This window comes from Pelomonas nitida (assembly GCF_043555975.1).
Taxonomy (GTDB): Bacteria; Pseudomonadota; Gammaproteobacteria; order Burkholderiales; family Burkholderiaceae_C; genus Pelomonas; species Pelomonas nitida.
On sequence record NZ_JBIGIA010000017.1, the window covers coordinates 53,547 to 105,938 of the forward strand.

The 52,392-nt window shown below is 69.9% G+C and carries 58 protein-coding genes and 5 tRNA genes (1 of these 63 cut by a window edge); 30 read left to right on the plus strand and 33 right to left on the minus strand.

Going from position 1 to position 52,392, the window contains the following annotated elements; all coding sequences use genetic code 11:
- Window positions 1-124, plus strand: the final stretch of a protein-coding gene (locus tag ACG00X_RS19390; RefSeq protein ID WP_394490552.1) for a hypothetical protein. 374 nt of this gene lie to the left of the window's left edge; the window shows 124 of its 498 coding nt (coding positions 375-498); the start codon falls outside the window, past its left edge; it ends in the stop codon at window positions 122-124.
- A gap of 35 nt (window positions 125-159) precedes the next feature.
- On the opposite strand, the gene ACG00X_RS19395 is transcribed toward ACG00X_RS19390, so the two are convergent.
- The 11 genes from ACG00X_RS19395 to ACG00X_RS19445 form a co-directional block, all read right to left on the minus strand.
- Entirely contained in the window at window positions 160-2,370 is a 2,211-nt protein-coding gene (locus ACG00X_RS19395) for a sensor histidine kinase (RefSeq protein ID WP_394490554.1), read from the minus strand.
- 43 nt (window positions 2,371-2,413) lie between these two features.
- Window positions 2,414-3,244, minus strand: coding sequence for a phosphate/phosphite/phosphonate ABC transporter substrate-binding protein (locus tag ACG00X_RS19400; protein ID WP_394490556.1), 831 nt, complete (start codon window positions 3,242-3,244; stop codon window positions 2,414-2,416).
- Window positions 3,245-3,383: 139 nt separating this feature from the next.
- The gene (locus ACG00X_RS19405) at window positions 3,384-4,856 is read right to left on the minus strand and encodes a radical SAM protein (protein WP_394490558.1); all 1,473 of its coding nucleotides are present in this window, start codon (window positions 4,854-4,856) and stop codon (window positions 3,384-3,386) included.
- Window positions 4,853-5,650 (minus strand): prolipoprotein diacylglyceryl transferase, encoded by a 798-nt coding sequence (locus ACG00X_RS19410; protein WP_394490560.1) that lies wholly within the window; start codon window positions 5,648-5,650, stop codon window positions 4,853-4,855. Before ACG00X_RS19410 ends, ACG00X_RS19405 begins: the two co-directional genes overlap by 4 nt.
- On the minus strand, window positions 5,640-5,882 hold the full coding sequence (locus ACG00X_RS19415) for a hypothetical protein (RefSeq protein WP_394490562.1): 243 nt from the start codon (window positions 5,880-5,882) through the stop codon (window positions 5,640-5,642). Before ACG00X_RS19415 ends, ACG00X_RS19410 begins: the two co-directional genes overlap by 11 nt.
- Window positions 5,883-5,885: 3 nt before the next feature.
- Window positions 5,886-6,164, minus strand: a complete 279-nt coding sequence (locus ACG00X_RS19420) for a hypothetical protein (protein ID WP_394490564.1) — start codon at window positions 6,162-6,164, stop codon at window positions 5,886-5,888.
- Entirely contained in the window at window positions 6,157-6,426 is a 270-nt protein-coding gene (locus tag ACG00X_RS19425; RefSeq protein WP_394490566.1) for a hypothetical protein, read from the minus strand. Before ACG00X_RS19425 ends, ACG00X_RS19420 begins: the two co-directional genes overlap by 8 nt.
- Window positions 6,423-8,321 carry an MFS transporter gene (locus ACG00X_RS19430; RefSeq protein ID WP_394490568.1) on the minus strand — a complete coding sequence of 633 codons (1,899 nt, stop codon included), beginning with the start codon at window positions 8,319-8,321 and terminating at the stop codon, window positions 6,423-6,425. The genes ACG00X_RS19425 and ACG00X_RS19430 overlap by 4 nt, the downstream gene beginning before the upstream one ends.
- Entirely contained in the window at window positions 8,318-9,094 is a 777-nt protein-coding gene (locus ACG00X_RS19435) for a DUF2145 domain-containing protein (RefSeq protein ID WP_394490570.1), read from the minus strand. The genes ACG00X_RS19430 and ACG00X_RS19435 overlap by 4 nt, the downstream gene beginning before the upstream one ends.
- The gene (locus tag ACG00X_RS19440) at window positions 9,091-9,513 is read right to left on the minus strand and encodes a hypothetical protein (protein ID WP_394490572.1); all 423 of its coding nucleotides are present in this window, start codon (window positions 9,511-9,513) and stop codon (window positions 9,091-9,093) included. The genes ACG00X_RS19435 and ACG00X_RS19440 overlap by 4 nt, the downstream gene beginning before the upstream one ends.
- 13 nt (window positions 9,514-9,526) lie before the next feature.
- On the minus strand, window positions 9,527-9,991 hold the full coding sequence (locus ACG00X_RS19445) for a YiaA/YiaB family inner membrane protein (RefSeq protein WP_394490574.1): 465 nt from the start codon (window positions 9,989-9,991) through the stop codon (window positions 9,527-9,529).
- 179 nt (window positions 9,992-10,170) lie between these two features.
- Here ACG00X_RS19445 and ACG00X_RS19450 point away from each other — a divergent pair, with 179 nt between their 5' ends.
- Window positions 10,171-10,929, plus strand: a complete 759-nt coding sequence (locus tag ACG00X_RS19450; protein ID WP_394490576.1) for a helix-turn-helix domain-containing protein — start codon at window positions 10,171-10,173, stop codon at window positions 10,927-10,929.
- Window positions 10,930-10,960: 31 nt separating this feature from the next.
- Here the strand turns inward: ACG00X_RS19450 and ACG00X_RS19455 are convergent, their stop codons facing one another.
- Both ACG00X_RS19455 and ACG00X_RS19460 read right to left on the minus strand, forming a co-directional pair.
- Window positions 10,961-11,644 (minus strand): CAAX prenyl protease-related protein, encoded by a 684-nt coding sequence (locus tag ACG00X_RS19455; protein ID WP_394490579.1) that lies wholly within the window; start codon window positions 11,642-11,644, stop codon window positions 10,961-10,963.
- 132 nt (window positions 11,645-11,776) lie between these two features.
- Entirely contained in the window at window positions 11,777-13,684 is a 1,908-nt protein-coding gene (locus tag ACG00X_RS19460) for a phosphoenolpyruvate carboxykinase (GTP) (RefSeq protein ID WP_394490581.1), read from the minus strand.
- A 374-nt stretch (window positions 13,685-14,058) separates the two neighbouring features.
- Between ACG00X_RS19460 and ACG00X_RS19465 the strand changes: the two genes are divergently transcribed.
- On the plus strand, window positions 14,059-14,445 hold the full coding sequence (locus tag ACG00X_RS19465; RefSeq protein ID WP_394490583.1) for a MerR family transcriptional regulator: 387 nt from the start codon (window positions 14,059-14,061) through the stop codon (window positions 14,443-14,445).
- A gap of 159 nt (window positions 14,446-14,604) precedes the next feature.
- Here ACG00X_RS19465 and istB read toward each other — a convergent pair whose 3' ends face one another.
- The 3 genes from istB to ACG00X_RS19480 form a co-directional block, all read right to left on the minus strand.
- Window positions 14,605-15,396, minus strand: coding sequence for an IS21-like element helper ATPase IstB (gene istB, locus ACG00X_RS19470; protein WP_394490586.1), 792 nt, complete (start codon window positions 15,394-15,396; stop codon window positions 14,605-14,607).
- Window positions 15,389-16,933 carry an IS21 family transposase gene (gene istA / locus ACG00X_RS19475; protein ID WP_394490588.1) on the minus strand — a complete coding sequence of 515 codons (1,545 nt, stop codon included), beginning with the start codon at window positions 16,931-16,933 and terminating at the stop codon, window positions 15,389-15,391. The genes istB and istA overlap by 8 nt, the downstream gene beginning before the upstream one ends.
- A 214-nt stretch (window positions 16,934-17,147) precedes the next feature.
- Window positions 17,148-17,513, minus strand: coding sequence for a hypothetical protein (locus ACG00X_RS19480; protein WP_394490590.1), 366 nt, complete (start codon window positions 17,511-17,513; stop codon window positions 17,148-17,150).
- Window positions 17,514-17,635: 122 nt separating this feature from the next.
- On the opposite strand from ACG00X_RS19480, the gene ACG00X_RS19485 reads away from it, so the two are divergent.
- From ACG00X_RS19485 to ACG00X_RS19565, 17 genes are all read left to right on the plus strand, one after another.
- The gene (locus ACG00X_RS19485) at window positions 17,636-17,800 is read left to right on the plus strand and encodes a hypothetical protein (protein ID WP_394490592.1); all 165 of its coding nucleotides are present in this window, start codon (window positions 17,636-17,638) and stop codon (window positions 17,798-17,800) included.
- Window positions 17,801-18,088: 288 nt separating this feature from the next.
- Window positions 18,089-18,165, plus strand: a tRNA-Arg gene (locus tag ACG00X_RS19490).
- Between the two features lie 28 nt (window positions 18,166-18,193).
- Window positions 18,194-18,278, plus strand: a tRNA-Tyr gene (locus ACG00X_RS19495).
- Window positions 18,279-18,405: 127 nt separating this feature from the next.
- Window positions 18,406-18,480: transfer RNA gene (locus ACG00X_RS19500), tRNA-Ala, on the plus strand.
- A gap of 73 nt (window positions 18,481-18,553) precedes the next feature.
- Window positions 18,554-18,631 (plus strand) — tRNA-His (locus tag ACG00X_RS19505).
- Between the two features lie 12 nt (window positions 18,632-18,643).
- A tRNA-Leu gene (locus tag ACG00X_RS19510) sits at window positions 18,644-18,728 on the plus strand.
- A 130-nt stretch (window positions 18,729-18,858) separates the two neighbouring features.
- Window positions 18,859-18,948 (plus strand): SEC-C metal-binding domain-containing protein, encoded by a 90-nt coding sequence (locus tag ACG00X_RS19515; RefSeq protein WP_394490594.1) that lies wholly within the window; start codon window positions 18,859-18,861, stop codon window positions 18,946-18,948.
- A 169-nt stretch (window positions 18,949-19,117) separates the two neighbouring features.
- Entirely contained in the window at window positions 19,118-19,678 is a 561-nt protein-coding gene (locus ACG00X_RS19520; protein WP_394490596.1) for an HNH endonuclease, read from the plus strand.
- A 56-nt stretch (window positions 19,679-19,734) separates the two neighbouring features.
- Window positions 19,735-20,082, plus strand: coding sequence for a YciI family protein (locus tag ACG00X_RS19525; protein ID WP_394490598.1), 348 nt, complete (start codon window positions 19,735-19,737; stop codon window positions 20,080-20,082).
- Between the two features lie 125 nt (window positions 20,083-20,207).
- Window positions 20,208-20,612: a YciI family protein gene (locus ACG00X_RS19530; RefSeq protein WP_394490600.1), complete on the plus strand. Its 405-nt coding sequence runs from the start codon at window positions 20,208-20,210 to the stop codon at window positions 20,610-20,612.
- 11 nt (window positions 20,613-20,623) lie between these two features.
- Window positions 20,624-21,175, plus strand: coding sequence for an SRPBCC family protein (locus ACG00X_RS19535; RefSeq protein WP_394490602.1), 552 nt, complete (start codon window positions 20,624-20,626; stop codon window positions 21,173-21,175).
- Entirely contained in the window at window positions 21,172-21,615 is a 444-nt protein-coding gene (locus ACG00X_RS19540; protein ID WP_394490604.1) for an SRPBCC domain-containing protein, read from the plus strand. The genes ACG00X_RS19535 and ACG00X_RS19540 overlap by 4 nt, the downstream gene beginning before the upstream one ends.
- An 11-nt stretch (window positions 21,616-21,626) precedes the next feature.
- Entirely contained in the window at window positions 21,627-22,016 is a 390-nt protein-coding gene (locus tag ACG00X_RS19545) for a VOC family protein (RefSeq protein ID WP_394490606.1), read from the plus strand.
- A gap of 11 nt (window positions 22,017-22,027) precedes the next feature.
- On the plus strand, window positions 22,028-22,429 hold the full coding sequence (locus tag ACG00X_RS19550; protein WP_394490671.1) for a VOC family protein: 402 nt from the start codon (window positions 22,028-22,030) through the stop codon (window positions 22,427-22,429).
- 112 nt (window positions 22,430-22,541) lie between these two features.
- Window positions 22,542-23,801 carry an RNA polymerase sigma factor gene (locus ACG00X_RS19555; protein ID WP_394490608.1) on the plus strand — a complete coding sequence of 420 codons (1,260 nt, stop codon included), beginning with the start codon at window positions 22,542-22,544 and terminating at the stop codon, window positions 23,799-23,801.
- A gap of 25 nt (window positions 23,802-23,826) precedes the next feature.
- A complete protein-coding gene (locus ACG00X_RS19560; protein WP_394490610.1) occupies window positions 23,827-24,228 on the plus strand; it encodes a YybH family protein in 402 nt (133 codons plus the stop codon).
- Between the two features lie 48 nt (window positions 24,229-24,276).
- The gene (locus ACG00X_RS19565) at window positions 24,277-25,512 is read left to right on the plus strand and encodes an MFS transporter (protein ID WP_394490613.1); all 1,236 of its coding nucleotides are present in this window, start codon (window positions 24,277-24,279) and stop codon (window positions 25,510-25,512) included.
- A 10-nt stretch (window positions 25,513-25,522) separates the two neighbouring features.
- Here ACG00X_RS19565 and ACG00X_RS19570 read toward each other — a convergent pair whose 3' ends face one another.
- The 5 genes from ACG00X_RS19570 to ACG00X_RS19590 all read right to left on the minus strand — a co-directional run bounded on the left by ACG00X_RS19570 (window position 25,523) and on the right by ACG00X_RS19590 (window position 29,502).
- The gene (locus tag ACG00X_RS19570; RefSeq protein WP_394490615.1) at window positions 25,523-26,026 is read right to left on the minus strand and encodes a hypothetical protein; all 504 of its coding nucleotides are present in this window, start codon (window positions 26,024-26,026) and stop codon (window positions 25,523-25,525) included.
- Between the two features lie 77 nt (window positions 26,027-26,103).
- Window positions 26,104-26,814: a hypothetical protein gene (locus ACG00X_RS19575; protein WP_394490617.1), complete on the minus strand. Its 711-nt coding sequence runs from the start codon at window positions 26,812-26,814 to the stop codon at window positions 26,104-26,106.
- Window positions 26,815-26,839: 25 nt separating this feature from the next.
- The gene (locus ACG00X_RS19580) at window positions 26,840-27,175 is read right to left on the minus strand and encodes a hypothetical protein (RefSeq protein WP_394490619.1); all 336 of its coding nucleotides are present in this window, start codon (window positions 27,173-27,175) and stop codon (window positions 26,840-26,842) included.
- A 3-nt stretch (window positions 27,176-27,178) separates the two neighbouring features.
- Window positions 27,179-28,942, minus strand: coding sequence for a M14 family metallopeptidase (locus ACG00X_RS19585; protein ID WP_394490621.1), 1,764 nt, complete (start codon window positions 28,940-28,942; stop codon window positions 27,179-27,181).
- The gene (locus ACG00X_RS19590) at window positions 28,942-29,502 is read right to left on the minus strand and encodes a DUF2242 domain-containing protein (protein WP_394490623.1); all 561 of its coding nucleotides are present in this window, start codon (window positions 29,500-29,502) and stop codon (window positions 28,942-28,944) included. The genes ACG00X_RS19585 and ACG00X_RS19590 overlap by 1 nt, the downstream gene beginning before the upstream one ends.
- Before the next feature lie 218 nt (window positions 29,503-29,720).
- On the opposite strand from ACG00X_RS19590, the gene ACG00X_RS19595 reads away from it, so the two are divergent.
- The 5 genes from ACG00X_RS19595 to ACG00X_RS19615 all read left to right on the plus strand — a co-directional run bounded on the left by ACG00X_RS19595 (window position 29,721) and on the right by ACG00X_RS19615 (window position 33,569).
- Window positions 29,721-31,022, plus strand: coding sequence for an MFS transporter (locus ACG00X_RS19595; RefSeq protein ID WP_394490625.1), 1,302 nt, complete (start codon window positions 29,721-29,723; stop codon window positions 31,020-31,022).
- A 178-nt stretch (window positions 31,023-31,200) separates the two neighbouring features.
- Entirely contained in the window at window positions 31,201-31,458 is a 258-nt protein-coding gene (locus ACG00X_RS19600; protein ID WP_394490627.1) for a hypothetical protein, read from the plus strand.
- 377 nt (window positions 31,459-31,835) lie between these two features.
- The gene (locus ACG00X_RS19605) at window positions 31,836-32,189 is read left to right on the plus strand and encodes a hypothetical protein (RefSeq protein ID WP_394490629.1); all 354 of its coding nucleotides are present in this window, start codon (window positions 31,836-31,838) and stop codon (window positions 32,187-32,189) included.
- A gap of 101 nt (window positions 32,190-32,290) precedes the next feature.
- Window positions 32,291-32,989 (plus strand): hypothetical protein, encoded by a 699-nt coding sequence (locus tag ACG00X_RS19610; RefSeq protein WP_394490631.1) that lies wholly within the window; start codon window positions 32,291-32,293, stop codon window positions 32,987-32,989.
- A gap of 58 nt (window positions 32,990-33,047) precedes the next feature.
- The gene (locus ACG00X_RS19615; RefSeq protein WP_394490633.1) at window positions 33,048-33,569 is read left to right on the plus strand and encodes a hypothetical protein; all 522 of its coding nucleotides are present in this window, start codon (window positions 33,048-33,050) and stop codon (window positions 33,567-33,569) included.
- Between the two features lie 54 nt (window positions 33,570-33,623).
- Here the strand turns inward: ACG00X_RS19615 and ACG00X_RS19620 are convergent, their stop codons facing one another.
- From ACG00X_RS19620 to ACG00X_RS19635, 4 genes are all read right to left on the minus strand, one after another.
- Complete coding sequence (locus ACG00X_RS19620; protein WP_394490635.1) at window positions 33,624-34,604, minus strand: LysR family transcriptional regulator; 981 nt, start codon at window positions 34,602-34,604, stop codon at window positions 33,624-33,626.
- Between the two features lie 11 nt (window positions 34,605-34,615).
- The gene (locus ACG00X_RS19625; RefSeq protein WP_394490637.1) at window positions 34,616-35,368 is read right to left on the minus strand and encodes a FadR/GntR family transcriptional regulator; all 753 of its coding nucleotides are present in this window, start codon (window positions 35,366-35,368) and stop codon (window positions 34,616-34,618) included.
- A gap of 29 nt (window positions 35,369-35,397) precedes the next feature.
- The gene (locus ACG00X_RS19630) at window positions 35,398-37,302 is read right to left on the minus strand and encodes a glycoside hydrolase family 97 protein (RefSeq protein WP_394490639.1); all 1,905 of its coding nucleotides are present in this window, start codon (window positions 37,300-37,302) and stop codon (window positions 35,398-35,400) included.
- 70 nt (window positions 37,303-37,372) lie between these two features.
- Entirely contained in the window at window positions 37,373-38,302 is a 930-nt protein-coding gene (locus tag ACG00X_RS19635; RefSeq protein WP_394490641.1) for a dihydrodipicolinate synthase family protein, read from the minus strand.
- Between the two features lie 251 nt (window positions 38,303-38,553).
- Here ACG00X_RS19635 and ACG00X_RS19640 point away from each other — a divergent pair, with 251 nt between their 5' ends.
- The 5 genes from ACG00X_RS19640 to ACG00X_RS19660 all read left to right on the plus strand — a co-directional run bounded on the left by ACG00X_RS19640 (window position 38,554) and on the right by ACG00X_RS19660 (window position 43,523).
- Window positions 38,554-39,615 (plus strand): aldose epimerase family protein, encoded by a 1,062-nt coding sequence (locus ACG00X_RS19640; RefSeq protein ID WP_394490643.1) that lies wholly within the window; start codon window positions 38,554-38,556, stop codon window positions 39,613-39,615.
- Window positions 39,616-39,632: 17 nt separating this feature from the next.
- Window positions 39,633-40,106, plus strand: coding sequence for an acyl-CoA thioesterase (locus tag ACG00X_RS19645; RefSeq protein WP_394490645.1), 474 nt, complete (start codon window positions 39,633-39,635; stop codon window positions 40,104-40,106).
- A complete protein-coding gene (locus ACG00X_RS19650) occupies window positions 40,093-41,013 on the plus strand; it encodes an SMP-30/gluconolactonase/LRE family protein (RefSeq protein WP_394490647.1) in 921 nt (306 codons plus the stop codon). The genes ACG00X_RS19645 and ACG00X_RS19650 overlap by 14 nt, the downstream gene beginning before the upstream one ends.
- A 71-nt stretch (window positions 41,014-41,084) precedes the next feature.
- Window positions 41,085-42,785 (plus strand): ExeA family protein, encoded by a 1,701-nt coding sequence (locus ACG00X_RS19655; protein WP_394490649.1) that lies wholly within the window; start codon window positions 41,085-41,087, stop codon window positions 42,783-42,785.
- A gap of 21 nt (window positions 42,786-42,806) precedes the next feature.
- Window positions 42,807-43,523 carry a general secretion pathway protein GspB gene (locus ACG00X_RS19660; RefSeq protein WP_394490651.1) on the plus strand — a complete coding sequence of 239 codons (717 nt, stop codon included), beginning with the start codon at window positions 42,807-42,809 and terminating at the stop codon, window positions 43,521-43,523.
- A gap of 129 nt (window positions 43,524-43,652) precedes the next feature.
- Here the strand turns inward: ACG00X_RS19660 and ACG00X_RS19665 are convergent, their stop codons facing one another.
- The 8 genes from ACG00X_RS19665 to ACG00X_RS19700 all read right to left on the minus strand — a co-directional run bounded on the left by ACG00X_RS19665 (window position 43,653) and on the right by ACG00X_RS19700 (window position 51,827).
- Window positions 43,653-45,032 (minus strand): response regulator, encoded by a 1,380-nt coding sequence (locus ACG00X_RS19665; protein WP_394490653.1) that lies wholly within the window; start codon window positions 45,030-45,032, stop codon window positions 43,653-43,655.
- 296 nt (window positions 45,033-45,328) lie between these two features.
- The gene (locus ACG00X_RS19670) at window positions 45,329-45,745 is read right to left on the minus strand and encodes a YfeK family protein (RefSeq protein ID WP_394490655.1); all 417 of its coding nucleotides are present in this window, start codon (window positions 45,743-45,745) and stop codon (window positions 45,329-45,331) included.
- A 61-nt stretch (window positions 45,746-45,806) separates the two neighbouring features.
- A complete protein-coding gene (locus tag ACG00X_RS19675) occupies window positions 45,807-45,941 on the minus strand; it encodes a hypothetical protein (RefSeq protein WP_394490657.1) in 135 nt (44 codons plus the stop codon).
- 103 nt (window positions 45,942-46,044) lie between these two features.
- Complete coding sequence (locus ACG00X_RS19680; RefSeq protein WP_394490659.1) at window positions 46,045-47,025, minus strand: dienelactone hydrolase family protein; 981 nt, start codon at window positions 47,023-47,025, stop codon at window positions 46,045-46,047.
- Window positions 47,026-47,123: 98 nt separating this feature from the next.
- Window positions 47,124-48,587: a PAS domain-containing protein gene (locus ACG00X_RS19685; protein ID WP_394490661.1), complete on the minus strand. Its 1,464-nt coding sequence runs from the start codon at window positions 48,585-48,587 to the stop codon at window positions 47,124-47,126.
- The gene (locus ACG00X_RS19690) at window positions 48,584-50,185 is read right to left on the minus strand and encodes a methyl-accepting chemotaxis protein (RefSeq protein WP_394490663.1); all 1,602 of its coding nucleotides are present in this window, start codon (window positions 50,183-50,185) and stop codon (window positions 48,584-48,586) included. Before ACG00X_RS19690 ends, ACG00X_RS19685 begins: the two co-directional genes overlap by 4 nt.
- 292 nt (window positions 50,186-50,477) lie before the next feature.
- Window positions 50,478-51,044, minus strand: coding sequence for a single-stranded DNA-binding protein (ssb, locus tag ACG00X_RS19695; protein WP_394490665.1), 567 nt, complete (start codon window positions 51,042-51,044; stop codon window positions 50,478-50,480).
- Between the two features lie 102 nt (window positions 51,045-51,146).
- On the minus strand, window positions 51,147-51,827 hold the full coding sequence (locus ACG00X_RS19700; protein ID WP_394490667.1) for a hypothetical protein: 681 nt from the start codon (window positions 51,825-51,827) through the stop codon (window positions 51,147-51,149).
- Window positions 51,828-52,392: the final 565 nt, after the last annotated feature.

Here is a 52,392-nt window from a genome sequence, read left to right on the forward strand (position 1 = left end):
CGGCCGCTGGACGGCCTGGAAGGCCGACCTGCTCGCGTGGGTGCGCGCCAGTGCCGTGTGGCGCATGGCCCGCGCGGTCAAGCGCCGGGTGGCGCGCCGGTGGCGGGCCTGGCGGGGGGGCTGAAGCCGCTGCCAGGCGTCAATGCAAGTCCAGCCAGGTCAAGGCGCTGCGATGCGGCGCAGGCGCAGCGTGGCCGTCGTGCCCTGTCCGGGCTCGCTGCGCAGCAGCAGGCTGCCACCCATGAGCTCGATGATTTCCTTGACGATGGCCATGCCCAGGCCGGTGCCCGGAATGGCGCCGGAGCGGTCAGCGCGGTAGAAGCGTTCGGTCACGCGGTCCAACTCCTGCGGCGTCATGCCCATGCCGTGGTCCTCGACCTCGATGTCGACATGCGTCTCGCCGACCGGCATCAGCCGCATGGCCACGGGCCCGCCGTCGGGTGAGTACTTGTAGGCGTTGGACAGCAGGTTGCGCAGCGCCTGGCCAAGCTTGCCGGCGTCCACCTGCGCCCACAGCGGCTCGGCCGCCAGCGTCAGCGCGGGCGGCTCGCGCTCGGGCGGCACGCCGAAGTCGTCCAGCGTGTGGCGCAGCAAGTCGTCCAGGCACACCGGCTGGAAGTTGAAGTCCAGCGCGCGCCGGGCCTCGATGCGCGACAGGTCCAGCAGCTCGTCGAGGATGTCCATCATCGCGCGGCTCTGCCGGTGCACGCGCTGCAGCAGCTCGCGGTGGCGCTCGGGCGGCAGCTCGCGGTGGATCAGCAACTCGACGAAGCCGTAGATGCTGGTCATGGGCGTGCGCAGCTCGTGGGCCGCGGCTGTCATGAACTCGCTCTTCAGCCGGTCGAGCTCGAACTGCTGGCTGATGTCGCGGATGTGCAGCAGCTGCGGCGTCTCCTCGTCGCCGCCATCGTGCAGCGCCAGCGACAGGATGCGCTGCATGGGTTTGGCCATCTGCACGATGCGCGGCGCCTCGCGCAGCTCCTGCAGCCGCAGCGGGCGCTGCGTCTCGGGCTCGGCGAAGCGCCCCTGCAGCAGCGCTGCGAGGCCCGCCTCGTCCTTGCCCAGCAGGTCGCGGTCCGGCAGCATCGTCAGGAAGACACAGGCGGGGCTGATGTACTGCACGCGGCGCTGGGCATCGAAGGCGATGAAGCCATCGGGTGTCAGGTTGAAGATGGCATGCAGCTGGCCCGTCTGGCGGCGCAGCCGGGTCACCAGATCGCCGACCTGGCTGGACAGCTGCTCGATCGCCCCGGCGCGCGCGCCAGCTGCCGCCGCACCGGCCGCGCCCAGCATCTCGCTCATGGCGTCCATCGCATGCGAACGGGCCTCCAGCTCGGCACGCAGGCGGTTCTCCAGGGCCTGCTGCTCGCTGACATCGCGCAGCACGATGACCGCCCCGGCGGGCTCGCCCCGATCCGAGCGGACCGGCGCCAGGCTGGCTTCGAGCACGCGCTCGCCGCGCTCGAAACGCCGGCCGTGCCAGCCGTCGTCCGGCGTTGCGTCGATCGACAGCTCCGGCAGCTGCTGGGCGATGGGCTGGCCCAGCAGCGCACTGCTGTCGCAGCCCAGCAGCCGCCCGAGCACCGGGTTGGCCAGCACCACCACGCCGGCCCGGTTCACGGTGGCCACCCCCTCGGCGATGGAGGCCAGCGTGACTGCCGCCTGCGCGCGCTCGGCTTGCAGCGACGCCGCGACCTGGTTGACCACCTCGAAGGTGCGCTGGAACTCCAGCGGCGCCTCGTCGGTGGCCATCGGCAGGACGGCCTGCCCACCTTGCTGCAAGCGCGCGCCGAGGTCGCGCACGCGGTCCAGCTGGCCCAGCCAGCGCCGCAGCGGCCACCAGACGAGCGACACGCCCGCCACGATGCCGATGCTGGCCAGCACGGCCGTCAGCTGCGCCACCTCCCAGATCTCGGCGGCGACGCGTTCGCTCCAGATCGCCAGGTGAACGTCGCCATAGTGGCGCCCGCCGACATTGATCGGCACGCTGAGCGGCGCCTCCTGCGTGGCCACCAGCCGGGTCAACCAGCCCGGCGGCACCGGGGTGGGATGGCCCCGGCGCGCGACCTCGATGCGCCCGCCCTTCAGGTCGATGAAGGCGGCGCCCCTGAACAGCGGATGGGCGATGGTTCGGTCCAGCGTGCGCTGGATGGTGTCGTAGTCGCCGATGACGGCCGCGTCGGCGACGGCCGGCGACAGCAGCGCCATCATGGCCTGGGCATCGCCCTCGGCGTCCTCCAGCATGGCCGACGCCGCATAACTCAGAAAGACCGCGAAGCCCGACACCACCAGCAGCGCCAGCGCCGCCGCATACAGCAGCATGACCCGTCGCAGCAGGGAGCGGGGCAGCAGCGCGTGGATCCGGGGCATCGCCGAGTTCATCAGCCGGTGGCGGGCGACGGCGGCGCGGCCATCAGCGCAGCGCCGCTGGCGCCGCCTCGTAGAAGCGCCGATAGGGCAGGTATTCGCGCCCATCGGAGGCCACGAAATGGGCATCGGCCGGCAGCCCGACCAGTTGGGCGCCGGCGGCCAGTACCTGCCGGCCCTGCGGGTCGTGGGCCATGCCGATGAAGGCCCGGGCCACCGCCTGCGCATCGGCCGCAGGCACCTTGGGCGACACCATGAGTGCCAGGTCGTGATAGGGCTCCGACGTCCACAGCACGCGGAACTTGCGGCCCTCGCGGCGGGCATAGCCCTCGACGAGCTGGGAGTTCGCCCCCACGGCGGCAACCTTGCCGCTGACGAGCTGGGCAAAGGCGCCGTCCATGTTGCCGCAGAAGACCGGGTGCACGTCGACCTTCTGCTGCAGCAGCTGGGCATAGGTGGTCTTGTAGGCGATGAAGGCCTCGGGGCCGGGGAAGCCGACGTCCTTGCCCGCCAGCTGGGCCAGGTTGCGGATGGGCGAGTCCGCCGCGACGACGATCTGGCCGTGCAGCGGGGGCGTGTTGCGCCGGCCGAACACCTTCCAGCCCATCTGCTCGCGCTCGGGGCTGAACAGGTGGTTGGTGAAGGCGAACTCCACCTCCTGCGCCAGCACAAAGGCTGTCGTGTCGACCGAGGTGCGCCCGAGCTTGAGCGACAGTCGCACGCCGCTTTTCTCCGACACGTAGGCGACGATGGGATTCCAGTAGGCCGCCGCCGTGGCCAGGTTGGCCTGATTGACCGGCGAGAAGCGGTACTCCGTCTGCGCGAGCGAGGGCAGCGCGAAGCTGGCTGCGGCCAGCAGCAGGGCGAAGGCTTTCATCGGTCTTGCGGCGTTGAAGAACGTTCGGGCACCCATTGTGGTCATGGCCCGCGAATTTCGCAGCCTTGCGTGGGGCTGCACCCGGTGTTTGCCCTTGTTGGCGCCCTGGAGCGTGAACTCCTGCGCCGCCGCGGGCGCGTCAATCGACCACGACGCGTGGGCTGAATGCGACAGGGACGCCACCGGCAACCCGCCGCGCCACGCGCGCCTGGTCGATCTCGGCGCGGATGGCGGCGAGTTCACGCTGGCGTTCGTCGCGGTAGAACAGGTTGTAGGCCTCGAACGGGATGAGCCGCCCATCGGGGCGCGCGAAATGGATGCAGCTCTTCTTGAGCGCGCGGATGTCCAGCGACTGCGCGTCCATGAACTGCACGATGAGGACGCGGAACACGTCGCGGTAGCTGAGCTGCGGCGCAGCGATCTTCGGCAGGCAGCACAGCAGCTCCGACAGGCAGTTGGCGCCGCTCTCGGGCGAGTGGTTGGTGGAGAACAGCTTGAACACGGCGGCCTTCAACGCCGGGTCGCCCTCGAAGACGATGGTGCTGCGCTCGCCGGACAGCAGCGTGGCGGCATCGAGATAGCGCGTCAGCGGTACCAGGCCGCCTTCACCCCGGATGGCGTAAGCCATGGCCAGCGTGTCGGGGTTGCAGGGCACGGGCAATACGTCGGCGGCGGTGAACACGCCGCTTTGCTCGGCGATGCGGCGGCGCAGCTCGCTGACCGTGAGGCGGTGCTTGGCCGCGTCATAGGCCTCCACGCGGCCGGCGTTCTGGATGGGCTGCAGCGTCACGCCGCGCACGCAGGTGAACGCCTGGCCGTGGCGGATCACGTCGCCGATCTCGTCGTCGTTGACGCCGCGCTTGACGGTCATCACCAGCGTGGTGGACAGGCCCAGTGCCTCCAGCCGCGCGAGCGCTTCGTCGTGCGGCCGGCGCAGGTCGGCGCCGCGCAGGTCCATCAGCGCCTCGCGCCGCAGCGAGTCGAACTGCAGGTAGACCTCCAGCCCCGGCGCATAGCTCGCCAACCGCTCGGCGAAGGCCGGGTCCTGCGCGATGCGCAGCCCGTTGGTGTTGACCATCAGATGCTTGATGGGCCGGGCCTTCGCCGCGTCGAGGATGTCGAAGAACTGCGGGTGCAGCGTGGGCTCGCCACCGGAGAGCTGCACGACGTCGGCCTCGCCCTCGCTGGCGACGATGGCGTCCAGCATCGCCGTCACCTCCGCCAGCGTGCGGTGCGTGAGCCGCTCGGGGCCGGAGGCCGCATAGCAGGTGGGGCAACGCAGGTTGCAGTGGTCGCTGATCTCGACGATGGACAGGCAGCTGTGCTGCATGTGGTCGGGGCACAGGCCGCAGTCGTAGGGGCAGCCGTACTGCATGGGCGTGGCGAAGCGCTGCGGCATTTCCGGCGGCTTCACATAGACCTCGCGGCACAGGCGGTAGTAGTCGGCGTCGTCGCTGACGAGCACGCGCTCGGTGCCGTGCGCCGGGCACCATTTGTCCATGAAGACCTGGCCGTCCTTGATGACGATCTTGGCCTCCACGGGGCGCAGGCAGGTCGTGCAGACGGACTGCGTGGTGTCGTAGAACAGGTAGGGGCGAACTTTGCGGGTCATCTCTGCCTCTGGCCCGGCGGGTAGGCCGGTCGGTCCCCCGAGGGGACGGTGGGCCGGCCTGGGGCGGCCCGGCGCTCGGCCCGCCAGGCGCGGGCCAGGAAGGGGGCGTACAGCAGCAGCGCGATGGCGCAGGTCCACTGGATGCCCGACAAGCCCAGCGGCCAGGCCACCGGCACCGGCTTGAGGAACTCGATGGCGAAGCGCCACAACAGGTAGCCGGCCAGGAAGGCCTTGAACGCCAGCCCCGGCGTGGCGAAGCGGGCACGGTGCAGCACATAACCCAGCGGCAGCACGGCGGCGATCTCGTAGAGCTGCGTCGGGTGGCGCGGCACGCCGTCGCCGAAATCGACGCCCCAGGGCGCCGTGGTGGGCAGGCCGTAGGTGTCGTCATGCAGGCCGGCGAGGAAGCAGCCGACGCGGCCGATGGCCAGCCCCACGGCGATGGGCCACACCATCGCGTCGCCGGTGCTGCGGGTCTGGCCGGTCAGCGCCTTGGCGATCTCCACGCCGATCAGCCCTCCCAGCAGCCCGCCGACGATGCTCTGGCCGGGCCAGACGGGCTGGCCCTGCCACATGGCCAGCGCCACGTCGGGCCGCTCCATCAGGAACACGCCCTTGTTGCCCAGCGCCGCGCCGAGCAGCAGGCCCACGAGCACGGCGAAATTGCCCGGCGCCAGCGCGCCGCCGGTGGGCTGGCGCTTCAGCGTGGCCCGCCACATGGCCGCACCCCAGGCCATGCCGGCCCAGGCGAAGGCGCTGTGCACCCAACCCGCCAGTTGGGCGTCAAGCGTCATCGTCAGCCGGCCCGTCGCGGTCGTCGTCGCCCGATGACCACAGGCCCATGATGAGCCGTATCAGCCCCCAGATCGCCGCGCCGGCGACGACCACGAACAGCAGGCCCGTCAAGAACTCATGGCTGGCCAGGCCCATCGTCCCGCACAGGCCCAGGGCGCCGAAGCCCAGCACGAAGAGCAGCAGAAAGCCGGTTGCCGCAGCCTTCAGCACGAAGACGATCACGTCACGCATGGATCACTGCTCCTCGGGTCTCGATGAGTTGTTGCGCCTCGCCTGCCTCAGCAGCAGGCGTCCACACCACCAGGCCAGCCCGCCGCCGATCAGCAGGCTGGGAATCGCGATGACGAACACCGCGCCGACATAGTTGTCGGTGCCGCTCGACAGCAGCGCCGGCAGCGACAGGGCCGTGAACGCCGCACCGCACAGGCCGGCTGCACCGAAGCCCAGTGTGCCGACCATCAGCAGCGCGGCGACGATGAAGCGGCCGATCTTGGAACCGGCGTCCTCACTCATGAGGACGATCCGGCGGTCGTGACGCGGACATCAGGCGCCGCATCTTGCCGGCACAGACCTTGATCACGGCGATACCGCCGATCAGGCAGGGCACGGAGATGATCAGGAACATCGTCGCGTCGACGTGCCCCTGCAGCAATGCCGGGATGGTCATCAACGTGAAATAGCCGCCGCACAGCCCGATGGCCCCAAAGCCCAACGTGACCGCCGCCAGCGCAAGGACCATCAACGCGCGGGCGACAGGTGGCAACTCGGAACTCATGCGGTGGGCGCTGCCAGCAACTTGGCCACCCGCTCCTGCAGCACCTCGGGCGACACATCCGCCGGCTTCAGCGGCTCGTCCACCGTCAGGCTGATGCGGCTCCAGAACCCGCGGCGCAGCGGCTTGGTCATGGCCTTGCCGCCCTCGACGCGCGAGAAGAAGCTGCCCCACAGGTTGCCCAGCGCCATCGGGATGACCGGCACATCGGGCAGGCCGTCGATGAGCTTCATGACGCCGCCTTTGAACGGTTGCAACGTGCCGTCGCGCGTGATGCCGCCCTCGGGGAAGATGCAGACCATCTCGCCGTCCTGCAGCACGGCGCGCGCGGCGGCGAAGGCGGCCTCGTAGGTGGCCGGGTCGGTCTTGGCCGGCGCGATGGGAATGGCCTTGGCGAGCTTGAACATCCAGCCCAGCACGGGGATCTTGAAGATCTGGTGGTCCATCAGGAAGCGGATGGGCCGGGGGCTGGCGGCCATCAGCAGCACGGCGTCGACGAAGCTGACGTGGTTGCACACCAGCACCGCGGCGCCCTTGGTGGGCAGGCGCTCGTCATGCACGATGCGAAAGCGATAGACGATGCGCGTCAGCACGAAGGCCACGAAGCGCAGCAGGTACTCCGGCACGATGAGGAAGATGTAGGCCGCCACCACCGCGTTGGCAATACCCACCGCGAGGAAGACCTGCGGAATCGTCAGCCCCGCGCCGAGCATGGCGCCAGCGATGACGCTGCTGGCGATCATGAAGACCGCGTTCAGGATGTTGTTGGCCGCGATGATGCGCGCGCGGTGGCTGGGCTGGGCGCGCAGCTGGATCAGCGCATACATGGGCACGCTGTAGAGCCCGGCGAACAGCGCCAGCAGCCCCAGGTCGGCCAGCACACGCCAGTGCGCGTGCACGGCCAGGAAGCCGGCCACGGTGTAGGGATCGGCGGCGGGCAGGCCGGTCGCGGCGAAATACAGGTCGATGGCGAACACGCTCATGCCGATGGCGCCCAGCGGCACGAGGCCGATCTCGACATGCCGCTTGGACAGCACCTCGCACAGCAGCGAGCCGATGCCGATGCCGATGGAGAACACCGCCAGCAGCAGCGAGGCCACCTGCGGGCTGCCATGCAGCACCTCTTTCGCGAATGCCGGGAAGTTGCTGAGGAACACCGCGCCGAAGAACCACATCCACGAGATGCCCAGCAGCGAGCGGAACACGGCCAGGTGCTCGTGCGCGAGCTTGAGGTTGCGCCAGGTCTCGGTGATGGGGTTCCAGTTGATGACGAGGCCGGGGTCGGTGGACGGGCTTGCCGGGATGGCCTGCGCCGTCGCGCGGCCCAGCACGGCCAGCACCAGGCAGGCGATCGCCACGTGCTGCGGGCCGACGACGGGCGTGTCCACCAGCACGCCGCCCAGCAACTGCCCCAGCAGGATGGCGACGAAAGTGCCCATCTCCACCATGCCGTTGCCGCCGGTCAGCTCGCGCTCGTTGAGCTGCTGCGGCATGTAGGCGTACTTCACCGGCCCGAACAGCGTGGAGTGCAGGCCCATCAGGAACACGCAGCCCAGCAGCGCCGGCACGTTGACCGTCCAGAAGCCCCAGGCCGCGATGGCCATGATGGCGATCTCCAGGCTCTTCACGAGCTGCATGAGCCGCGCCTTGTCGTGCTTGTCGGCCAGCTGGCCGCTGGTGGCCGAGAACAGCACATAGGGCAGGATGAACAGCGCGCCGATGACCAGGCCCGCCATCTTCGGCTCCAGCCAGCTCAGCTGCAGCTGGTAGGTCACCATCAGCGTGAAGGCGAACTTGAAGATGTTGTCGTTGGCCGCGCCGAGGAACTGCGTCCAGAAGAACGGGGCGAAGCGGCGCTGGCCCAGCAGGGCGAACTGGTTCGGGTGTTCGGTGCTCATTTCCGGACGATATGCGGTGTATCTGACAGTTGGACGCGCGGCAGCCAGGCAAACAGGGAGTCCACGGTGACCGTGTCGATATGGCTCGTGAAGCGGCGCGCACTCGGATGATCGTCGAAAGCGATGTTGGCCTGTGTGAGCCGCCCGCCCAGCCGCGTCAGCGTGGAGAGGTGCAGGTCGGTGGGCCGGTAGCCCTGCGCGCGCACCCAGGCCTGTGCATCGCGCCGGCTGCCGACCCCCGGCGCCGCCGCGCCGGCCAGGGTCTCCAGCACCCACTGGTTGCTTTGCTGGTAGGTCGTTGCGAACGGGTAGGCCACCATGCTGTAGCGGCGCTCGTTGAACCGGGCGACGCGGCCGTTGTCGGCCAGCACCGGCAACAGGGCCTGCTGCAGCTCGGGGCTGAGCACGACGTAGGCGGCCTCGTAGCGCTTGGGGTTGTCCAGGAAGAACTCGCCCAGCCCCTGGCGGTACAGCGCGGCATGGTCGGTGCCGCAGTGGTTGAGCTTGTGCACGACGCGCCAGGCGCCGGCCGTCGCGTCCTTGTAGACGAAACCCAGGTGCGACCACTGCAGGCCGTACTTGGACAGGTCCTGCCCGGCGCGGGCCAGCAGCACGACCTGCGCGCCGCTGGCGTCGAGCTGGCGGGCGGTGGCCTGGGCGAGGGCCAGGCCTTGCTCGATCTGGCCAACTGTGGGCGGCTTCTCCTCGCAGGGGCGGCCGGCATGGGCAGTCGCGCCCGCCACGAGCAGCGCCGCAGCGGCGGCGGCCTTCACCGGCTCACCCGCTCGTTGTAGAGCAGCGCCTTGCCGATCTCGTTGGGGATGAAGGCGATGGCCTCCCCCAGCGCCGACAGCACGACGCCCGAGCCGATGACGGTGACCGACACGGCCGTGCCCGCGGAGACGGCCAGCCCCTCGGCGAGCCGGCCGGCGGTGCGCAGGCTGATGCGCACGCCGTCGGACGCCCGCGCCAGCACCCACACGGTGGCGCCGCCGACGACCTCCACGCTGACGACCACCAGCGTCACCCCCGACACCAGCAGCGCGGCCGGGGCGACGCTCAGCGCCGCGCCGGTGGCACTGACGGCCGTGGCCGACAAGGCCGCGGGGGCGACCGAGATCGCGCTGAGTTCGGACTGGGCCTGCGCGGCGAGCGCCAGCGACAGGGTGCAGGTGGCAAGCAGGGCTTTCATGGCGGGCTCCGGGTCAGGTGTTGTCGGCGGTGGCGGCCATCGCTTCGCGGCGGCCGTGCAGGCGGGCGGCCATCAGGTCGGCCTCGTGCGCGTCGCGCAGCATCTTGGCCAGCGTGAAGACGTTCGAGATGAGGTAGAGCCAGCAGACGCCGAGGTAGGCCTTCCAGACCGGCTGGATCTCCATGCGGTACAGGCCCCAGCCCGTCAGGCCCATGGCCAGTGCGAAACCGCCCCACACGACCAGGCGCCACATCGGCGTGTCCACGCGGCGGTCCTGGTTGTCGCGGACGAACTTGGCCAGCGCGAAGGCCGTGGACAGGCAAAACACATAGCCCATGATCATGAAAGCCCGGTCCAGGTCGGCGCCCGGCAGCCAGGCCAGGCCCGATGCGCACAGCAGCGCGCTGAGGCCGAAGGACACCCAGACCTGCAGGCGCCAGGCGCTGGTGTCGCGGCGGATGGACATGGGGGAGGACATGAAATAACTCCGTATGGCTTGGAATGGGCCGGATGATGCGTGCGGCTGCCGCGTTTGGTGCGGCGAATCCTGCCGAGGTGCATGCCGAGACCCGGCCGGTAGCGTTCGGCGCTACCCGTGGGCGGTTTCTGGGGCGAACTCGCCGCTGCAGGTGCCGTCATGCGCTACCGTTCGCCCCCATGTCGAGCACGCAATCCCTCGTCGCCCTGCTCAAGGGCGAGTTGAAGGCCCAGGGCCTGAGCTATGCCGACCTGGCGCGGGAGCTGGGGCTGTCGGAGTCCAGCGTGAAGCGCATGCTGGCGCCCGGCGGCGAGATGCCGCTGTCACGCGTGGACGAGATCTGCCGCGTGCTGGAGCTGGAGTTCGTGGAGCTGGCCGCGCGCCTGGGCAACCGCGCGCCCGCACAGCGCGAGCTGAGCCTGGAGCAGGAGAAGGCCGTCGTGGCCGATGCCAAGCTGCTGCTGGTGGCGATCTGCTGCCTGAGCCAATGGGCGCTGGAGGACGTGCTCGCGCGCTACCGCCTCAGTGAGGCGGATGGCGTCGCGGCGCTGGCCCAGCTGGATCGGCTGGGCGTGATCGAACTGCGCCCGCACAACCGCTACCGGCTCAAGGTGGCCAAGACGCTGCGCTGGCGCCCGCAGGGGCCGGTGATGCAGTTCTTCCGCGAGCGGGTGATGGCCGACTTCTTTGCCGGCGGCTTCGACGGCGAGGGCGAGCTGCTGACACTGGTGCACGGCGAGTTCGGCGCCGGGCATGCGCGCGAGCTGGCCGAGCGCCTGCGGCGCACCGCCGACGACTTCGCCCGCCAGCATCTGTTGGACCAGAAACTGCCCGCCGCCGAGAAGCGGCCTTACAGCGTCGTCATCGGCCTGCGGTCGTGGGTGTTCGAAGCCTTCCGCGACCTCGAACGACCCGGCCTGGGGCTGCGGCGGGGCTGACGCCGGCCGCGCGGCGCCGGTGACGCCGGGCTCACCAGAATTCCCAGCGCCCTGTCCAGATGACCCACAGGCCCAGCAGGCCGTTGGTCACCATGTGCGCGATGACGGCCGTCCAGAGCTTGCCGGTGCGGCGGTACAGCAGCGCATAGGCCAGCCCGGCGACGATGGCGGCCAGCCACAGCGTGTGCGCCAGCGTGAACACGAAGGTCGACAGCAGCACCGCCTTGTAGCCGACCGTCTGCGGGTCGACCCGCTCGAAGGCGGGGTGCTGCACCCAGCGCATCAGGAAGCCGCGCCAGAACAACTCCTCCATGACCGGCACCACCAGCGCCGCGCCCGCCAGGCGCAGCGCGATCAGGGTCCAGATGGGCTGGCCGTTGAGGTCCAGCGGCACGAAGCTGGCCGCGGCCTGGCCCAGCTGCATCCATGGCGCGTCCAGCTGCACCCACAGCGCGAACACCGCGATGCCGACGACGACGGACCACCCGACTTCGCGTGCCTCGGGCAGGTTCTGCCGCGCCAGCTCGCCGTAGCCGCGCCAGTAGAAGGCCAGCAGCCCGGCGACGATGAAGGTTTGCGCGCCGTAGATCCAGCGTGCGTCCAGGCCCAGGCTGCCGGGCAGATAGCCGCGCAGGGCCAGCAAGGCCATGAAGACGGCGAAGGGAATGCAGCGCGCGAGGGCGGCTGGGCTGAGCGCGGGCGGGGCGGCAGGCATGGCGGCAGGAGCTTAGCGGGGCGGCGCGAGGTGGCCGGCGACGCGGCCCCCCGAAGCGCAGGGGCGCGGCCGGCCGGGCCTGTCGCCTGAAAGCGCGAGCACCACGCCGGCGCCCGCCCCGCCCCGACTGGCTCAGCCCAGCTCGGCCAGGCGCGCCTCGATGCGCGCCTTGGTGGCTGGCAACTCCGCCGGCAGGCCTTCGGCCAGCTGCGCGAACAGCTCGGCATGCAGCACCATCTCGGCCCGCCACTCGGTGGCGTCGATGCGGGTGACCGTGTCGAACTGCTGCTGCGTGAAGGCGAGGCCGTCCCAGTTCAGGTCGGCATACGAGGGTGTGACGCCGAACACATGCTCCTGGCCGCCGCCCTGGCCTTCCAGGCGGTCCAGCATCCACTTCAGCACGCGCATGTTCTCGCCGTAGCCGGGCCAGACGAACTTGGCCGAAGCGTCCTTGCGGAACCAGTTGACGCAGTAGATGGCCGGCAGCTTGGCGCCGGTCTTGTCGCAGACGGCCTTCAGCTTGGCGCCCAGGTCCAGCCAGTGCTGGAAGTAGTCGGCCATGTTGTAGCCCATGAAGGGCAGCATCGCGAACGGGTCGCGGCGCACCACGCCCTGCTGGCCGGCGGCGGCGGCGGTGGTCTCGGAACCCATCGTGGCGGCCATGTAGACGCCTTCGGTCCAGTCGCGCGCCTCGGTCACCAGCGGCACGGTGGTGGAGCGGCGGCCGCCGAAGATGAAGGCGTCGATGGGCACACCGGCCGGGTTGTCCCAGTTCGGGTCCAGCGCGGGGTTGTTCGTGGCGGCCACCGTGAAGCGCGCGTTGGGATGCGCCGCCTTGGCGCCGGTTTCCTTGGCGATCGCCGGGGTCCAGTCCTTGCCCTGCCAGTCGATGGCGTGGGCCGGCGGGGTGTCGGTCATGCCTTCCCACCACACGTCGCCGTCGTCCGTCAGCGCCACGTTCGTGAAGATCACGTCGCGCTGCAGGCTGGCCATGCAGTTGGGGTTGGTGTGCGAGTTGGTGCCCGGGGCGACGCCGAAATAACCCGCCTCGGGGTTGATCGCATACAGGCGGCCATCGGCGCCGGGCTTGATCCAGGCGATGTCGTCACCGATGGTGGTGATCTTCCAGCCGTTGAACGCGGCCGGCGGGATCAGCATCGCGAAGTTCGTCTTGCCACAGGCGCTGGGGAAGGCGGCGGCCACGTGCATCTTCTTGCCCGTCGGGCTCTGCACGCCCAGCACCAGCATGTGCTCGGCCAGCCAGCCCGGGCTGCCGGAGGGCCCTTGGGCAGCCTGGCGGCCCATGGTCGACGCAATGCGCAGCGCGAAGCACTTCTTGCCCAGCAGCGCGTTGCCGCCGTAGCCGGAGCCATAGCTCCAGATCTCGCGCGTCTCGGGGTAGTGGACGATGTACTTGGTCTTGTTGCAGGGCCAGGCCACGTCCTGCTGGCCCGGCTGCAGCGGCGCACCCACCGTGTGCACGCAGGGCACGAACTCGCCGTCAGCGCCCAGCAGCTCGACGACGGCGCGGCCCATGCGCGTCATCAGGCGCATGTTGACGGCGACGTACGGGCTGTCGCTGAGCTCCACGCCGATGTGGGCGATGGGCGAGCCCAGCGGGCCCATGCTAAACGGCACCACATACAGCGTGCGGCCGCGCATGCACCCCTTGAACAGCGCCTTGTCACCGGTCTGCAGCAGCTCGCGCATCTCGGCCGGCGCCATCCAGTTGTTGGTCGGGCCGGCGTCTTGCTGGCGAGCCGAGCAGATGAAGGTGCGGTCCTCCACGCGAGCCACGTCGCTGGGGTCGGAATTGGCGAGGTAGCTGCCGGGCCGCAGCACCGGATTGAGCTTCTTGAACGTGCCGGCGGCGACGAGTTGCTCGCACAGGCGCAGGTACTCGTCCGTGCTGCCGTCGCACCAGTAGACATCGCGCGCTTCGGTCAGCGCGGCGATCTCGGCGACCCAGGCGATGAGCCGGGCGTTCTTGACATAGGCGGGCAGGTTCAGCTGCAAGCCCTGCATGGCGGGTTGGTTCATGGGAAAGCTCCGATCATGGGGATGTGTTTGGGACAACCCCGGAGCTGGCCCAAGCACACCAGGCCAGGCGGCCGGCAGCGTGGCCGCCAATGTAATCACGCCGTAACTCGATGCCACACCCAAGCCATGCAAAACCGGAATAACGCCATGCAGGCTGGACGTTTTCGGCCACTCACTGGATGAAGGCGCGGTTTTTCGCACGCGATGGGTTGGTAACTGATGGTGATTTTTGTGTCCCTGGATGCCCACGAGCGGGCCGTCCGTGCCGAGATGAACGCGAGGAAGTTGGGTAGGAGGAGATTGCATGGCGTCGGATCCGGGTGGAGAAATCATTGTTATAAGCACGTAGTTAACTACGTGGTCAAGGAGGCGGCATGCTGTTGTCGGAGTTCGCGAAGGAGACGGGGCTGTCGCCAGAGACGGTCCGCTTCTATGTGGGGAAGGGCTTGCTGAAGCCGCGTCGCGGTGTGCTGGGTGGCAGCAATCCGTATCAGGTGTTCTCGGCCGATGACGTGACCGCGGTGAGGATGATCCAGCTGCAGAAATCGCTGGGCTATTCGTTGAGCGAGATCTCGGCGCTCAACCGCGAGTACCGACAGGGCGCGAAGTCCGCCGCGCGCACGGCACAGGTGCTGCGACACCAGATCGACAAGTTGCAATCGCAGCGCGCAGCACTCGATGCAGCCCTCACGTTCTTGACCGAGAAGCTGGCATGGGTCGAGGCCGGCAAGCCTGGCGATGCGCCCCAGTTTCCGTGCTGAGCCGCGGATGACGGACGACCACTTGCACCGGATCCATTGATCGTCAGGGGTGTTGGCGCCGATCTAAATTTGACCCACCCTGCCGATTGAACTTTGACCCAGGGCTTGGGGCCGGCATCGGCTGACGCCGGCTGTGGACAACTGTAGCGGTGAGCTTGGTCAGCCCGCCTCGTCGCCCTTGTTGCGTCGCTCCTGCTCCCTGGCCTTGATGCGCTTGCGCGTGGCCGCCGTGGCCTGCGTGACGCGGTAGCTCTCGTTGCCGGTCTCCACGATGTGGCAGTGGTGCGTGAGCCGGTCCAAGAGCGCCGTGGTCATCTTGGCATCGCCGAAGACGCTGCTCCACTCGGCGAAGTCCAGGTTGGTCGTGATGACGACGCTGGTGTGCTCGTAGAGCTTGGACATCAGATGGAAGAGCAAGGCGCCGCCGGCCTGGCTGAACGGCAGGTAGCCCAGCTCGTCGAGGATCACCAGGTCCAGCCGCAGCAGGCTGGCCGCGATGCGCCCCGCCTTACCCTCGGCCTTCTCCCGCTCCAGCGCGTTGACCAGGTCCACGGTGCTGTAGAACCGCACCCGTTTGCCGTGCGCGCCGATGCCCGCCACGCCGATGGCCGTGGCCAGGTGGGTCTTGCCCGTGCCCGGGCCGCCCACCAGCACGACGTTGTGCGCCGCAGCCGTGAATTCGCATGTGGCCAGTTGCGTGACCAGCTTGCGGTCAACCGGCGAGGCCTCGAAGTCGAAGCGGGCCAGGTCGCGGTGCACCGGGAACCGGGCAGCGCTCATCTGGTGCTGCACCGAGCGCGTCGCGCGGTCGCTGGCCTCGGCCTGCAGCATGTGTTCCAGCAACCAGCGCGAACGCTCGACTTCGGCGTTGTGCTGCTCGCCGAGCTCGGCCCAGGTGGCGGCCATGCCGTGCAGGCGCAGCGCCTTCAGCTCTGCAATGACGTCAGCCATGGTCGGCCTCCTGCTCGACATGCTGCCCTGCCTCTTGCTTGGCCAGCTTGCGCAGTCGGTCGTACAGACCCGGGTCGGCCTGCACGGGCGTGCTCGTGCTCAGCAGGGTGTCGACGTTGGGCGGTCGCGCGGGGGCGGTCAGCCGTGCCAGCACGTTGGCCACGTGCTCCGGGCTGACGCGCCCGCTGGGGCCGGCGCGCTCCAGCGCCAGCTCGACCGCTACCAGCACCTCATCCAACCCGGACGTCGCACACAGCGCCAGCACTTGCGCCATCAGCCGGTCACCGCCCGCATGGCGCAGCAAGGCCTGACGCAGCTTGGCCAGTGGCTCGGGCAGGTCCACGAACGGAGCGCCGTTGCGCAGCGCACCGGGCTTCCTTTGCACCAGCGGCACGTAGTGCTGCCAGTCGTAGGCGGTGTGGCCTTTGCCGCCGAGCCGCGCGTGCTCGGCCACCACATGCCCATCGGCCACGATGACCACGCGCTGCGGGTACAGCCGCGTGCTGACCGTCTGCCGGGCCAACTCGCACGGCACCGAGTAGCGGTTGCGCGCCACGGTGACCAGGCAGGTGCTGCTCACGCGCGAGACGTCCTGCACGTAACCATCGAAGTCCACGGGCTTGGGCATCAGGTGGCTGCGCTCCAGTTCCAGCATCTCCGCCACGCTGAAGGCCTTGTGCTCGGGGTGGCGCAGCTCCGCCCACAGCGCCTTGCAGCGCTCGCCCAGCCAGGCGTTGAGTTCCTCCAAGGACCCGAAGCGCTGCTCGCGCGCCGCCAGCCAGATGCGACGCCGGCTGTCCTGCACGTTCTTCTCGACGACGCCCTTCTCCCAGCCCGAGGCGACGTTGCAGAAGTCCGGGTCGAAGAGGTAGTGCGCGCACAGCGCGGCGAAGCGGTCGTTGACGTCGCGCTTCTTGCCGCGGCCGACACGGTCCACCGCCGTCTTCATGTTGTCGTAAATGCCTCGGCGCGCCACGCCGCCCAGGGCTGCGAAGCTGCGCGTGTGCGCGTCGAACAGCATCTCGTGGCCCTGGCTCGCGTAGGCCACCAGCCAGAACGCGCGGCTGGCGCACAGCTTCGTGTGCGCCACCTGCAGCCGCTGGTACACGCCGCCGATGACCAGCGGCTCCTCACTCCAGTCGAACTGGAAGGCCTCGCCGAGTTCGAAGCTCAGCGGCACGTAGGCGTCGCCCGTCGCGGCACTGCCCTGGGCCAATCTCCAGGCGCGGATGTAGTCGGTCAGCCGGCTGTAGCCGCCGCCATAGCCCGCGGCCTTCAACTGCTCCAGCAGTGCCTTGACGCTGCGCCGCTCCTTCTTCGGTCGGCGGGCATCGGCGCGCAGCCATTGCTGCAGTTGCTCGACGTACGGCGCCAGCTTGGTCGGCACCGCCGGCCGCCGGTACTGGGGCGCTTCCGCCGTGCCCAGCCGCAGGTACTTGCGCACCGTGTTCCGCGCCAGGCTGGTCGCCTTGACGATCTCCCGCACCGACTTCTTCTCGCGGTGGTGCATCCGCAAGACCTTGCCAATCATCACCATGGTGATCACTCCTCAAACCCCCGCCCAGCTGTGGATATCTCGGGCAGGGTAGGTCGAACACCTGGGTCAAATTTCGGTCGGCAGGGCCCTCACGGGTGGGTCAAATTTCAGTCGTCGTCAACACGGTCCGGCACTCAAGGAACTTCGACATTTTGGCGGCGTACGTGTGTCGAAGTTCATTGAGTTCTGAACTTCATAGCGCTCCGGGTCGCCGCTAACCGCCGAACGCCTTCAGGAACTGCTTGAGGCGTTTCCGACCGTCGCTGTTCGTGCCGCGGTAGGTCTTGAGGGCGAGCGTCAGGAACTGCTGCTCGCCCGCCGACAACCCCGCAGGCTCCCGCTCTTCATCCAGCCAGCCGGCCTCCTTGCCGCAGTGCTGCTCAATCTGGCGCGCCAGCTTGTCACCGATCGGCCGGGACCCGCTCTTGGCCATCGACCACGTGGCGCCGCTCACCTCGACCCGAGCGGCCCAGGCCGCCTCCAACCCCTTGGGCGGGTCGCCCGCCGTGATGCGTTCTTCGGCGAAAGCCTGGAAGAGCGAGAGGGCGTTGAGTCGGCGGAAGGTCGAGATGCTGGACACGGCATGTGTTGTGAAAACACTTCACATTGATTCTAGGTGCTCGCATTGGGTTGACGGTTGTGTGAACACTCTTCACAATCCACTCATTCGTTGATTCAACCCCCAACCCATTCGGTCTCATCATGTTCCGCCTAACCCTCGTCACCAACGCCAAGCGCCCCTTCTCGGGCGACATGGCCTTGTGCGTCGCTGCGGGTCGACATGAGGCCGCGCTGGCACTGAGCCAGCCGCGCCATTACCGATACGAGGGTGATGCAACACCACCGGGGAAAGCTCCAGCCCACTGAAGCTTTCAACCTCCAGGGATCTCGCGATCCTCAGAAGCCCGGTCTCCCGCAGGAACCGGGCTTTTTGTTTGGCTCCTGCTGTTCAGTCGACTTATCTCCATGAGCGCCGACGGGCGCTGGCAAGGGATGAGTCGTACCCGATGCCATCTCGGGTGTGCCCGTGCACAAGCACTGGCCAGCCTGGTGTGCATGTGTGCCCCAGCACGTTCTGCAGACGGAGCCGGCATGCAGCGATTCAGCCGAGCTCACCTCGCCAGGATCGCGTGCGGACACAGCCGAGATGACATCGCCTCGTTAGCTCAGTGGAGAAGAGCGCCGGCCTACGAAGCCGGAGGTCGGAGGTTCGAACCCTTCACGAGGCGCCAGACACAGCGGAGCTCGACTTCGCATCACGGACGCTTGGCAGAGTTGGTCGATTGCGCCTGGCTGTAAACCAGGTCCTCATGGCACGGTGGTTCGAATCCATCAGCGTCCACCAAGAAATCGGGCTACTAGACCCAGAAGCCTGTTGTCGAGCTCACGCTTCGACAGGCGCAAACCGGCCGCAACGATTGGGCGGCGTCGGAACCCGTCACCGACAACCATTCAGAGCCTTGACGGATGACCCGTGTGTGGCGCAACAGGGAGCGCTGCTGTTTCTGCGAAGAGGGTTGCAGGTTCGAATCCTGCCGCACGGGCCAGTACGGAAGTAGCCGCGATCGCTCAGTTGGAAGCCCGTTGGCGGCGCCAGTTTGAAGATGAAGTGTGTTTGGGGTTGACCGTCGCCTAGTGGCCTAAGGCTCAAGGTCGTGACCCTTACATCACCGGTTCGAATCCGGTCGGTCAACCCCAAGCGCATTCGCACCCCTCGTGGCGGAAATGGTAGACGCAACGGTCTCAGAAGCCGTGGCCGCAAGGCATGCCCGTTCGACCCGGGCCGAGGGGACCAACACAGCCAGGAGAACACCATGAAGAACCAGAACAACCACAGCTTTCGAGGTCATGAGCAAGCGTCGCAAGGGTTTCCCGTCTGAGACGCAGGTCAAGCGCGTGACCGCATCGTCGGTGGCCACAAGGAATTGCTCGAGAAGCTCGGCCGCAACGACCCTTGCCCCTGCGGCTCCGGGAGGACGTTTCAAGCGCTGCTGCCTGAACAGCGGCTGTTTTGATGGCGTGAACCGTCATCACTACCGGCGCTGATCCCGCGCCGACATGGACACCAGGTGGGGTGCAGCTCGATGGGAAGAGCCGCGGACATTGAGTCCGCGGTTGCAGGTTCGAACCCTGCCGCCTCTGCCAGACAAAGTGAACCGTGCCCGCCACAGAAAGGAGGACGCCATGCACGACGTATTGCAATTGGACATCACCGGCCTCCCGCAGGCCTGGATCTCGGTCGAGCAGGCGGCGGTGCACGTCGCCACAAGCTCCGTGGCCTGGTCGCTAGGCGACGAGCCGCTGGCCGTCCTGCGTGGTGGCATGAACATCGCGACGGGCCAGCAGTCCGTGCTCGAAGTACCGGCCATCCTCGCGCTGCGCGGCAACTCGCGGCTGAACCTCTTCGACATCACGCCGTGCTTCAGCAAGGGCAAGGTGCTGCGGCGCGACCGGCAGACCTGCGCGTACTGCGGCAGCCTGCACGATGTACGAGACTTGACTGTCGACCACATCCTGCCGGCTTCGCGCGGTGGCCCGCTGAGCTGGATGAACACGGTGGCCGCCTGCCGCGCGTGCAACGCGCTCAAGGCCGACCGCACGCCGGAGGAAGCACACATGCCGCTGCTGTTCACACCCTACGTGCCCAGCCGCTTCGAGGACTTCCTGCTCAAGGGCCGGCGCATCCGGGCGGACGTGCATGAATGGCTGGCCGCACGGTTGCCCAAGGAATCGCGCCTGAGCTGACCCAGACCGGTCCGCTGCGGTACAGAATCGCGCGTCGCGTTGCTCCAGAGCCCTTCATGCCTCAGTTGCTCCTCATCGTCGAACCCCTCGGCCAGCGTGCCGAGCGGGGCGTGGTTGCCGGCGAAGCCACCTACCGCCGCATGCTGGATTTCGCGGCCGAGCTGCAGGCCGAGGGCCTGCTGCTGGGCGTGAACTCGCTGGGCTCGGCCGCCCGCCGCGTCTCGCGGCGCGATGGGCAAGCGCAGGTGCTGGACGGCCCGTTTGCCGAGGCCAAGGAGATGGTGGGCGGCTACTTCCTGCTCGACACCGAGGACCCGGCCGTCGCCCTGGCCTGGGCCGAACGCTGCCCGGCCGCGGAATGGGCAACGGTGGAGATTCGCGGCGTGGGGCCTTGCTACACCTGAGCGCGCTCCCCTCCGCTGGCCGGCTGACTTGGTAGTTACCCAGGGGCTGTCGAAACCCCAGCGCATGGATCGTCGTGGACATGCAGGCAGCCGACGCGCTGCTTCCCACGCAGGAGAGGTCCCACATGCGATTCATGATCCAGGTCCGCGCTACCGCCGTCAGTGAGCGGGGCGAGCCGCCCGGCCCCGAGTACACGCCATTGTTCGAGGCCATGGGTGCGTTCCACAACGAAATGGCGCGCGCGGGCGTGCTGCTGGACGGTGCAGGCCTGCGCCCCAGCCGTGATGGCTGGCGCCAGCGCTACGCCGCCGATGGCAGCCGGGAGGTCGTCGACGGGCCCTTCGCCGAGACCAAGGAACTCATCGCCGGCTACACGCTGATCCAGGTGCGCTCGCAGGAAGAGGCGCAGGCCTGGGCCAGCCGTTTCCCCATGCCCTTCGTCGGCATTCCCTGCGAGATTGAGGTGCGCCGCCTGTACGAGGACGCGGACTTCGCGCCCGGCGGCGACATGGCCTTGCGCACCAACTGAGCGGAGGCGTCATGAGCATCCTTTCCTACTTCTTCATCGCGCTGGGCCTCGCCCTGCTGGCCTTGCTGGGCTATGCCGCCACACGGCCTGACGAGTTCAGCGTCGAGCGCCGGCTGCGCGTGGCCGCGCCGGCCGCCACACTGTGGCCGCTGGTCAGCGAGCTGCGGCCCTTCAGCCGCTGGAACCCTTACGAGCGCAAGGACCCGCTGATGAAAGGCGCCTACAGCGGCGCCGAGCGCGGCGTGGGTTCGCGCTACGACTGGGACAGCCAGGTGGTGGGGGCCGGCAGCCTGGAGATCGTCGACCAGCAGCCGGGCCAGGCGGTGCGGCTGAAGCTGGACTTCATCAAGCCCTTCGAGGCGCACAACGTGGCCGAGTTCGCGTTGCAGCCGCTGGCTGATGGCGCCACCGAGGTGCGCTGGCGCATGCACGGCCCGGCCACCTTCCTGAGCAAGCTGATGGGCGTGTTCATCGACATGGACCAGATGGTGGGCCGCGACTTCGAGGCCGGCCTGCAGAACCTGCGCGAGCTGGCCGAAGGCGGCGCGGGAGCGGCGCCATGAAAGACCTTCAGTTCGGCATCGACATCGCCGCGCCCGTCGCGCGCGTGTGGGACTGCATGTTCGACGACACCGCCTACCGCGACTGGACGCGCGCGTTCGCCGAAGGCTCGTACTTCGAGGGGCGCTGGGAAGCGGGCCAGCGCCTGCGCTTCCTGGACGCCGCCGGCTTCGGCATGGAAGCCATCGTGGACGAGCGCCGGCCGCTCGAACGGCTTTCGCTGCGGCTGGTGGGCGAGATCCAGCAGGGTCGGCCGGTGGCCAGCAGCCCGCTGCACGCCCAGCCGGCGCGCGAGCGCTATGAGTTCAGCGCCAATGCCGGCGGCGGCACGCGGCTGGCCGTCCACCTGCAGAGCTGGAACGACGGCTTCCATGCCTTCCTCAACGACAGCTGGCCCCGCGCGCTGCAGCGCCTGAAGGCGCTGGCCGAGTCTTCTCACTGAAAGGAACTGACATGCAGATCAAGGTGACCAGCGTGATGGTCGACGACCAGGAGAAGGCGCTGGCCTTCTACACGGGCAAGCTCGGCTTCCAGAAGATGGCCGACATCCAGATGGGCCCCAGCTACCGCTGGCTGACGGTGGTGTCGCCGGAGGGCATCGACGGCGTCGAGCTGTCGCTGGACCCGATGATGATGGAGGCGTCACGCATCTACCAGAAGGCCTTGTACGACGCCGGCGTTCCGCTCAATGCCTTCGTCACGACCGACGTCGAGGCCGAGGCGCGCAAGCTGCGCGAACGCGGCGTCGTCGTGCGTGGCGAGCCGGTGGACATGGGGCCCATCAAGGCCGTCATGTTCGAGGACGGCTGTGGCAACCTGATCCATCTCGTCCAACCCCTGTGAGGCCGATGAGCATGCACCAGCAGATCTACGTCAACCTGCCCGTCAAGGACCTGGCCGCCAGCCGCGCCTTCTTCGAGGCGGTGGGCTACCGCTTCAACCCGCAGTTCACCAACGACAAGGGCGCCGGCATGGAGCTGGGCGACAACCTGTACGCCATGCTGCTGGCCCAGGATTTCGCACGCACCTTCACCGGCAAGGAGTTCCCCGACCCGAAGCGCGCCACCACCGGTTGGGTGTGCCTGAGCTGCGACAGCCGCGAACAGGTGGACGCACTGGTGGCCAAGGCCCGCGCCGCAGGTGGCCACGTGCCCGGCGAACCGCAAGACCATGGCTTCATGTACGGGCATGGCTTCGAGGACCTGGACGGCCACCACTGGGAGCTGGTCCACATGTCCGGCATGCCGCAGGCATGATGCCCCTCGTCCAGCCGCGCCGCGTTGAGCCGCACGCCCATCGCCATGACGGGCCGGCTTGGGAGCGGCCCCGCGCTCGGCCCGTGTGTTGGGCTCACCGGGTCAGGGCGTCGTGAGCCATGCCGACATCGCCGCCGGCGTCTGGCGCATCGAACGCAGCCGCCTCGTCGGCGCCGCCGCCAAGCTGCTGCGCGACCTCGACGACGCCGAGGACTGCGCGCAGGACGCGCTCATGGCGGCGCTGGACGTCTGGCCGCGCGACGGCCAGCCCGCCAACCCCGCCGCCTGGCTGATGACCGTCACGCGCAACAAGGCCCTGGACCGGCTGCGCCGCCGCGCCATGCTGGAGCGCGAGCACGAGCACCTGGCGGCCGACGACGAGGCGGCCGGCGCGCATGTCGTGCCGGATTTCGTCGACCACCTGGACGCCGCGCGCGACCAGGCCGAGATCGGCGACGAGCTGCTGCGGCTGATCTTCATCGCCTGCCACCCGGTGCTGCCGCGCGAGGCCCAGGTGGCGCTGACGCTGCGTCTGCTGGGCGGGCTGGAGACGGCCGAGATCGCCCGCGCGCACCTCTTGCCCGAGGCCACGGTGGCGCAGCGCATCGTGCGTGCGAAGAAGGCGCTGGCGGGCCAGGCCTTCGAGCTGCCCGGCGCGGCCGAGCGCGGCGAGCGGCTGGGGGCCGTGCTGGCGGTCGTCTACCTCATCTTCAACGAGGGCCACAGCGCCGGCAGCGGCGCTGCGCTGCTGCGGCCCGCGCTGTGCGACGAGGCGCTGCGCCTGGCCCGCCAGCTGCAGCACCTGCTGCCGGGCGACGCCGAGGTGCACGGGCTGGCTGCGCTGCTGGAGATCCAGGCCTCGCGCCTGCCCGCGCGGCTGGATGCGCAGGGCCGCCCGGTGCTGCTGCCCGACCAGGACCGCAGCCGCTGGGACCGCCTGCTGATCCAGCGCGGGCTCGCGGCGCTGGCGCGCGCGCTGGCGCTGGGCGAGCCGGGCCCCTACACGCTGCAGGCCAGCATCGCCGCCTGCCATGCGCGGGCCGCCCGCGCGGAAGACACCGACTGGCCGGCCATCGTGGCCGGCTACGACCGGCTGCTCGCGCTGAACCCGTCACCCGTCATCGCGCTGAACCGGGCGGTCGCCATCAGCCACGCGCGCGGGCCCGCAGCCGCGCTGCCGCTGCTGCAGGCCCTGGCGGCCGAGCCGCAGCTCGAACGCTATCCCTTCCTGGCCGGTGCGCTGGGCGATGTGCTGGAGCGCCTGGGCCGCGTGACGGAGGCGCGCGACGCCTACCTGTGCGCGGCCGAGCTCACCGACAACGACGTGCAGCGCACGCTGCTGATGGCGCGGGCCACGCGCCTGGCCAGTTGATCCACGTTTTTGCCGGAGACGCACGATGAATGTTCCCGACCGGGCGGTGCAGGAAGTCCGGGCCACGCACGCCGCCTGGATCGCTGCCGTCAACGCGGGCGAACTGGCGCAGCTGATGAGCCTGATGAGCGATGACGTCGTGCTGATCAATCCCGATCAGCCGCCCGTCGGTCGCGAGGGCTTCCCGGCCCTGTTCACCGGCGCGCACCGCCAGTTCGAGCTGCATTGCAGCAGTGAGCCGCTGAGCATCACCGTCGCCGGCGACGTGGCCTACACCTGTGCCCGCGACGAGCTGCGGCTGACACCGCGCACCGGCGGCGCGAGCGTCCAGCTGGCCGGCCACCGGCTCACCGTCTACCGCCGCGACGCGGATGGCCGGTGGCGCCTGGCCCGCGACGCGCACACGCTGGCGCCGGTGCCCGACTGACGCGCGGCGGCGGCCCGCCGGCGGCGTGGGAAGATGCCCCGCTGCCCGATGTCCAAGCTGCCCGCCGATCCCGTCTCCCCCGCTGCCGATGCCATGACGTCCTGGGCCGGCCACACGGCCCGCTCGCGCGGTTTTTTCCAGGTGCTGGTGGCGCTGACCGCCGCGGGCGTGGCCACCTTCGCGCAGTTGTACGCGCCGCAAGGCGTGCTGCCGCGCATCGCCGAGAGCCTGCATGTGCGCGCCGATCAGGCGGCGCTGATGATCTCGGTGGCCACGATCGGCCTGGCGGTGGGCGTGCTGCCGTGGTCCTGGCTGTCCGACCGTTTCGGCCGGACCTGGGCCATGAAGGCGTCACTCGTGCTGGCCACGCTGCTGGGGCTGGCCAGCACGGCGGCCCCCAGCCTCGAGCTCATCCTGCTGCTGCGCGCACTGCAAGGCCTGGCGCTGGGCGGCCTGCCGGCGGCCGCCATCACCTACCTCAACGAGGAGGTGCATCCGCACAGCACCCCGATGGCTGCGGCCATGTATGTCTCCGGCACCACGCTGGGCGGCCTGCTGGGCCGCGTGGTGGCGGTGCCCGTGGCCGACGCCTGGGGCTGGCGGACCGCCCTGCTGTGCGTGACGCTGATCGCGGCCGTGGGCACGGCGGTGTTCGTCGTCATGGTGCCCCCCGCCCGCGGCTACAGGCGGGGTGGGGCGCATCACCTGCCCGTGCTGCGCGCGGTGGCCGCCTCCCTGCGCCGGCCCGACCTGCTGGTGCTGTTCCTGCAGGGCTTTTTGCTGATGGGCGGGCTGGTCACCATCTACAACTACATGACCTTCCACCTGGAGGGGCCGCCATTCCTGCTGGCACCCCGGGTGGTGGCGCTGCTGCTGTTCTCGTACCTGGCCGGCACGGGGTCGGCCAGCCTGGCGGGTTGGCTGGCCAGGCGGCTGGGGCGGTTGAAGGTGCTGTGCGGTGCCATCGCCCTGCAGATGACGGGCGGTGCGCTGCTGTTGAGCCTGCACACGGCCGTGTTCATCGTCGGCCTGGTGCTGTTCACGGCCGGCTTCTTCGCGGCGCACGCCATCGCCGCAGGCTGGGTGGGCTACCGGGCCACGGTGGGGCGCTCGCAGGCGGCGTCGCTGTACAACCTGTTCTATTACGCCGGCTCCAGCTGCTTCGGCTGGGCCTGCGGGCTGGTCTATGTGTTTGCCGGCTGGCCGGCCACGGTGGCCACCGTGCTGGCGATGGCGGCGCTGGCGGGCGGGCTGGCGGTGTGGCAGCTCAAGGGCGAGCGCTGACGCCGCTCGCTCACGCGAGCTTGCGGTCTTCGCTCTTGGCGTCTTCCATCGCTTCGGGCTCCAGCTCCTCGGCGGCGCGGTTCATGCGGATGAACACGCCCCAGCCCACCAGCAGCAGGCCCACCGACGCCACCAGCGCCGCGGCCCGCAGCAGCCCGGCTTCGTCGGCGTGGGCGCTGCGGAACGTGGCCACCAGGCTTTCGATGGCCAGCGCCACGACGATGACGACCAGGAAGCGCGAGAGGAAGCGCCGCACGCGCGTCGGCCCGCTGACGTGGGCATCGCGCACCACCTCTTCCTCGAGGATGGTCTGCGCGATCTGGAGCGCCACCACGGCGGCGGCCAGCACGCCCATGGCCTCGATGATGTGCTGGGCCGCCGTGCGGTCCAGGTCGACGCCCAGCGCCATGAAGCCCAGCCGGCAGGCGATGCCCAGCAGCACCAGGGCCGCCAGCGCGAAGAGCACGGCGGTCAGCGCGTGGACGGCAGAGAGGGCTCGCAGCAGTGATTTCATGCTGCGATGGTGATGGGCGCGTGGGGCGTGCGTCGTCAGCGCGCATGCCGCATGGCCGTCGGGCGCGGCCGACGCCGTCAGCGCCGCAGCAGCGCCTTGGCCGCGTCGACACGCAGCGCCAGCGGCGCCGTCTCGTCGTTCAACACGCGCTGCAGGAACTGGCGCGGGTCCACGTCAGCCGTCGCCTCGGCGGGCCGGCCCGTCGGCGCTTCGGCCGGTTGCACAGCCGCCACGGGTTCGGCAACGGGCGGCAGGCGCCGCAACGCGGCATCGAAGGCCGCCGGCTTGGTGCTCTGCAGCCCGGCGAGCAGGTCGGCCTGCCCCTCGGCGCCGGGCGCGATGTCCAGCCATGGCGAGTCGACGAACACGGGCGCCAGGTCGGGCGCGACGAAGGCGGACCACTGCTCCAGGCCCGGCTGCTGCGCCGGCACGACGGGAAGCGGGCTGGCCACGCCGCCCGTCGACGGTGTCGTGCGCAGCCGCGTGGGCGCGATGCCGGGCAGGTAGTGCGCGCACAGCCGCGCGAGAAACGACGCGGCCTCGGCCGGCGACACGGGCTGCTGCAGCGAGAACCACAGCTGCATGCCGTCGAGGCCCGACACGGCGATGGCCGGTGCGGGCAGCTGCAGGTCGGCCTGCACGCCGCGCCACACGCGGCCCAGCGCCTCCCAGTCGGCGGGCTGCCCGAGTTCCAGCACCAGGGCGCGCACGCCCGCGCTGCCGGCGGCGCCCGGCACGGGCAGGGGGTAGAGGCGTTGCAGTTCGGCGTCGAGTCGGGTCATGGGCATGCGGGGCGGAGGGAGAGATCGCGGCTCAAGCCTGCCAGACACCGTAGCCGGCCTCGCGCAGGCCGATGGCCAGCTCCACTTCCATGTCGCGGGCGGCGTCGTAGGGCATGGGGTTGTAGACCTCGTAGAGCTCGGGGACTAGCCGCACGCCGTACTTCAGCACGAAGCGGTTCGCCTGGACGCCGGCCATGTGGCGGTCAAAGCGCAGATCGGGGTCCAGCCCCGTCATGCCGACGTAGAGGCAGGGCTTGGTGATGTCGTGGTCGGGGTTGGCCCGGCGGAAGGCGGGCTCGTTCCAGACCTGCGGCGACAGCAGCACGACGTAGACGTGGTGATGGTCCGCGCGTGGCCGCCGCGCCATGGGCTATGGATGCGCGTCCACCCGCAGCACGGGGTAGAGGTTGAGGCGGTCGTCCCAGCTCGGGTGGCGGCGGTGGAAGAAGGCCAGCCGCTGCTCCGCGCTGGCGGCAAAGGCCGGGTCGTCGCGCAGCCGGGCCTGGAACTCGGCGGCCAGCGCCGGGCTGGCGGCCAGTTGCTCGCGGGCCACCTGCTCGGCGACATAGGGCTCCATGTATTCCTTCTGCTCGAAGGCGGCGTCGAAGCGGCCCCAGGCGGCCAGCGCATCGGGCGCGTCCGGCTCCAGCAGGTTCATGACGAGCCGGGCCAGCGGCTGGGCCAGCGGCACGAAGAGGCTGCCGGCGGGCACGCTGCGGGTTTCGGGCGCCCAGGCGCCCGTGAGGTCCACCCGCGGGCGGCCCTCGATGCTCGCGGCACTGCGCTTCACGGCCGTCGCGCGGAAGGCCTGCACGGCCAGCGCGCTGCGGCCCTCGGCCAGGCGCTCGAAGCGGATGCCGTGCTGCGCCAGCTTCTCGCCCACCCAGCCGGCGTGTTCGGCCGGCACCAGGTAGCCGGCGCGCGGCGCCGGGCGGATGCGGTCGGGCACGATGCGGTCGCGCAGCGGCAGCTGCCACACGTCGGGGCGGGTCTCGTCATAGCGCGTCATCAGCGCGCCGGAGATGTCGCTGGGCGTGCGCGTGTAGGCGTAGCCGAGGAAGTCGATCGTGCGCGCGTCGTCCAGCGTGCGCCAGGCCAGCGGCAGCTCGGTCAGGCGGGCGGCGCGGGCATCGGCCTCGCGGGCCAGCGCCAGCCAGGCGCGGCCGTGCGTGGCGACGAGCGCCAGCACGGCGTCCACCGTCTGGCGCGTCTGGCGCACGCGGTAGGGGTAGGGGCGCCAGGAATGCGTCTCCACCAGCATGCCCAGCCGGTTGCGCAGCACGAAGTAGCCCGTGGAGAAGCGCGGCGGCGACACGCTGTCGCGGAAGCCGCTGGCCGGGTTGTCCATCTCGACGAAGGACGGGTAGAACGGCAGCGGCAGGCCGCCCTGGGCGCGCAGCCGCTCGATGACGCCGTCACGCCAGGCCCGGCCGGCGTCGCGCAGCGCCTCGTCGCCCGACTGCACCGGCTCCACCATGACGGCGATGTCGTGCTGGAACTGCGCGCCGTCGGTGGTGTGCAGGTCCACCGCCACCAGCGGGTCCCAGGCGTTCACCAAGGCCAGCATGGCCTGCATCTCGGGCGCGTCGGCCTTGGCGTAGTCGCGGTTGAGATTGAGGTTCTGGGCGGTGGTGCGCCAGCCCATCTGCTCGGGCCCGCGCTGGTTGGGTCGGTTCCAGGCGCCGAAGCGCTCGTGGCCGTCGACGTTGAACACCGGCACGAACACCAGCACCTGGTGACGCAGCGCGCCGGGCCGCGCGAGCTGCTCGCGCAGCGCGAGGAAGCCGGCGTCCTTGCCCTCGATCTCGCCGGCATGGATGCCACCCTGGATGAGCGTGACCGGCAGCCCGGCGCGGTGCGCGGCCTCGGGCGTCAGCGCGCCGGACTGGCTGGCCACCAGCGCCCACATCGGGCGGCCCTGCGGCGTGCGGCCGAAAGGCGTGCAGCGCACCTCGCGCGGGTGTGCGCGGGCGAACTCGTGGCAGAGGCGGTCGACCTCCTCGTAGCGGCCCGTCTGCGTGAAACCGCTGCGTTCGGCGTGGGTGGCGAGTGCCGCCGGGGCGGCCTGCGCGCCGGCCACCACGGCCAGCAACACGGCGGGCGCCAGCGCCAGCGCCAGGGCGAGGCGGCGCATCAGCGTTCCGCCGCGTTTTCGCGCAGCATGCGCTGCATCAGCGTGAAGAAGCGGTCGTAGAACTCGCCGGCCGGGATGGTCTCGGAGGCCACCTTCACCAACGAGTCTTCGGTGGAGGACAGCGGCACCGAGATGGACCCCAGCGCGCTGACCCCGAGGCTGGCGGCCTGCGGGTTCTTCTTCAGCACATAGCGGTCCTGCTGGGCGCTGACATAGGCTGTGGCGATCTGCTGTGCCGGGCCGTCGCCCACGCAGACGACGTTGAAGGCGATCTCCACATGCGCCTCGCCACCGGGCTGGAAGTGCTTGCTGCCGCGCACGACACCGCTCTCGGCCCTGCTGATCACGTAGCCCTGGCTCAGCAGCGCGCGGCGCGCGGCCTCGCACGTGGTGGCCACGTCGGCGTCGAACAGGCGCGAGAAGGTCTCTTCGGCGCTGAAGCTCTCGCGTTGGTAAACCTTGCCCGCCGCCTTCTCGGCCGAGGACGCGGGCATCGAGCCGCAGCCGGCCAGCAGTGAACCGAGCAGCAGGATCAGGAACGGGGAACGGAGGCGGTGCATGTCGGGATTATTCCGTCGTCGGAGGGCGGCTAGACGCGTGCCGTCGGTTGCTGGCCGGCAAACACCGGCGCGGGACCCGCTTCAACGCGGGGTGTTCGCCGTGCGATGACAGGTTTTGTGCGCCTGCCGCGTGAGCCTGCGCTCACTTGTGGCTCGGCGCCGCCGAAGGTGGCGCAAGCGGCACCCACAATGGTGGCATGCCGCCGAGCCCGCCAAGCTTGCTCTCACCTGCGCTGCTCACGCTGCGGGCCGCGCCTGCCACGCTGCGGCGGCTGCTGCTGACCGACTTCCTCGTTCTGCTGGCCGAGCTGGGGCTGGCGGTGGCGCTGCCCTGGTGGATCAACAGCCATGGCGGTGCGCCGGCGCTGGCCACGTTCAGCGTGGCGCTGGCGCTGGCCGGCTTCGTCATCGCCCCGGCCGTGGCGCCGTTCGGCGACCGCGTCTGCAAGAGCCGCCAGATCCGCGCCGGGCTGCTGGGCCTGGGTGTGCTGACCTGGGGGCTGGCGGCGCTGGCAGGGGCGGGCGTCTTCAGCCTCGCGGCCTTGATCGCGCTGGCCGTGCTGCAGGCCCTGGCGGCGGCCATCGTCGACCCCGCACGCGACGCCGTGCTGGCCGAGCTCGTGCCGCCCGCGCAGTTGCCGCAGGCCTTGCAGCTGCGCAAGACGGCCCATGCGCTGGCCGGGCTGCTGGGGCCCGTGCTGGCGGGCGCGGCGCTGGGGGTGGCCGGCGTCCCCGGGGCCTTGTGCGCCTGCGGCGGCTTGCTGGCGGCTGCACTGCTGGCGGCCTGGCGGCTGCCGGGCACGGTGGCGGCAGCGACGCCGGCCGGCTTCTCGCGCTGGTGGCGGGAGTTGCGCGCCGGCATGGCGGCCAAGTGGCAGCTGCCGATGGAGCGCGGCTGGACGGTCGTGAACTTCGTCGTCTGGATCTTCCAGGGCCCGGCGGTGGGCCTGCTGATCCCGATCAAGGTGCAGTCCCTCGGGCTGGCCGGCCCATGGCTGGGTTTCAGCCTGGGGGCGCTGTCGCTCGGTGTGCTGCTGGGCAGCCTGTTCGGCTCGCAGGCGCTGGTGCAGCGGTTCGGGCGGTACCGGGTGCGTGTCGGGCTCGGCTGCCTCGAAGGCGTGGCGCTGGCGCTCGTCGGCCTGGCCGCATCGCCGTGGCTGCTGGTGGCCGGGCTGGTGGCCGCCGGGTTCTGCAACGCGTCGATGAGCCTGGTGGGCGCCACCCACCGCGCGCTGGCCATCCCGCGCGAGTACCGGGTGCGGATGTTCGCCGCCGGCGCAATGGCCACGAAGGTATCCGGCGCCATCGGGCCGGCGCTGGTGGGCGCGGCGCTCGTGCACTTTGACGTGAGCCGCGTCTACACCGCCTGGGGTGTGGCGATGGCCGTCAGCGTGCTGGGTTTCCTGGCCGTGCCACGCCTGAAGGAATTCCTGTCGCTGGGCCACGACGAGGTGGCCGACTGGTACCGCAGGCAGTACCCGGCGGTGTTCATGACCTCGCCTAATGGCCGGCCTTCATAACAACGTGGCGTTCTTCAATTTGAGGCCTGACACCCAATATCGCTCACCCACCAAGTTCGGCTGAATTTGGCATCGCTTGCCGGGTGCCTACACGCCTGCGCGCTTGCGCCTTGATTGCCGCTGGCCAGGGGCTCACGCACCACCAAGTTCACTGATTCGCTGGACTAGCATCACCGCCATGCTCAAACTTTTGATTGCCGTGATCGCCGTCCTGGGCCTGGCCTGGGCCCTCAACCCCAAGCCCGAAGCCCACCGCGACAAGCTCAGCCAGGCCATGGCCGAGCGCAGCCAACTCGCTTCGGTGCTCCACATCGGCGACGTCGCCGCCTTTGTGTCGACGTATCACAGCGTCGGCATCGCCTCGTACAGCACGCTCAACGACAGGGTGGTCACCTACGGCGCCTTCGGCGTGGTGCTGGCGCCCGACCAGCGTTGAGGCTGAAGGGATGCAGGGCGGCCGCTGGGCATTCAGGGGGTTCAGTACGGGAGGGAGGGGTTTAAATTTGAGACCTGACCCCGAATTTCTTCGCGCCCGGCGGCCCATGCCTTGGCTGCCGTGCGCGGGCAGTTCTCACCGGTTTCGAGGGAATCCTGGCTGGCATCATCCGGGCCTCGCCGAAGCGGGCTCGGCTCGACGAGAGCTTGTAGCGGTGCGCCGCTTTCTGCATCAATTTAATGACCGTCCACACCCTGTCCGCCGGAAAAATTTTCCATGTGCAACAACGCTCTATGGCGAATCATGCGAGCCTGGTTAAGCAGCAGGCGGCGGAGTTCTGCGGCACGGGCTGCCGAATAAACCAATAGTTAGGCATCATGTCCAAAGCTATGCGCGTGTTCTGCTTGCTTTCAGCCATCGCGCTGATTGCAGGCTCGATCTGGCTATACACCGTTGATCAGAAGAACGGCTCATTCTTGGCGGCCTGCTTCGTCTATCCGATGGGGTGCATTGTTCTTGTGGGCGAGGCCTTCGGTCCGCTAGTCAAGGAGCTACCAAAGCGCCCCTACATGGGTGAGTCTCGGGCAACCCTGGCGCAACGAGGACTCGAAGACTTGCGGAAGCTGACCCCAAACTCAAAGTGGCTTGCAAACTACTCTGCAGTCAAGGCAGGCCTGCTTCTCGGATTCGTTGTCTGGGTGATCGTGCTGGCACTTCTGTATGCAAAGTAGCTTCTGTCGTCTTTGCGCTGCGGGTTGCGGTAGGTGCCGCCTAACCCTTCGCTGCAGCCGACCGCCTTCGGCGGCGGCTGAGCTTGCACGTTAGGCGTCACATGGCCGACTTCTCCGCAGTCCTACAGGCATTCAAGTCTGCGCTGTGCAAGCAGGTAGACGTCGGCGGACTCTTTGCTAGAAGCGCCATCGCATACAAGTGGAAGGCGCCCTGGCGAGCGCTACTGCTGCGAGAGGCTGTAGCTTGGCGACTGCAGGATCTTCTCGAACAGTCGCTTGAGCTCTCACGAATGGGCCATGTACTTGGAGCACGAATATTGCTTCGATCAGCATTCGAAACACTGGCTATGCTGATCTACCTGAACAGGTCCATGCGCGGCGTTGTGGCCGGCAGCCTGGACTTTCACATCTTCTCGGAGAAGACATCGAGACTTCTCCTCGGCTCAAGAGACAAGACAACAACCACAGAGTCAATCAGCATCCTCACGGTCCTCGATGGGGCAAACAAGCGATACCCTGGCCTCTCAGACTGGTATGCCGCATTGTCCGAGAGCGCTCACCCCAACTATGAGGGAATGCTTGTCGCGTACTCGACTGCCGACACCCAGAACCACGTCACTACTTTCAAGAACAGATGGAGCGAGATGCACGGAAAAGGCCATGAAGCCGCGCTGAATGCGTGCTTTGAAGTCTTCCTGCATGAGTACGACGATGAGTCTTCGTCTGCTCTTGAGGCACTAGAGACATGGGTCGAGCAGAATGACTCGAAGCTTGAGGCAACCAAACCGCCTGCGAAGTGACGCCCAACCAATCCGTCAAGGGGGCGCCCCGCAAGCGCGCCGCCCCTTGCGTCGAACGATGACCCCAAGCGAACTATCCACTCGGCGCAAGCGCGCCATAGCCGTATTTGTGGGCCTCGCGGTCGTGGGCGTGCTGCTGAACACATTCGCACCTGAACGGTCGAGCGCCAAGAGCCTGGGCCAAGCCTTCATGATCGCTTGGCTACCGGGCGTCGCTTGGTTCGTGGTTTGGTTCGCGAAGAAGCGCGCCCCGGTCTTGACTCAGCCGCCGGGATTCAGCTCAGAAACGGCGCTCTCCGCTCACCTCACGGCCATCGCCAACCTTGGTGCAGATGCCGAGGCCGCTCTTCGCGAGGCCCATCCTAAGGCGCTCAATGTTGTCTTGCTGCTAGGCACAGAAGGCTTCACCGCCCGCATCTGGCCTGTGGACGGAGATCGCGCCACGCCAAACACGGTTCGCGTACAGATCCTCAGGCCCGAGTTGGTCTTGTCTCGCCTGCCGCCTGGCGCGTCCGCCAGGGTTCTTCTAGGCAGCTCGGTGAGCGGGGAGCTGAGGATCCTGGCGCTCGCAGAGGCCTAACAGAGCGCAGCGCACGGAAAAGACGCTGGCACATTGCAACGCGGCTCCCTCGGCTCAATACAAATCCCGCGCCGCCAGCCTCACCTCGTGAAGCAGCTGCCGGGCGCCCGGCGCCATCAGGTGGCCTTCGCGGGTGATGATGCCGAAGGCGTCCATGTGGCAGGGCAGTTCGATCGGTAGGATGCCCAGCACCTTCAGCGACGCGTAGTAGCGCGCCACTTCCACCGGCATCACGTGCAGGGAGTCGGTCTGCTGCAGCAGCGCGGTGATCAGCAGCAGCGCCGTCGTGTCCACGCAGTTGGATGGCGGCTCCAGCGCGGCGCGGCGGAACATCAGCTCCCAGCGGTGCCGCAGCACGCTGCCTTGCGGCGGCAGGATCCAGGGCTGGTCGGCCAGGTCGGCGAGCTTCAGGTTGTCGGCTTTCAGCAGCGGGTGGCCCAGCCGCGCAACGGCGCAGGCCGGCTCCACGCTGAGCTCCTCGTAGTGCAGGCCGCCCGCGTTTTCCTCTTCGAGGATGCGGCCGATCATGAAGTCCAGCTTGCCCCGCTGCAGCATGTCCAGCAGCAGCTTGCTGGCCTCCATGTGCACGCCGATGCGCAGCTGCGGGGCCTGCTGCTTGATGCGTGAGATGGCGCGCGGCAGCAGGCCCATGGCCGGCGTCATGATGACGCCCACCTCCACCCGGCCGCTCAGGCCGTGCTTCAGCGCGACGATGTCTTCATGGGCGGCTGACAGCGACGTCAGCGCCATGCGCGCATGGCGGATCATGGTTTCGCCGTACAGCGTGGGGGCCATGCCGCGTGGGTGGCGCTCGAAGAGCCGCACGTCCAGCATGTCCTCCAGGTCCTTGAGCTGCTTGGACGCGGCGGGCTGCGTCATGCACAGCACCTCGGCGGCGCGGTGGATGTTGCGCTCGTCGTCCAGCGCGATGAGCAGCAGCAGCTGGCGCGTTTTCAGCCGTGCACGCAGAAACCAGTTGGGGTTGGGGCTGGCGTCGGTCAACGCGCCGGGTGTCGTGCTGTCATCGTCGTCCATCGGCATGCGCATCAAGCCAGATTCACCCGGCCATCGTTGGCCAGCACGCTGTTGATGTCGTCGCCGGTCTCGTCCAGCTGCACCAGCGTGGCCTGGCGGGCGCCCAGCGGGTCGCGGGCCTGCAGCGCGGTCAGGATGGCCTTGTGGCGCGGCAGCGAGAGTTCGTGCGTGTTGGGCAGCTGGCTCGACAGCGTGATGGACTCGCGCAGCGCCAGCGACAGCATGTTGCCGATGTAGGCCAGCAGGTCGTTGCCGGTGGCCTCGGCGATGCGGCGGTGGAAGGCGAGGTCGGGCTCCAGCAGCTCGGCCGTCGTGCGGGCCGCGGCCATGCCCTCGTAGGCCTGGGCGATGCCGGCGAGCTGCTCGTCCGTCGCGGCGCGGGCAGCCAGCGCGGCGGCGGCGGGCTCGAAGACCTGGCGCACCTCCAGCAAGGTCTGCACGAAGTCGCGCGGCGGCCGGGCCTGGATGAGCCAGTACAGCACGTCAGGGTCCAGCAAGTGCCACTCGTTGCGCGGCCGCACGATGGCGCCGGCGCGCTGGCGCGACACCACCAGCCCCTTGGCGACGAGCACGCGCACCGCCTCGCGCAGCACGGGGCGGCTGATCTCGTAGCGCTCCAGCAGCTGGGCCTCGGGGGGCAGCTTGTCGCCGGGCTGCAGGTCGCCGCCGACGATGGCCAGGCCCAGTTCGCCGACGATGCGGCCGTGCTGGCTCTTGCCCTCGGGCTGGGCGCTGTAGGTGGCGTGATCCGCGCGGGTCTTCATCGGCGCCGGGCTGGCGAGTAAAGGCTGCATTATCGAAAGCGCGCGACGAAGCCGCCGTGCGGGGCCAGCGTCAGCGTGGCGGCCGGGCCGGCGAGGCGGCCTTCGGTGAACTCGCGCGGGCCCGCGCCGTCGGTGATGAGCTGGCCCTCGCGGGTGCCCAGCCAGCCGAGGTCGAGCGTCACCTCGCGCGGCGTGTCGTCGGCATTCAGCCCGGCAATGAACCACTCCTTGCCCGCGCGGCGCGCCAGCACGACGTAGCGGGCGGGTTCGCCGTCGAGGAAGCGCACGTCGTCCCAGCGGCGCGGCAGCTCGCGCATGAAGGTCTTCACGTAGGGCGGCACGGTGGCCATGCCCTCGGGCGTCTCGGCGTAGTGCTGGATGCCGGACAGGAAGATCACGCTCTCGGCCAGCTCGAAGCCGTTGCGCGTGGCGCGCTGGATGTTGGGGATGTCGTGGAAGACGACGGGCGTGAAGTCCATCGGGTCGAACAGGTTGCGCGCGAACGGCAGCATGGCGGCGTGGCGAGCGACCCGGTCCTGGTCGGCCTGCGTGAAGGTGGCGAACTCGAAGCCCTTCACGGCCTCGGTCGTCAGCAGCTGGGGGTAGGTGCGGCTCCAGCCGCGTGGCAGCGTGGCGCCGTGGAAGTTCAGCAGCAGGCCGGCGGCGGCGGTTTCCTTCAGCAGGTCCACGTAGTAGGCCTGCATGGAGGCGCCGTCGCCGCCGAAGAAGTCGATCTTCAGGCCCTTCACGCCGATGGCCTTCATGCGCGCGAACTCGCGAGCGCGGTCGGTCTTCGTCAGCAGCGCGCTCTTGGGTGTGTAGGGCGTGTCGTTCCAGGCGCCCGACGAGTTGTACCAGGCCAGCAGCCCCACGCCGCGGGCCTGGGCGTGGGCGGCCAGTGCCTTCATCTGGGCGTCGCCGATCTTGCGGTCCCAGTCGGCGTCCACCAGCGTGTAGGGCCACCGCATGTCGGCCGCGTAGTCGATGAAGCGCTTCTGCACATCGAACACGGTGCCCTCGTCCTTCAGCAGCGCCCAGCTCCACGACGCGGGGCCGGGCTTGATCTGCTTCGGGTCGATGACGGCGGGGGCCGCGAGGTCGGTGCCCAGCGTCGACTCCATGACCGTCTTCAGCGGGCCGATGGCCAGCACGCGCCAGGGCGTCGTCAGAGGCCCGCCCACCTCGGCCAGTCGGTGGCCGCCCGTGAACACCTCGCTGGGCTCCGGCAGACCGATGCGGTAGGTGCCGCCGGCCGAATCGTGGCTCAGCCGTGACGCATGAAAGCGCCCGTCCATGCCGGCCTCGGTCAGCGCCACCCAGTTGCTGCCCGTGCGGAACAGCGCCGGAAAGACCCAGCCGGCCTGCGACGGTGCCGGCGTACCCACCGGGATGTCGGTCTGGTAGTGCTCCTCGTACGACGGGTTGGTGCGCTTCCAGCCGGTCTTGGCGACGGACATGGGCTGCAGCCAGGCGCGTGCGTCGGCCGGGAAGGCGAAGCTCGTCAGCTCGTCCACGAACTGCTTGCGGCCAGGCCCGGGCACCGCATAGCGCAGGGCCAGGCCGTCGTTGGCGGCGCGCAGCGTCAGCACCATGCGCTGGCCGGCCGCGTTGGCCACGGTGAACTGCTGCTCGTTGGCGCGCACGTCGACCTGGTGGCGCTTGCCGGCGGCCAGCGTGTAGCGCTCGCGGTGCGGCTTCACGGCGGAGGTGGCCACCAGCGTCAGCCCGTTGGCGAAGTCGCCCTGCGCCAGCACCAGGCCAAGCCGCGACGCCAGCAGCACGGGCTGGCCGGCGCGCTGCACCGTGTAGACCAGCTGCTGCCGGTCGTTGACCGAGACGTCGACCTGCAGCTGGCCGTCGGGGCTGCCGAGCGTGGGGGCCAGGGCGTGGGCCACGGCGGGGAGGGCGAGCAGCAGCGGGGCGATGAAGCGCATGGCGGGTCTCACAGCGAACAGGGGCCGGCAAAGGCGCTGGGCGGCAGCGCCGGGGTGGCGGGCGGGTGGGTTATCGGCCCCAGCGCAGCACCAGCGGGTCGAGGCGGCGGGCGGCGTCCAGCAGGCCGGCGCGCACCTCGGGGCTCATCTCGGGGAAGGGGTGGCGCGGCGCGTCGCTGTGGATGACGCCGCCTTCCTTCATCAGTGCCTTGGCGGTCAGGATGCCGCCCTGGCGGTTCTCGTAGTTGATCAACGGCAGCCAGCGGCCGTACTCGGCGACGGCGGTCTCGCGGTCACCGGCGTGGAAGGCGTCGAAGATCTTGCGGATGCCGTCGGGGAAGCCGCCGCCCGTCATCGCGCCGGTGGCGCCGGCGTCCAGGTCGGCCAGCAGCGTGATGGCTTCCTCGCCGTCCCACGGGCCTTCGATGGCCGCGCCGCCCACGCGGATCAGCTCGCGCATCTTGCTGGCGGCCTGCGGCATCTCCAGCTTGAAATACTTCACGTTGGCGATGGTTGAAGCCATGCGCGCCAGCAGCGGCACGGACAACGGCGTGCCGGCCACCGGGGCGTCCTGGATCATGATGGGAATAGCGATCGCGTCGGACAGGCGCTGGTAGAAGCTCTCGATCTGGCCTTCCGACACGCGGAACGTGGCGCCGTGGTAGGGCGGCATGACCATCACCATCGCCGCGCCGAGCGCTTCAGCCAGCTGGCTGCGCTCGATGCAGATCTGCGTCGAGTAATGCGTCGTCGTGACGATGACGGGCACGCGGCCGGCCACGTGGCCCAGGATGGCGTGGGTCAGCGTCTCGCGCTCGGCGTCCGACAGCACGAATTGCTCGGAGAAGTTGGCCAGGATGCACAAGCCCGTGGAGCCGGCGTCGATCATGAAGTCCACGCAGCGCAGCTGGCCCGGCAGGTCCAGCGTGCCGTCGGCGTGGAAGATGGTCGGAACGACCGGGAAGACGCCGCGATAGGGGCGGGTGGCGGAGGCGCTCAAGATGCGATCCCTTGTCTCTGGGGCTTGTGGGTGCCGGCGCGGGGCGGGGGCGCCGGGCCGACGGTGGCCGTCGGCGATCGCTCATTAAAGTATGACTATTTGGCGGCGGCGGCTGGGGTAAACCCGAAATTCGGCGGCACTCAGCCAGAAAAGTATGACGAATAATGAGCGGCTTCGCCCGGCGCCGAGCGGGCTGGCGCGGCTTTGTGTTGTGCGGCGGTGGTGCCGCAACGCCGCCGGAGGTGGTGCAGATGAATCGTCGCGACTACGGAACGCTGCCCGATGGCCGCGTGGTGCATGAATACACGCTGGGCAACGGCTGTGGCCTGACGCTGACCGCCATCACGCTGGGCGGCATCGTCACTGGGCTGTGGGTGCCGGATGCGCAGGGGCGCAGCGGCAACGTCGTGCTCGGCTTCGACAACCTGGACGACTACGTCCACCGCAACCCGGCCTTCGGCGTCATCGTGGGCCGCTACGGCAACCGCATCGCGGGCGCGCAGTTCGAGCTCGACGGCCAAACCCACGCCCTGAGCCGCAACGACGGCCCCAACTGCCTGCACGGCGGCACCGAGGGCTTCGGCCACCGGCTGTGGCAGGCCGAGCCGGTGGCGCCCCGGCCCGGCGAGGCCCAGGCCCTGCTGCTGCGCTACACCAGCCCGCATGGCGAGCAGGGCTTTCCCGGCGAGCTGCAGGTCAGCGTGCGCTACGGCATCAGCGCGACGGACAAGCGCTGGCGCATCGACTACGAGGCCACGACCGACCGCGCCACCGTCATCAACCTCACCCATCACGACTACTTCAACCTGGCCGGCGAGGGCTCGGTGCTGGGCCATCGCCTGACGATCCCGGCGTCGCGCTACAGCGAGGTGGACCGGCACCTGATCCCGCTGCGCCACGCGCCGGTGGCCGGCACGCCGTTCGACTTCCGCACCGCCACGGCCATCGAGGCGCGCATCCGCCAGGCCCACCCGCAGCTGCTTGTCGCCAAGGGCTACGACCACAACTGGCTGCTCGACGGCCCGGCCGACGCCGACGGCCTGCGCCACGCCGCCACGCTGGAAGACCCCGCCTCCGGCCGCCGCATGGAGGTGCTCACCAGCGAGCCCGCGATGCAGTTCTATTCCGGCAACTTCCTGGATGGCACGCTGGCCGGGCCCCAGGGCCGCATCTACCGCCAGGGCGACGGCCTGTGCCTGGAAACCCAGCACAACCCCGACTCGCCGCACCACGAAGCCAGCGCCGACTGGCCCACCACCGTGCTGCGGCCGGGGCAGGTCTGGCGCAGCACGACAATCCACCGCTTCCTCTGACCGGAGTTGCAAGCACCATGGACCTCCCCGCCCACCAACTGACGATGACGGTGTTGATGACACCGGACACCGCCAACTTCGCCGGCAACGTCCACGGGGGCAACATCCTCAAGCTGCTGGACCAGGTGGCCTACGCCTGCGCCAGCCGCTATGCCGGGCGCTACGTCGTCACGCTGTCGGTGGACCGCGTCATCTTCCGCCAGCCCATCCACGTCGGCGAGCTCGTGACCTTCCTGGCCAGCATCAACCACACCGGCACCTCGTCGATGGAGGTCGGCATCAAGGTGGTGGCCGAGAACATCCGCACGCAGGCCTCGCGCCACGTCAACAGCTGCTACTTCACGATGGTGGCCGTGGGCGACGACAACAAGCCCGTGGCGGTCGCGCCGCTGCGGCCGTTCACGCCGGAGGAGCGCCGCCGCCACGCCGCGGCCGTCGCCCGCAAGCAGGCCCGCGCGCAGCTGGAGGTCCGCCCCGATGAGCAGGCCTGAGCACCCGTTCGCCCTGGCGCTCGCCCAGGCCAACCGCCTCGGCGAGGGGCTGCAATGGCATGCGCCGTCGGGCCGCTGGTGGTGGACCGACATCGAAAGCGCCTGCCTGTACGCCTGGACCCCCGGCGCCGCCACCGCGCTGCAGGTGCGCCTGCCCGAGCGTGTCGGCTGCTTCGTGCATGCCCGCTCCGGCGCGCTGCTGCTGGCCATGGCCAAACGCGTCGCCCGCCTCGTGCTGCCCGACCTGCAGGCCACCGGCAGCCTCGACGCCGAGCCCGAAACGCTGGCCCCGCTGGAGACGCAGCTGCCGACGACGCGCGCAAACGACGGGCGCTGCGACCGCAGCGGCGCCTTCGTGTTCGGCACGCTGAACGAGGCCGAGCCGCGCCGGCCCATCGGCGGCATCTACCAGTACAGCCGGGCCCGCGGTCTGCGCCGCCTGGCGCTGGACGGCGTGGCCATCGCCAACAGCCTGTGCTTCAGCCCCGACGGCCGGCGGCTGTACTACGCCGACACGCCGACCCGCCGCATCATGGTGTGCGACTACGACTCGGCCAGCGCCCGCGTCAGCGAGCCGCGCGTGTTCGTCCGCAAGGACGCCGGTGACGGCTTTCCCGACGGGTCCTGCATCGACGCCAAGGGCGGCCTGTGGAATGCCGAGTGGGGCGCCGGCACCGTGGCCCGCTACGGGCCGGACGGCCGCTTGCTCGGCCGCTACACGGTGCCCGTCGCCAACACCACCTGCCCGGCCCTGGGCGGCCCGGCGGGCGACCAGCTGCTCGTGACGACGGCCCGCGAGGGGCTGAGCACGGCCGAGCTGATGTCCCGCCCGCTGTCCGGCAGCCTGTTCGGCATGGCCGTCGAACCCGGTCTTTACCTGCCCGAGCCGCTGTTCAACGACGACTGAGCCGCTGCCGCAGCATTGCAGCGGCAGGTGTTGGTCGGCCGGGGCTGCGGGGGTGGTTATCCTGCCGCCCTATGTACGCGCCATTTTTCGGCTTGAAGCAACCGCCGTTCTCGATCGCGCCGGACCCTCGTTACCTGTTCATGAGCGAGCGCCACCGCGAGGCCCTCGCTCACCTGTTGTACGGGCTGGACGGCGGGGGCGGCTTTGTGCTGCTGACCGGGGAGATCGGGGCCGGCAAGACCACCGTCTGCCGCTGCTTCCTGGAGCAAATCCCGGCGAACTGCAACGTCGCCTATATCTTCAACCCCAAGCTCACCGTCATGGAGCTGCTGCAGGCCATCTGCGACGAGTTCCATGTCCTCGTGCCGCCGGGTGCGCAGACGGTCAAGGATTACATCGATCCGCTGAACACCTTCCTGCTCACGCAGCACGCCGCCGGGCGCAACAACGTCCTCATCATCGACGAGGCGCAGAACCTGTCGGCGGACGTGCTGGAGCAGCTGCGCCTGCTGACCAACCTCGAGACCAGCGAGCGCAAGCTGCTGCAGGTGGTGCTGATCGGTCAGCCCGAGCTGCGCCGCATGCTGGCCCGCTCGCGGCTGGAGCAGCTGGCGCAGCGCGTGGTCGCGCGCTTTCACCTCGGCGCGCTGTCGGAGGCCGAGACGGCGCAGTACATCCAGCACCGGCTGAAAGTTGCCGGCCTGACGGGCGTCGTGCCGTTCGACGCCAAGGCCATGCGGCTGATCCACGAGCTCACGCGCGGCGTGCCCCGCCGCATCAACCTGCTGTGCGACCGCGCATTGCTCGGCGCCTACGGCAGCGGCCAGGCGTTGATCACGGCCGAGATCGTGCAGCACGCCGCCGGTGAGGTGTTCGAGGTGCGGCGCAAAGCGCCCCCGGCCAAGCGCCGCCCGGACGTGCTGGGCATTTCGCTCGTGGTCACGGCGGCTGCGCTGACCGGTGGGGGCCTGGCGTGGTGGCTGCAGTGGCAGGCGGGCCGCCAGGCGGCCCGCGTCGCCTCGGTACCGGTGGCTGCCGTGTCGGCCTCCGGCGCTGCGTCGCGGCCTGCGGTGCCCATCGCAGCATCAGCAGCGTCCGCGGCATCGGCAGCCATGGCGCCCGCGGCGAGACCCGCTTCGGCCGCGCTGGCCAGCGCACCGCCGGCGGCCGAGCCGCTGCGCCTGGCCGACTGGAAGCCGCGCGAGAGCGACGCCTGGGAGGGGCTGGCCCAGCGCTGGGGGCTGCCGCTGGCGGCCGGCGCCGATGCCTGCCTCGCGGCGGTGCAACGCGGCCTGCAGTGCTATCGCAACAATGGCGGCAGCCTGTCGCTGATCCGCCTGATGGACCGGCCGGTGCTGCTGGCCCTGCAGCGCCCGGGCCAGCCGGGCGGGCTGGCGGCACTGGTGGGCTTGGACGGGCCGCAGGCCACCTTGCTCGTCGAGGGCCGGCTGCGCCGCGTCGCGGTGGCCGAGCTGGCGGGAGCATGGCGTGGCGAATTCGCCACCTTCTGGCGCCCGCCGCCGGGCTATGTGAACCGGGCGGACAACATGGGCCCGCTGCGCAACTGGCTGGCCGCGCAGCTCGCCCGCGTGCCCGGCCTGCCCGCCAGCGCCGCGGGTGCGACCCCCAGCGTGGCGGAGCTGACCCGGCAGGTCCAGGCCTTCCAGGCCGCCCAGGGCCTGCCCCCCGACGGGCGCATCGGCCCGGTCACGCTGATGCAGATCAACCGCGCAACAGGTGTGGCCGAGCCCCGCCTGGACGTGGCTCGTTGAGAATCGACGGACGCAAACACCATGTCCTACATCCTCGAAGCCCTGCGCCGTGCGGAAGCCGATCGCGAACGCGAGCGCGGTCAGGTTCCTGGCCTGCACGCCCAACCGCTGTCCGTTGGCGGCACGGCCTCGCCGGCTGGCGGTCGCCGCTGGCTGCCGTGGGCTGGCGGTGGCCTGCTGCTGCTGGCCGGCGTCGGCGTCGGTACCTGGCTGGCGGGCGGCTCGCACGAACCCCCGCCGCCCTTGCCGGCCCCGGCAGCCGCCCCCGTGGTTGCCGCGCCGCCGCCTGCCGAGCCAGTGACCGCCGTTGTCGGCACGCCGCCGCAGACCCTGCCACCGCCGGGCGGTGACGCTGGGCGCCTGCCGCCGGTCGGCGCCGCCTCGCCCTACCTGCCGCCGATGCCACCGCCCGGCACGGTCATGGCGCCCCCCGCGCCGCGGCCGGCGGCGCCCGGCGCCTCGCCGGCCCGGCCGCCCGCGCCCCCGGCAGGGGCCGGCGCGACCGAGGCGCCCTTGCCGCGCGTGTCCGAACTGCCCGATGGCGTGCGCCGGGAGTTGCCGACGCTGGCCATCGGTGGCTCGGTTTACTCCGATGATCCGGCCAGCCGGCTCGTCATCGTCAATGGCGAGGTGCAGCACGAAGGCGCCAAGCTGACGAAGGACCTCGTGCTGGAGCAGATCCGCCCGCGTGAACTGGTGCTGCGCTTCAAGGGCCAGCGCTACCGGCAGCCCACGTAGCCCGGAGATTTCGCGAGGCCGTCACGGCGCATCCCGGCGCCTGGCATGCACGGCATTCCCGCGACCGTCGCGAGATCTCCCGGGCGGGCGCCCCGCACCGGCAACGCGGTGGCGGGGTCACGCCCGGCGTCAGGCGGGGACGCGCACCGCCAGCCGGGCGGATTCGATGGCGGCGATCAGCGCCTCTTCCGGATAGGGCTTGCCCAGCAGCTGTGTGACGCCGGCGGCGCGCGCCTGCTCGTGCTTGTCATCCGAGCCGGTGATCATGACGACCGGCAGGTCGGCCGTGGCGGGCGTGGCGCGCACCACGCGCGTCAGCTCGAAGCCGTCGATGCCGGGCATTTCCACGTCCGTGATCAGCAAATGCGGGCGTTCCGCCGCCATCAGCTCCAGCGCCTGCTCGCCGCTCTCGGCCAGCGCGACGCGGTAGTGCTGGCTCACCAGCAGGCGATTGAGCTTGACGCGCACGATCTTGGAGTCGTCGGCCACCAGCACCAGGGTTTCGTCCGCCCGCAGTTCGCGGGTGGGGGCGGCGGCCTGCGCCTGTGCCAGCTCCTGGGCGGCACGGGCCGCCTGCTCGGCCGCGTCACGCTCGGCCTGCTCCCGGGCCAGGCGCGCCGCTTCCTCGCGGGCCCGGGCCTCGGCGGCCAGGCGAGCGGCCTCGGCTTCGGCGGCGGCACGGGCGGCTTGCGCGGCGGCCTCGCGCTCGGCCTGTTCGCGGGCGAGGCGCTCGGCAGCTTCTTCACGGGCCCGGGCCTCGGCGGCCAGGCGGGCGGCCTCGGCCTCGGCGGCGGCACGAGCGGCTTGCGCGGCGGCCTCACGCTCGGCCTGTTCGCGGGCGAGGCGCGCGGCGGCTTCTTCACGGGCCCGGGCTTCGGCGGCCAGGCGGGCTGCCTCGGCTTCGGCGGCGGCACGGGCGGCCTCGCGTTCGGCCGCGCGTTCAGCCTCATGTTCGGCCCGCTCGCGGGCGAGGCGATCCGTGGCTTCTGCACGGGCCCGGGCTTCGGCGGCCAGGCGCGCGGCCTGCGCCTCGGCCGCCGCATGGGCGGCGCGCTCGGCTTCTTCTCGAGCCGCCTGCTCCCGGGCGAGGCGATCGGCCTCTTCGCGGGCCTGGGCTTCTGCGGCCTCGCGCTCTGCCTGGGCCCGGGCCTGTGCGGCGGTGTCGACGGCTGGCGGCGTGGGCTCCGGGCGGGTGCGGGCCTGCCGGGCCACTTCGGCTTCGGCGATGCGCCGGACGATTTCGGCCGCTTCACGGTCGGCTGCCGCGTCCCGTCGCGCGGCTTCGTCACGCCGGGCGGCTTCGTCGGGGGCCGATGCCAGTTGACGCTCCGCCGCCAGGCGCTGGGCGTGGGCCGCATGGGCGGCCTGTCCTGCCGTGTGGCGCTGCTGCGCTTCCCGGCGCTTGGCCTCCTGGCGGGCGCGTTGCTGGCGCCGGCGGCGGCCCCACACCAACAACAACATGGCCACCGTCAGTGCGGCGACAAGGATCAGGATCAGCAGCTCGTTCATATCAAGAGGGAACGTTTGGGCAGCAGGGGGCGGCATCTTCGGCGCCAGGCGTGGCAGCTTACCGAAGAGTGCCGGTCGGGCGGGATGGAGGCCGGTTTGTCGGCGGATCGGTCAGGACGGCGATCGGGCGGGGGCGCGCGCACGACGGCGACATCGCTCCGCGGCGATGCCGCGGCCGGGCAGGCTCAGGGACGGCAGCAGTGGGGCGGCGATGGCGCGCATGGTGGTTCCGGGTAGGCTGGCGGCGCGCGACCGGCGCTGCGCTGGACCGGAAGCTTAGGGCATGGCGGCAGCGCTCAGTGGGGCGCCGAGGGGGCGCGGATTGTGCGCAGTTGTTGCAATTCGCTGCTCAGCCACCCCGCACTGGGCATGGCCGGCTTGCCGGCGCAGCGCACGAGGTAGGGTTGGCCGCTCATGCTGCTGGCGGAGGCGCCCAGCGCGATGAACTGCTCGGTCGTCTGCACCTGGCCCTTGCCTTCGAGGTAGTCGAGCTTCTTCAGCAGGTGGGCCCGGGCCTCGGCGCCGGCATACCAGCTGCCGTTGCGGTTGAACTCGCAGCCGGAGGACTGCAGCCGGTTGAGCAAGGCGTCGACCTCGGCGCGCGCTGCCGGGGGCAGCGGCGCGGCCAGTGCGGCGCCCAGCGCACACCCGGCGGCCAGTGCGAACAGGACCCGCGGCGCACGCCGGGCCTGGCGGCAGCGAGCGGGCGTCATGCGGAGGGCAGGGAGAGGTGATGCATGGCGGGAGTATCGCCACGCCATGCCGTGACAGGCCCTAATGCGGTGGCGACAGCATCACCAGAGGCTCGTCCAGCAGGCCGCTGGCGGGGAGCACGACCAGCGCCAACACGAAGCCCAGCACCGACACGATCAGCGTGGCGGTGAAGCGGGCGTGGGCGGAGCGGAACATGGGTTAATAGTGGGACACGAAACCGGTCGGCGCGCTCCCTAATTCACGCGTGAATGCTGACGACGGGTTGGCAGCAGGCGATGGCGAGGTGTCGCGTCTCTGCCTACAACTGACGGGAGAAGAAGCGCACGACGCGCTCGCGCGCCTGGTAGGCCTGCCGGGCGTCGGGCGCGAGTTGCACCGTCGGCGGCACGCCGGTGCTGAAGTAGCTGCCCTGGTTGGCGAACGGGTCCGTCACGGAGATGGGCACCATCAGCCGGTCCCAGCCATGTGTGGCGTCGGGGTAGGTGGCCACGCTGACGACGCCGCCGTTGCTGGCGTTGGCGGCCTGGGCCAGCGCCTCGCAGGGCGCGCTGCTGTTGTCGTAGGCGTCGCGGGTGCCGACCTGGATCAGCACCGGCGCGCCGGTGAGCGCCAGCCATTGCACGCCGTATTGCGCTGGGGTGCTGTGCACGGCCGCCAGCAGCGCCGTGTTGTTCCAGGCGTAGCAGACGGGGTAGTGCGCCACATGGGCCTTGAAGGTGAGGCCGCTGCCGAACTGGCCGGCATACAGGCGTTCGGCCGCGCCGAGGCTGACGAGGCCGCCCCACGAGAAACCGAGCACGCCCACGCGGCTGCCGTCGATGCCGGGCTGCCGGGCCAGGAAGGCGAGGGCGGAGAACGCGTCCGGGTAGGTCAGGATGGGCGCGCTGGGGCGCTGGCCCGGGCTGGTGTAGCCGCGGGCCTGCCACATGTCGATCTGCAGCGTCGCGATGCCGGCGGCGTTCAGCGCGGCCTCGTAGAAGTCACCGCGTGCGTCGATGCCGGCCGAGCCGTGCAGGATGAGAACGGCCGGCAGCTTGCGCTGGCCATGCCCGCCATGCCGCTCGGCGGCATGGGGCCGGCTGAACTTGCCCTGCAGCGTCAGCGGGACGCCCGGTGCCGCGAGGTTGGGGGACTCGAACTGGACGAAGGTGATGTCGGGCTTCGCCGGGCGTTCGAAGCCGGCGTCCCCGGTCGCGCGCGCCGGCAGCGCGACCAGTGTCGCCAGCGCCGTGAATGCTGCGAGCGCCGCCGTCTTGCACCCATGTCTCGTCGACGTCATGTCTGCCTCCTTTGATGTTTCACCGCAGTGGGCAACGTAACACCGCCTGTTGCGCAGCACCCTCGGGTATTGCCTGTCACCCATCCGGGCGGTGCGGGTCAGGTCGCCGCAGCCGGCGGGGCGCGCAGGTCCTGCACCAGCAGCAGCGCGCCCAGCAGGTGCCCGGGCGCGTCGAACATCGGCACCAGATGGCATTGCACGGGCACGCGTGTGCCGCTGGCCGTGAGCGCCTGCAACCGGCAGACGAACTCGCCGGGTTCGGCCTGCAGTTCATGCAGCAACCGCGCCCATGGTGTGATCTCGCCGTTCTCCAGCAGCGGCTCCAGCACGGGGCGGCCGTGCAGTGTGTCGGTCGTCCAGCCCAGCAGGCGCGTGAAGGCCGGGTTCAGCGCGCCGATGCGGTAATCCCGATCGGCCAGCGCGACGGCCATGGGCAGGTGCGCCAGCGCCTGGTGCTGCAGGGCGGCGTCGCTCGCCAGCCAGCCCAGCAGCCGCTCCGTGGGAGACGCGCCGTTGGCGCGCTCGGCCAGCAGTGCCTGCACGCGGCTGGCGACCTGGCTGCCGTCGGCCGCCACCGGGCCGGCCAGCGCGGTGTCGAACTGCGGGTCCCACACCGGCGTCAGGCGACGGGCCAGCCACAGGCCCGCACCGGCCAGCAGCAGGCTCGCGGCGAGGCCCAGCGCGGCCATCGACAGCGTCACGGCGCGCAGCGGCGCCAGCACGGTGGCCTCGCTCTGCAGCACGATGGTGCGCCAGGGCAGCAGCGGTGTTTCACCCGAGCCGCCACGCAGCAGGGCCTGGGCACTGAGCCAGCGCCGGCCCTGCGCGTCCTGCCAGAGGCGGGCGGGCCCCAGCCCCGTCGGCAGCCCGGCCGGCACGGCGATGCCGGGCACGGCGCTGCGGCCGTCCAGCGACGACACCACCAGCCCCTGCAGGCCGTCGGCGGCGGCCCGGTCGGCCGGCCCGAGGCTGAGCGCCAGCTGCTCGCGCACCCAGCCCAGGCCCAGATGGGCGGTGACGATGGCGACGACCGCGCCGCTGTCGTCGAGCACCGGCTCGCCGATGTCGATCAGCCCGGCGGCTTCGTCCGCGGGCCGGGTGCTCGCCCCCGCAGGGGCCGCCGCAACCACCGGGTGCAGATCGCTCAGCAGGCCGTCACGGCCCTCCCGGAACACCGGTCGGTGCGCGATGGACTGCCCGGCGAGCGCCCCGTGGCTGCCCGCCAGCACATGGCCATCGGCGGCCACAACGCCCGCCCAGACGAAGCGGGGCGAGTGCTCGACGAGGCCGTCGAGCTCGGCCTGGCGCCGCGCCGGGGCCGCGCCAGGCCGCAGCAGCGGCGAGCGGGCCAGCAGCCGCACCTGGTTCACGGCGTCGCGCAGCGACTGCTGGAGCTGCTGCGCCAGCAGGTCGGCGCGTTGCTGGTTGCGGGCCAGCGCGAGGCGGGTCGCCGTCTCGGCCAGCTCGTGCCGCGCGGCCGCCAGCAGCAGCGCCGTCAGCACCGCGCCCGCCAGCGCCGGCACCAGCGCGAACCGCCAGCGCTGCCGGCCGGCCGGGGTCATGCGTGGCGGCCGTTGTCACCCAGGCGGAACACCCGCACCGCCTGCGTGACCAGCTCGGCACGCTGCGCCAGCGACATGGCGGACGCGCCCAGCTCCTCCACGAGTGCCGAGTTCTGCTGCGTGATGCCGTCGATGCTGGCCACGCTGCCGTTGACCTCGCTGATGCCCCCGCTTTGCTCCTGCACGGCCACGCTGATGCGGCCGATGAGCGCGTTCATCTGGTCGACGGCGGTTTCGGCCTCCTTGGCCGAGCGGCTCGTGTCGGTGACGATGCGCACGCCCTCCTCGACGCGGCTGCGCGAGTCTTCCGCCAGTCGCTTGATCTCCTGCGCCGCCTCTCGCGTGCGGCTGGCCAGCGTGCGCACCTCGGTCGCGACCACCGCAAAACCGCGCCCGGCATCGCCCGCCCGCGCGGCCTCGACGGCGGCGTTCAGCGCCAGGATGTTGGTCTGGAACGAGATGCCGTCGATGACCGAGACGATCTCGTTGATGCGCATCGTCGCGTCCCGCACGGCGCTCATGCTCACGCTCGCCTCGGCGCTGGTGCTGCCGGTGGCCCGCGCGGCGGCGGCGGTGTCCTTGGCCAGGTCGCGGGCCTGGAAGGCGCCATCGGCCGTGTGCCGCACGGTCGCGGCCACCTGCTCCAGCGCCGCAGCGGCCTGTTGCAGATTGCCGGCCTGCTGCTCGGTGCGCTCGCCCAGGTCGCGCCCGCCCGCCGCGATCTCGCTGCAGGCCACGTTCACGCCCTCCACCTCGCGGCGCACGTCGCCCACGACGGCCTGCAGGTTCACGTTCAGCTGCGACAGCGCCCGCATCAAGCGGCCTTCGGCGTCCTCCCGGTGGGACTGCAGGCGCTGTGTCAGGTCACCGGACGCCAGGCGCTCGGCCGCCTGGGCCGCCGCCAGCAGCCCGCGGGCCTGGCGGCGGCGCAGCCAGCCCGTCATCGGCAGCGCCGTCACCAACGCCGCGATCACCGCCGCGAGCGCCGGGCTCAGCGCGAATTGCGCTGAGGCAGCAATCGCCACGCCGCCCGCCACCGTGCCGGCGGCCACCAGCGCGGCGCCGTCCAGCCACAGCGAGGTGTGGCGGGCCAGCCAGGCGCCCACGCCCGCGAGCCCCCGCACCCGCAGGTGCCCCTTGCTGAGCTGCGTGGCCAGCCGCGGGTTCTTGCCGCCGCCGGCGGCGCGGTACTCCTCGCGCATGCGGGCGTACAAGGCCTCGGCGCCGGCGATTTCCTCCCGGCTCGGCTTGGTGCGCACCGACATATAGCCGCTGATGCCCGTGCCGTCGCGCACCGGCGTCACGTTGGCGCGCACCCAGTAGTAGCCGCCGTCCTTGCGCCGGTTCTTGACCAGCGCCGTCCAGGGCTCGCCACCTTTCAACGTCTCCCACATGTCGCGGAAGGCCTCGGCCGGCATGTCCGGGTGACGGATGAGGTTGTGCGGCTGCCCGATCAGCTCGCTGCGGTCGAAGCCGCTGGCCGCGACGAAGGCGGGGTTGCAGTACGTGATGCGGCTTTGGAGGTCTGTGGTGGAAACCAGGGGGGAGTCGGCACTGAGCTCGTACTCTTGCTGGGTCACGGGTCCGTTGTCACGCATGGCTATCCTCCTCATTTATCGCCAAAGAGTAACTTTCCGTGATCGGTGGCGGAGGCGCCATGCATAGTTTTTAGGGCATTCGTGGATTGCACAGTTGCGTAGCTTGGAGTCCGCGCGCACCGGCCATCCAGCCTTCATGCGAGCCGCTGCACCGGCTGCGGCGACCACGGGTGAGCACGGCCCGCTGAACTTGCGCGCCAGAAGATGCGCCGGCGTCAGGTGGCAGAACGAAAAAAGCCCGCAGCCATGGGGCTGCGGGCCTGATGTCGACAAACTGCCCGAAGGCGGTTTTTTAGAACGGAATATCGTCGTCCATGTCGTCGAACCCGGTCGACGCCTTGGGCGCCGGGGCCGGGGCGCGTTGGGGGGCCGGGCGCGGTGCGGCCGGGCGAGCCGCCGGGCGGGCGCTGCCGCCGCCGAAGTCGTCGCCACCTTCGGCGCCGCCACGGCTGTAGCCGCCACCGCCACCGCCGGCCGCGCGGCTGTAGCCACCGCCACCGCCGCCTTCGTCGCCACCGCCGCCGTCACGGCCGCCCAGCAGCTGCATCTCGCTGGCGATGATCTCGGTGGTGTAGGTGTCGCGGCCTTCCTTGTCCTGCCACTTGCGGGTCTTCAGGCGGCCCTCGACGTACAGCGGGCGGCCCTTCTTGACGTATTCGCCAACGATCTCGGCCAGGCGGTCGTTGAAGACGACGCGGTGCCATTCGGTCTCTTCCTGGCGCTCGCCGGTCTCGCGGTTCTTCCAGTTGCGGGTGGTGGCCAGGCTGAGGGTGACCCAGGCGCCGCCGCTGGGGTTGTAGCGAACCTCGGGGTCTTTGCCGACGTTGCCGATGAGGATGACTTTATTAATACTCGCCACAGTGTCTATATCCTGTAAGTATGCGCCGCATAAGGAAAAAGCGCGCTGGGGCGCATCTAGACAGTCTAGATGACGGAGGCCCATTATCGCTTACGCGGCGGTTCAGATCGAGCGCAGGGTGGCGCCATTTCTGGTGTGTTTGGGGCTCTTCGTGTTGCCGAAGGCCGCAGCCAACATCGCGGCCTCCAGCCTAGCGGCTTCATGGGCATCGGGTGCCTCGTGAAGAAGTCGATCTGACAATTCTCGGACTACCCGAGTCAGCATCTCCGGCGACGGCTGACCGATCGGCCAAATCGACTGAAGGGCGAGCGCGAAACCCAGCGCTCGCCCTTCAGTTTCTCTTTGCGAGCGGCTGGCATTCTTCGCCTGTCGCCCCGCGGCCTCCGCGGCCGCCCGTTGGCGTACAGCCTCGTTAGCCAGTTCCGCAATGTCTGTCACCGGTGTGTTTGCGTCGGTCAATGGCCCGGCGCCCGAGTCTGCGGCGACGATTTTGGCCAAATGCTCAGCCCGGCGCGTGATTGCTTTCTCAATGTCGTCGATCAGGTCCTGATGAACGTAGATCGAGCGATCATGCTTCTTCTTGGTATAGAGAGTGGTTCTGTTCACTTCAGCTCTCGCGATCACGGCACTGACTGAAATTTCGTGATCAGGATCGGACTCCAACTCCGCCAGCGCGCCTCGAACACTCGTTTCGAAAATGCTGCTCCGAAGTAACGCGATCTTTGGAGTGATAGCAACTGCTTTGTGCGCCGTGCATGCTGAAGATGAAGGGGGCGACGTCATAGCTACTCCTTCGTGACAGATCTCAGTTGTTCAATGATCCTCTCGCACGCCGCCTCACCGCGTCGCGCGGCTTCAGCAAGTGGACCCGGCGCGCCGTCAAGAGCCAGCACGGCCTTATGGACGCGATGCATCCCGACCCAGTGCGAGAGGAAGGCTGGATGCGCCAGGAAGTTGGCGCACTTGGCGCAATGCTGGTCGGTTCTATTCATGTAGTTCGGCCTCTTACCGTCCGTTGAGCATTGCGCAAGGCTGTCACGCGTAATGGAGCGAATGCAGTAGCCGTGGGGCCCTGGAACAATCCAAAGCTGTTGCTTGGTCATCAAATGCCGAACCGCCAATACGATGCGGTCCAAGGAAAGCACGCGAATCATTGCTCGTAGACGGTCCCGATATCTCCTAAGCCAACTTGAGAATCCTCCGACCATTTCCACTTGGCCGCTTAGAGCCGCTAACGAAACTTATCATCTGCCTCAGTTCAAGAACCGCTGAGGAAGATGGCAGTCAAGAAGGAAGTCAGCGCAGCACTGTGGTCGCGGATACAGCCGCTGTTGCCCGAGGTGCGGAA

Bases quoted from the DNA above. Each gene is read 5' to 3' on its own strand.
- ACG00X_RS19395 (WP_394490554.1), bottom strand. From the start codon at position 2,370: ATGCCCCGGATCCACGCGCTGCTGCCCCGCTCCCTGCTGCGACGGGTC.
- ACG00X_RS19400 (WP_394490556.1), bottom strand. From the start codon at position 3,244: ATGAAAGCCTTCGCCCTGCTGCTGGCCGCAGCCAGCTTCGCGCTGCCC.
- ACG00X_RS19405 (WP_394490558.1), bottom strand. From the start codon at position 4,856: ATGACCCGCAAAGTTCGCCCCTACCTGTTCTACGACACCACGCAGTCC.
- ACG00X_RS19410 (WP_394490560.1), bottom strand. From the start codon at position 5,650: ATGACGCTTGACGCCCAACTGGCGGGTTGGGTGCACAGCGCCTTCGCC.
- ACG00X_RS19415 (WP_394490562.1), bottom strand. From the start codon at position 5,882: ATGCGTGACGTGATCGTCTTCGTGCTGAAGGCTGCGGCAACCGGCTTT.
- ACG00X_RS19420 (WP_394490564.1), bottom strand. From the start codon at position 6,164: ATGAGTGAGGACGCCGGTTCCAAGATCGGCCGCTTCATCGTCGCCGCG.
- ACG00X_RS19425 (WP_394490566.1), bottom strand. From the start codon at position 6,426: ATGAGTTCCGAGTTGCCACCTGTCGCCCGCGCGTTGATGGTCCTTGCG.
- ACG00X_RS19430 (WP_394490568.1), bottom strand. From the start codon at position 8,321: ATGAGCACCGAACACCCGAACCAGTTCGCCCTGCTGGGCCAGCGCCGC.
- ACG00X_RS19440 (WP_394490572.1), bottom strand. From the start codon at position 9,513: ATGAAAGCCCTGCTTGCCACCTGCACCCTGTCGCTGGCGCTCGCCGCG.
- ACG00X_RS19445 (WP_394490574.1), bottom strand. From the start codon at position 9,991: ATGTCCTCCCCCATGTCCATCCGCCGCGACACCAGCGCCTGGCGCCTG.
- ACG00X_RS19450 (WP_394490576.1), top strand. From the start codon at position 10,171: ATGTCGAGCACGCAATCCCTCGTCGCCCTGCTCAAGGGCGAGTTGAAG.
- ACG00X_RS19455 (WP_394490579.1), bottom strand. From the start codon at position 11,644: ATGCCTGCCGCCCCGCCCGCGCTCAGCCCAGCCGCCCTCGCGCGCTGC.
- ACG00X_RS19460 (WP_394490581.1), bottom strand. From the start codon at position 13,684: ATGAACCAACCCGCCATGCAGGGCTTGCAGCTGAACCTGCCCGCCTAT.
- ACG00X_RS19465 (WP_394490583.1), top strand. From the start codon at position 14,059: ATGCTGTTGTCGGAGTTCGCGAAGGAGACGGGGCTGTCGCCAGAGACG.
- istB (WP_394490586.1), bottom strand. From the start codon at position 15,396: ATGGCTGACGTCATTGCAGAGCTGAAGGCGCTGCGCCTGCACGGCATG.
- istA (WP_394490588.1), bottom strand. From the start codon at position 16,933: ATGGTGATGATTGGCAAGGTCTTGCGGATGCACCACCGCGAGAAGAAG.
- ACG00X_RS19485 (WP_394490592.1), top strand. From the start codon at position 17,636: ATGTTCCGCCTAACCCTCGTCACCAACGCCAAGCGCCCCTTCTCGGGC.
- ACG00X_RS19520 (WP_394490596.1), top strand. From the start codon at position 19,118: ATGCACGACGTATTGCAATTGGACATCACCGGCCTCCCGCAGGCCTGG.
- ACG00X_RS19525 (WP_394490598.1), top strand. From the start codon at position 19,735: ATGCCTCAGTTGCTCCTCATCGTCGAACCCCTCGGCCAGCGTGCCGAG.
- ACG00X_RS19530 (WP_394490600.1), top strand. From the start codon at position 20,208: ATGCGATTCATGATCCAGGTCCGCGCTACCGCCGTCAGTGAGCGGGGC.
- ACG00X_RS19535 (WP_394490602.1), top strand. From the start codon at position 20,624: ATGAGCATCCTTTCCTACTTCTTCATCGCGCTGGGCCTCGCCCTGCTG.
- ACG00X_RS19540 (WP_394490604.1), top strand. From the start codon at position 21,172: ATGAAAGACCTTCAGTTCGGCATCGACATCGCCGCGCCCGTCGCGCGC.
- ACG00X_RS19545 (WP_394490606.1), top strand. From the start codon at position 21,627: ATGCAGATCAAGGTGACCAGCGTGATGGTCGACGACCAGGAGAAGGCG.
- ACG00X_RS19550 (WP_394490671.1), top strand. From the start codon at position 22,028: ATGCACCAGCAGATCTACGTCAACCTGCCCGTCAAGGACCTGGCCGCC.
- ACG00X_RS19560 (WP_394490610.1), top strand. From the start codon at position 23,827: ATGAATGTTCCCGACCGGGCGGTGCAGGAAGTCCGGGCCACGCACGCC.
- ACG00X_RS19565 (WP_394490613.1), top strand. From the start codon at position 24,277: ATGTCCAAGCTGCCCGCCGATCCCGTCTCCCCCGCTGCCGATGCCATG.
- ACG00X_RS19570 (WP_394490615.1), bottom strand. From the start codon at position 26,026: ATGAAATCACTGCTGCGAGCCCTCTCTGCCGTCCACGCGCTGACCGCC.
- ACG00X_RS19575 (WP_394490617.1), bottom strand. From the start codon at position 26,814: ATGCCCATGACCCGACTCGACGCCGAACTGCAACGCCTCTACCCCCTG.
- ACG00X_RS19580 (WP_394490619.1), bottom strand. From the start codon at position 27,175: ATGGCGCGGCGGCCACGCGCGGACCATCACCACGTCTACGTCGTGCTG.
- ACG00X_RS19585 (WP_394490621.1), bottom strand. From the start codon at position 28,942: ATGCGCCGCCTCGCCCTGGCGCTGGCGCTGGCGCCCGCCGTGTTGCTG.
- ACG00X_RS19590 (WP_394490623.1), bottom strand. From the start codon at position 29,502: ATGCACCGCCTCCGTTCCCCGTTCCTGATCCTGCTGCTCGGTTCACTG.
- ACG00X_RS19600 (WP_394490627.1), top strand. From the start codon at position 31,201: ATGCTCAAACTTTTGATTGCCGTGATCGCCGTCCTGGGCCTGGCCTGG.
- ACG00X_RS19605 (WP_394490629.1), top strand. From the start codon at position 31,836: ATGTCCAAAGCTATGCGCGTGTTCTGCTTGCTTTCAGCCATCGCGCTG.
- ACG00X_RS19610 (WP_394490631.1), top strand. From the start codon at position 32,291: ATGGCCGACTTCTCCGCAGTCCTACAGGCATTCAAGTCTGCGCTGTGC.
- ACG00X_RS19615 (WP_394490633.1), top strand. From the start codon at position 33,048: ATGACCCCAAGCGAACTATCCACTCGGCGCAAGCGCGCCATAGCCGTA.
- ACG00X_RS19620 (WP_394490635.1), bottom strand. From the start codon at position 34,604: ATGGACGACGATGACAGCACGACACCCGGCGCGTTGACCGACGCCAGC.
- ACG00X_RS19625 (WP_394490637.1), bottom strand. From the start codon at position 35,368: ATGAAGACCCGCGCGGATCACGCCACCTACAGCGCCCAGCCCGAGGGC.
- ACG00X_RS19630 (WP_394490639.1), bottom strand. From the start codon at position 37,302: ATGCGCTTCATCGCCCCGCTGCTGCTCGCCCTCCCCGCCGTGGCCCAC.
- ACG00X_RS19640 (WP_394490643.1), top strand. From the start codon at position 38,554: ATGAATCGTCGCGACTACGGAACGCTGCCCGATGGCCGCGTGGTGCAT.
- ACG00X_RS19645 (WP_394490645.1), top strand. From the start codon at position 39,633: ATGGACCTCCCCGCCCACCAACTGACGATGACGGTGTTGATGACACCG.
- ACG00X_RS19650 (WP_394490647.1), top strand. From the start codon at position 40,093: ATGAGCAGGCCTGAGCACCCGTTCGCCCTGGCGCTCGCCCAGGCCAAC.
- ACG00X_RS19655 (WP_394490649.1), top strand. From the start codon at position 41,085: ATGTACGCGCCATTTTTCGGCTTGAAGCAACCGCCGTTCTCGATCGCG.
- ACG00X_RS19660 (WP_394490651.1), top strand. From the start codon at position 42,807: ATGTCCTACATCCTCGAAGCCCTGCGCCGTGCGGAAGCCGATCGCGAA.
- ACG00X_RS19665 (WP_394490653.1), bottom strand. From the start codon at position 45,032: ATGAACGAGCTGCTGATCCTGATCCTTGTCGCCGCACTGACGGTGGCC.
- ACG00X_RS19670 (WP_394490655.1), bottom strand. From the start codon at position 45,745: ATGACGCCCGCTCGCTGCCGCCAGGCCCGGCGTGCGCCGCGGGTCCTG.
- ACG00X_RS19675 (WP_394490657.1), bottom strand. From the start codon at position 45,941: ATGTTCCGCTCCGCCCACGCCCGCTTCACCGCCACGCTGATCGTGTCG.
- ACG00X_RS19680 (WP_394490659.1), bottom strand. From the start codon at position 47,025: ATGACGTCGACGAGACATGGGTGCAAGACGGCGGCGCTCGCAGCATTC.
- ACG00X_RS19685 (WP_394490661.1), bottom strand. From the start codon at position 48,587: ATGACCCCGGCCGGCCGGCAGCGCTGGCGGTTCGCGCTGGTGCCGGCG.
- ACG00X_RS19690 (WP_394490663.1), bottom strand. From the start codon at position 50,185: ATGCGTGACAACGGACCCGTGACCCAGCAAGAGTACGAGCTCAGTGCC.
- ACG00X_RS19700 (WP_394490667.1), bottom strand. From the start codon at position 51,827: ATGACGTCGCCCCCTTCATCTTCAGCATGCACGGCGCACAAAGCAGTT.